Below are 57,671 nucleotides of genomic sequence, written 5' to 3'. Positions count from 1 at the left end.
TTTAACAGTACCGCTTCAACGCGATCATCGCGGCATCCTTCAAGCACCGCCGCCTGAATCTCTTCCTTTTCGTCTTTCACGATCTCATAGGAAACAATTTCGTGGCCGGCATCTGTCAAAAACTCTTTCATCAGCCGGCCGCTTTTGTCCGTATCTTCCGTTCTTGTGTCGCTGACCGTGATCACCTTGCAGGACACGCAGTCGGGCGCTTCTTTTTTGTGTTCTTCGACACTCATATTACATCCGCCTCCTTTTTAGCGATCTTTTTCATTATAAAGGAGAAAGCTTTTTTGAAACATATAAAAAAACCTTCCCCCTGGCCTGGGGGGAAGGCTGTATTTAGTTTGCAAGTCTGACAACGTCTCTTGCAATCATGACTTCTTCGTTCGTCGGAACGATCAGCACTTTTACCGGAGAATGCGGATAGCTGATAAACGCTTCTTTGCCGCGGACATTATTTAAAGCAGGGTCCCAATACACGCCCATGAACTCAAGACCGCGAAGAACGCGTTCTCTTACTTCAACGCTGTTCTCACCGATGCCGGCAGTGAAAATGATCGCGTCAACGCCGCTCATTCTTGCTGCATAAGAGCCGATGTATTTATGGATGCGGCTTGCAAAGATTTGAAGAGCCGTTTCCGCGCGCTCATTGCCTTCTTTGGCAGCATCTTGAATATCGCGCAAATCGCTTGAGAAACCGGAAATCCCCAAGAGACCGCTCTTTTTATTAAGCGTGTTGACCACTTCGTCAACAGTCTGTCCCGTTTTCTCCATGATGAATGGGATCAGGGCAGGGTCGATGTTTCCGGACCGCGTTCCCATCGCCACGCCTGCAAGCGGAGTGAAGCCCATTGACGTGTCGATCGATTTGCCGCCTTCAACAGCAGCGATGCTTGCTCCGTTTCCTAAATGGCAGGAAATCAGGCGCAATTCCTCAAGCGGACGTCCGAGAAGCTCAGCAGCGCGCTCTGTTACGTACTTATGAGACGTACCGTGGAAACCGTATTTGCGAATGCCGTATTTTTCATAATATTCATAAGGCAGACTGTATAAATATGACTGTTCAGGCATCGTCTGATGGAAAGCCGTATCAAAAACGGCTACGGCCGGAACGTTTGGAAGAACTTCTTTAAACGCTTGGATTCCGACGATGTTAGCCGGATTGTGAAGCGGCGCCAAATCGGAAATTTCTTCAATTTCGCGAATCGTTTCGTCTGTAAGAAGAACCGAATCGTTGAACTTTTCGCCTCCGTGGACGACGCGGTGGCCGATGCCGTTGATTTCGTTTAAGTCTTTAATGATGCCGTATTCCGTCAGTTTGCCGAGCAGCATTTTTACCGCTACGGAATGATCCGGAATGTCTGTTGTTTCACTCTTTTTTTGATCGTCGAAAGAGATCGTAAAAATGCCGTTATCCAGCCCGATCCGTTCGACTAAACCTTTTGTTAATACTTTTTCGCTGGGCATTTCGAAAAGCTGAAATTTTAATGATGAGCTTCCAGCATTGATTGCGATAATTTTGGACATAAATGACGCTCCTTTTTACCTAGAGTCCGGTTATTTTATGTTCAACCCGGATCATAAAAAATATGTATAATTCGTTCATAGTAAATTCAAAAAATATCTGCCTTTTTCATTTAAACATTCAAAAGAATCCTTTTCAAGTACGATTCTGATTGTTAACGCTTTCAAAGAGATTTTATTATTTTCTGAAAATAAATATACAGCCAGAGAATCCCATCTCTGACTGTTTTAGCTTTTTTCCTGTTTAAACCAATTGTCAAGTTTTGCGGTCATCTTCAGCATCGCTTCTTTGTTGGAGAAGGACGGAAGTTCGGCAAGCAGCACATGTTTCGGCGCTTTTGCCCCTTCCCCCTGCTTTTGCAGCACAAGGATGCTTTTTGCGTGTGCTTCATCTTTAAATATCGAAAGCGGCAGCTGAAGGACTGCATTGATGTGCGCGGTGTCCTTTAAAAAGGTCCGGAGCTGTTCGCTTTGGCTGCTTTCAAACAAATGGTTCGGTATCATGAAAAATAAATATCCGCCCGGTTTTGTATATGTCAGGCTTTGTTCGATGAACAGATGATGCGAAAAAGAGTGGCCTTCATCGGCTTTCAGACGGAACGACCGCGCGCTTTCATCATCCGGATAATATCCGACGGGAAGATCGCAGATGACCGCATCGACAGGGTCCATAAAAACGGGCTGCAGGCTGTCCTGGTTGAACAATTCAATTTCTTTTCGCTGGAGATTCGCTTGAACGTAGGCGAGTTTGATCAGTACATCATCAATCTCGGAACCGAAGGCTTTGCCGGGTGTTTCCGCAAGCTGGTTCAATACGGCAAGCAGAAGGTTTCCTGTGCCGACTGCCGGATCGAAAAGGGTGAGTCCTTTTTTCCGGCCCATGAACTTATTGACGAGATATCCGATAAACAAACCGATCGTATCCGGAGTCATTTGCCGGTTCGGATGCGGGATATTTTTCAGCCCTTTGAGAATCGCAAGCTGAAAGGCTTTTCGTATAGATTCGTGGCTGCATCGAGAAAAATCCGCTTTTTCGATCAGCTCTTTCATCTTTTGTTCGCCCGCTTCTGTCAACGTGCGGCTTGCTTCTCCCAGAAAGTACGCTTCTCCGGCATCTGCCAACGCTTCTATGTATGGAATCTCCCGGTCGCGGGCGATGATGTTCGCTCCATCATCAAGCCATCCGTATATCGTTTCTACTTGGTTGTTTTGCATGCAATGTCTCTCCTTATGAAAATGTAAAGCCATGAAAAGAGCTCCGGGAGTTGTTCACCTGGAGCCCTTTCTAACGTACTTTTTACTTTGCAAGCGACTTTGCAGCTTCAATCGCTTTTTCGTAATCCGGATGATTTGTCGCTTCACTTACATACTCAGTGTAAACGACTTTTCCGTTTTCGTCTAAAACAAATACGGCGCGGGCGAGCAATCTCAGTTCCTTAATATAGACGCCGAATGCTTCCCCGAATGACATCTCCCGGTGATCTGACAATGTTTCCACATTTTCAATTCCGTTCGATCCGCACCAGCGCGCCTGCGCAAACGGAAGGTCCGCGCTGATCGTGTACACTTTCACTGAACCGAGGCTTGCGGCTTCTTCGTTAAAACGGCGGGTCTGTGCGTCGCAAACTCCCGTATCAATGGATGGTATAACTGAAATAATCGCAGGTGTGCCTTTGATGTCTTGAAGCGTCACTTCCTCCAGCGAATTGGAAAGCACCGTAAAATCAGGAGCTTGATCGCCGACGCGTACTTCGGAACCAACCAATGTTACAGGGTTTCCTTTAAATGTTATTGAAGCCATCATTATTCCTCCTTCACTTATGTATGACTCTACTATAAAAGAGTTTGAGCCAAACTGCAAAGCTTAAGTTTGAGACGAAAAAAAGTTAACTGCTTCTAAAAACAGTTAACTTTCAGAGCGTTGTTTTATAATGGCATATCTTTTTGATTCATTTTTTGTTTTTGCTTATCGTTTTTCTTAAATATTTGCTGGATCCGCTCGATCGTTTGCGGGGCTGAATCTAAAATCTTGTCAATGACGTGCGTGTTTTCATCCAAATGGAGGATTCTTACGCCTGATGTGCCGACAATCAAAAACGCAATCGGTGTGATCGATACACCTCCGCCGCTCCCTCCGCCAAACGGAAGCTTCGCTTCTTTTCGTTCCCGTTCACCGTCGCTTGCTTTCGATTCCGCAGGTTTCGCGCCGCTGAATTCGCTTCCGCCGGCGGCAAATCCAAAGCCTACTCTGGAGACGGTTAAAATGACACTGCCGTCAGGTGTTTCTACAGGATCTCCGATAATGGTATTAACATCGATCATTTCTTTTAAATTTTCCATGGCGGTTTTCATCAAACCTTGAATTGGATGTTCAGCCATACTCCATTCCTCCTATACAGATGAGTCTTTCTTTGTTGAACCTGACAGATGTTTCGGCAGCTTAAACAAGCCGCGCATGTTCCCTTTCCAATTAACCACGATTCTGAAAGCTGCGGTTATAGCATGTCCAACGCGAAAATGGAATATACATGTCAGGTGCGTTTTGGAGGACGGGCTGTTAAAAACGGGAATCACCTGATACTCAGGGCGACGGTCAAAACTTAAAAACCTGTCCAACATAGCCATCGAGGCGGATTTGACGGACCAGGCACCGCCCGTTGCAATACCGGTCAAAGCCGCGTCGGGAAGCCCGAGAACTGACGTCCACTCAAGCTTTGTTACATGTATGCGCTTCATGAATTTGCGGATGACCGGCTGAAGATTGCGGATTTGTTCGACAAGGTTTTTGATCTGCCGCATACTTTTGAGCACGTCTTTGAACCCGACTTTCCGCTTCTTTTTATCTTTGCTGACAGCAGTGCTCATCCGCTCCTTTACATCAATGGTCATATCTTTTTGATTGACCTTGATCATAGGGATTTCCCTTTTGATATGAAGGAGGCCGAAAAGCGTCCGAATCTTAACGGTCAGCCGGTCGTCGTCATGTGTATGAACATATTCGATTGAAACGCGGATTTTCATAAACCAAACAGCCGCAAGCAAAGATATGGCGGCTGCTATCCATATGTAAACCATGTTTTCACTTCCTCTTATACTAGGCATTATGGGATAAACGCAAAAAAAATAAACGTGGAAGATCGCCATGGCTCAGGAAAGCCCGGCAGTCTTGATATGCTCCCCTAAAGGTAGACAGATGAAATAAAAAAATCTGTTTGCCTTGGGGGAGTTTTTTCATGGCTGGAAAATGGTTTTCAAAAGAAGAAAAATTGAATATTCTATCAGAATGTGATCAGGGCAATAATTCGGTGAAGGAGATCGCAGAAAAATATGGCATTCATGCCGAAACGATTCGTGAATGGAGAACATCGCATGATATGGCGGGTGTGGAGAGTTTGGAACGTTCAAAGCGCCATAAGTTCTATCCCGCAGAATTAAAATACAATGCCGTGAAAGACTTCTTATCCGGACGCTACTCTCAAAGAGAAATCTCGAGAAAATATAAGATTTCCAGTAAATCCGTACTCATGAAGTGGGTTGAGCTTTATAATGGTCATAAAACGTTAAAAGACAGCGGGAGAGGAAGGAATCGTTTGATGACCAAACGGAAGAACGTTTCATTGGAAGAACGGATTGAGATTGCGAAGGATTGTCTAGCTCATGGAAAGGACTACGCCAGATCAATGGAGATTCATCAAGTCTCCTACCAACAGGTGTATCAATGGGTGAAAAAGTATCAAGAAGGCGGAGAAGAGGCCTTAAAAGACAACCGAGGGAAACGCAAAACCGAAGAAGAACTGACACCTGAAGAAAAAATTCAACGGGAAAACAAACGGCTGGAACAGGAAAATGAGCGTTTGCGCGCAGAGAATGCGTTCTTAAAAAAGTTGGAAGAGATCAAAAGGAGGCGGTTCTAAGTCAGGTTCGGTACGAAGATCGATATCTCGCCATTTTAGAGCTGAATCGAAAAGAAGGCTTTTCTGTCCAAATGTTATGTGAGATTGCCGAAGTTTCGCGCCAGGGGTATTACAAATGGAGGAGCCGAGTACCTTCAGCGAGAGAAAAACAGAATGAAAAGATTATCGCCAAAATGGCGCTACTTCACGAACAAATTGGCGGTATCTACGGATACCGCAGAATGACCTTAAACATGAACCGCCGCTTTAAAGAGCGCCTCAATCATAAGCGCATCTATCGGCTGATGAAAATTGCCAAGCTGGAGTGTGTCATTCGGCGGAAGAAAAAACGTTACGGCAAAGCGACGCCTCAACATGTGTCCGAAAATATCCTGAATCGAGAGTTTAAAGCGGACAAACCAAATCAAAAATGGGTGACTGATGTGACAGAGCTAAAATACGGCCATCGGAAAGCGTACCTCAGTGCCATTTTAGATCTTCATGAGGGAATGGTCGTGTCTTATGTGCTGGGGAAATCCAATAATAACGCCCTTGTGTTTAAAACCTTGAACCAAGCGCTTGAGGCAGCCCCAAACGCACGTCCTCTCCTTCACAGCGACAGAGGTTTTCAATACACGTCCCACCAGTTTAGAAGGATGATTGAAAACGCAAATATGACACAGAGTATGTCCCGCGTCGGCCGCTGTATTGATAACGGCCCCATTGAGTCGTTTTGGGGGAAATTAAAATGCGAGAAATACAGACGGAATTCGTACGAGACATTTGAGGCACTTCAAAGCGCAATTGATGAATATATCCACTTTTACAACCACGATCGTCTACAAGAAAAACTAAACGGCCTCAGCCCAGTGGAATACAGGGCTAAAGCCGTCTAGTGTGTTTTAGTTATTTCCACTGTCTACTTGACAGGGTGCAGATCATCTGGGTGCCGGGCTCCTGAATGGTTTATTTACTTTTTCCGAAACAGCTTTTCGTGAATCACCGCGGTGTCGGCAAAATAATCGTGGATTCCTTGTTTCTTCGGCGTAAAACCGACAATGAGATAGGTGATATACACGCTGTTGATATAGCGGCCGATAACTTCCCTGAACAGGACCACATCCCAGGTAAGCCCTTTTTCAGGAACAAGTGAAACTACCTTGAGTCCGAATACCATTTTGCCCAATGTCTGTTTGAAAAACTTCGTCATAATGGCAAAATAGGCAAAAAACACGACGGCCGACGTAATCGAATACAGCGAAAAAGTGAAAAGCCCTGTTTCTTTCGGCAAATGAAGCAAACTGAAAACAGGAGATACGAGCAGGCGGTTGATACTGCCGATCACAATCCCGTCAAGCAGAAACGCCCAAAACCTGACCCAAAAACCGGCGTATGCATGCTCCAAAGGCGGGGCCGATTTGGCTTGAGAAACGTCAGCGGGCGCAGATATTTCGTTATGATCCTTTCCATCATAAGTCACATCCATTTTTCGGTCCCCCTCCTATTTAGCGTAAAGATACATCAGTCTCGGCGCGCCGGATTGCGAAATGGCTTCTTTAATATTCAAAAAGTCAGCTTCGCTTTTAAATATTTTGTTCGCGCTCATCGAAAGGAGCGATGAAAGGCCTGTCGATTCTTTGTAGCTGACAACGGACGCCTTAGCCAAATCTTTATGGTCTTTTTTCATTGCTTTTACTGCATCTTCGTAGTAGCCGAGTTCATCGACCAAATGCAGCTTTTTCGCCTGCCGTCCGTCATAAACCCGTCCATCGGCGATTTTTTTCACATCGGCTTTTGATAAATTGCGCCCTTCTGAAATTACGTCAACGAAGCCTTCATAAGAATCGTTGACCATGGACTGCATGATCTCACGCTCTTTCTTCGTCATATCGCGCGTCGGAGACATGATGTCTTTATATTCTCCGCTTTTGATCGTTTCCGTTTTCAATCCAAGCTTTTCGGCAAGCTTGCTGTAATTCATGCCTTCCATAATGACCCCGAGAGAGCCTGTCAGGGTGTCGGGCGCCGCGAAAATCTTATCTGCCGGGGTGGAAATGTAATAGCCTCCGGACGCCGCCATCGAACCCATTGATACGTAAATCGGCTTTTTCGCATCCTTTTTGATTTCTTCGAGTTTCTTATGTATTTCAGCGCTTTCGTATACCCCGCCTCCCGGAGAATTCACGCGTAAAATGATCCCTTTAACCGCAGAATCATCTTTCGCCCTCTCCAGCATTTTTAAAAACGATCTGTGGTTGTATCCGTCAGAACCGAGAAGGCTTGAGCCATCGCCATTGTCTTGAATCGTTCCATCCACTTCCAGGACTGCGATTTTATTTGAACCGCTCCCGTTTTCCAAAACCGTTTCTTCCTGGCCGTCAGTAAGGCCAAACTGCATCTTGCTGTCATCGCTGAAACTTTCAAATACCGTCAAAATCAGGCTCATGATCAAAGAAACGCCGAAAATACCCACTGCGATCACGAGCGCTATCCACCTTTTAGGATTCATTTGTTCTCCTCCTTTTAAAAAAATGTTGCATGTCATAGTACGTATACGAAGAGAAAAAGTTCGATATGATGACGCTTCATATACAACAAACTCCTGAGGACATGGTAAACTAGGGTCACAGGTCATTTTAACACATATGTTAGATGGCAGAGAAATCTAAATTTCACAAACAAAGGGGAGAATGGTTGTGACAGACCGCCGGAACATTTATTTCTTTTACAAACAAAATGCGGAAACAGATGAACAGTGCAATATGCTGAAGCAGCTTGCCAAAGAACACGGATTTCAAGTCGTCGACGATCATCGGCAAGCCAACATTATCGCAAGTATCGGCGGCGATGGTACTTTTTTGCAGGCGGTGCGAAAAACGAATTTCAGGGATGACTGTCTGTATGTAGGGGTAGCCAAAAAGGGGAAGGCTCACCTTTACGCTGATTTTAATATTCATGATACAGATAAAATGATCGAAGCGACAAACTCGGAACAAATCGAAGTCAGAAAATACCCGCTCATCGATGTGACGGTTGACGGGACGAACCGATTTCACTGTCTGAACGAGGTATCCATCCGCTCAAGCATTATTAAAACGTTTGTGATGGATGTATATATTGACGATCTTCACTTTGAAACATTCCGCGGGGACGGAATGATTGTATCCACCCCGACGGGAAGCACGGCTTATAATAAATCTGTCGAAGGAGCGGTTGTCGATCCGTTGCTTCCATGCATACAGGTGACTGAGCTCGCTTCATTAAACAACAACACCTACAGGACGCTCGGTTCGCCGTTTATCTTAAGCGCCGATCGTAAGCTGACGCTTAAAATCGCCCAGGACGGCAATGATTATCCGATCATCGGCCTTGATAACGAAGCATTCAGCACGATGAATGTAAAAAAGGTTGAGGTCAGCCTGTCCGAAAAAGTCATGAAAACCGTCAAGCTGAAAGACAATTCATTCTGGGAAAAAGTAAAGCGTACATTTCTTTAATATTGGAAGCCTTTTCAAGATGAAATAGGCGGGTGCCAAGCACCTGCCTATTTTTGGTTATATCGAAATTTTAACTTCTGCATTCATGCCGGGAAGCACGTTCGAAGAAGATAGAGATCTTAACCTGCACTTCCTCAGTCACTTTTGTATAGTTTCCGCTCGTATTCTCCGGCAACATTGAAAATGCAGAGTTTGTCGCTTTGGCGATGTCCTTCACTTCCCCTTCGAATGTTGTGTCCTGATCACCGTCAACGGTAATATTCACTTTATCCCCTTTTTCAATTTCGTGCAGTTCGGTTTCTTTAATGTTTGCAATAATATACAGATGGTCCATGTCGGCGGTTTGGCCGATGACCTCCCCCGCCTGAACGGATTGATGATTGACGGCGTTGTTTTTAATCAGTTTTCCCTCTGAAAGAGAATCGACGGGAACCGGCTGTTGACCATCGAATACTTCCCCCAAATTTTGACCGCGGGATACATCGTCTCCTTCTTTAGCTTTCCAGCCTTTTAGCGTTCCGGATGCCGGAGCCGTCACATTCGTCATATCAGCATATACTGTTGCTTCATCTGTCGTCACGTAGTTGTGATTTTGATAGTAATAATACCCGCCTCCTGCAAGAAGCGCCAAAATGATGATCACTCCAATCATATTGGTGATGATGAAACGTCCTTTGCTCATTCTAACCCATCTCCTTATGTTGATGTATGTTTGGATCAGGAAGATGAAGCCGTTTCTTTTTTTGAACGAGCGATCTTCCTTTTCCTGTAGCCGCTTTTCCAATTGAAGCAGCCAGCATGATCACGCCAAGCCAGAGCAAAATCGTAAAAAGGTCGTGATAGGCACCGAGGGCGGACGCTTTTTTTGCGTTTGCCGCTACGGTATAAGCCGCCGTATGTTTCGCCTCTCCTAACGGAAGTCCGCTATTCATAAAGCGGTGGATCAATTTGGATAATTCCAGTTGAATTTCGGATCGGCCCCGCTGACTTGATCCCTGATCGTTTCATAATGGACGGCGTTTTTCATTGATGCAAACCAGCCGAGCACAGGCGCTGCCGCCGCGCCGGCGAAATTCCGAATGAAATGAAGCGAGACCGAACGGTTTGAGGCTTTATGAATATCGCCTGCAAGCGCCGTTCCCAAAGCTCCTGATACCAATACCATGCTGACGCCGCCTCCAAGGCAAGCCGCATGAATATACAGGGTATGCATCGAAACTTCCGGTTCGACCGTTCTCCATGAGAGGCCGACCGCAATCATCGCAAGCGAGCCGATACAGCCGAGCACCCCGGCGCCAAGCCTGTCATAAAGCAATGTGCTGAATACGGCAGTTGTCAAAATGCCGATGAAAAACCAAATATAAAACCATGAGAGGTATGCAAATGAAACATCGGCAATGTTTTGCAGAAAACCGTTGATTCCGGCCAGGGCGACGATCAGTGCAATATGGGAGGCTACTGCCATGATCGTTCCCGAAACCGATTTCGCAGACCATAATGAATGAAATGGCACCAAAGGAAACTCTGCGCGCCAATCGGTTATAAAAAACAGGATGAGTAAAATGAATGCACCAATAAAGAAAGGCCATACATAAACAGATGAAAAGCCTTCTTCCTGCAGGTGAATGAGCGGAAACGCCAGCACCGACATCAGAAGGGTCAGCAAAAATACACCGGTCTTATCAATCGGCTGCTTTTCGCGCTGATCCGGTTTTTGTTTCGGCAGCGTCCAAAACCCGACAGCCAGACAAAGAACCGGAAATATAATATTGATCACATATACCCATCGCCATGCATCATAACTCAGCGATAAAGAGCCGAAAAAAGCACCGACAGCAGATGAACCGAACAAGCCGCTGATCACAAAAAATAAAAACAGATTTCTGATCTTGTTCGGGAATGAAACCAATTTAACAGGCAAAATCGTCAAAAATAACATTCCCGCGCTTAAGCCTTGAATCGTCCTTCCAGCCATAAGGGAAATTAATCCGGTTGAGAAAACATCAATAAGCGAACCGCATAAAAAAACGAAGACAAAGGTCAGATAGATGGACCTGGTCCCGTACCTTTTTGAAAAAACGCGTCCAAGCGGCACCCCGAGGGCAAAAGCGAGATTTGACAAAATCGAAGGCATCAGCATATCGCGGGACGTCAAATGAAGTCCGTTTTGTATGACGATTTGGTTCAAGGTGTATGAAAGATTGAGAAAGTATTGCGGTCCGATCGAACATATCGTTAATACCGTTATAATTAAATATTTCGGAATGCTGTTTTTAGCATCCCGTTCAGCAGCATCGGAATGATTCATATCCGTTTCCTCCTTTCGCTGCAATATATTTCATGATGCAAGTTGTATAATACAAGTTAATTATACTCTCTTTCTCACATAAATCAATCTTTAAATCAGCAAAAAGACTGCTGACTTTTGGATCAGCAGTCTTTCTTTATTTGCTCCATTTTTTGAAATCCCGGTTCAGCCGGGTTAAATTGGCCTCCAGAACGGTAAGCTCTTCGTCCGGCCATTCTTGGAGAACCTCGGCATACACATCGTAGCGGGCCTTTTGCACCTTATGCAGCTTATCAATTCCTTCCTGAGTCATCTCCACAAGGCTGATCCGGCCGTTTTGCGGATCTGGAAAACGCCTGATCAGTTTTTTCCGCTCAAGGGCCGAAACTTGCCGGCTTGCAGTCGAAAGATTCAGCATCAGCTTGTCGGCCAATGTATTGATCGCAAGAGGACTTTCGCTCTCAAGTTCGCTCAAAAGCAGGTATTCTGAACGATCCATTCCGAACCGCGGACTGTAGGCCGTGGTCAAGCGTACCAGAAGCGCGATTTCCTTCTCGATGTTTCGGAGTGAGTCACGACTCAAAGGAGATCCCCCCTGTCATTAAAAGTTTGCCGTTTAGCGGTTTCCTTTCGTTTTTCGGGCAAGCTCCCGGTTTCTTAATTCAAAGCGTTTAATTTTCGCCGAAGGGGTTTTAGGAAGCTGGTCGATGAATTCGATTTCCCGCGGGTATTTGTACGGAGCCGTTAATGCCTTGACATGGTTTTGCAGCTCTTTTACCAGGCTTTCGTCTCCGGAGCAATCCTTTAATACAACGTACGCTTTGACGATGGCTCCTCTGATTTCATCAGGACTTGCGACAACGGCGCATTCTTTTACACGCGAGTGTTTGATCAGCGCATCTTCGACTTCAAAAGGGCCGATCGTATAGCCGGAACTGATGATAATATCATCGTTTCGGCTTTCAAACCAAAAATAGCCTTCTTCGTCTTTCCTCGCTTTATCGCCGGTGATGAAGTAATCCCCTCTTCTTTGAAGAAGCGTCCGCTCAGGGTCATTATAATATTCTTTGAAAAGGGCCGGCGTACTGATATGGACGGCGATATCCCCCGTTTCGCCGGGTTCGCAGATGTCCCCGTCTTCATTTATAATTTCGACGATGTTGCCCGGGGTTGGCTTACCCATGCTGCCCGGTTTGACCTTCATTCCCTTCAGGACGCCGACGAGCAAAGTGTTTTCCGTTTGTCCATAGCCGTCCCGCACTTCAACGTTTACATGCTTTTTAAACGCGTCGATGACTTCCCGGTTTAAAGGTTCGCCCGCCGAAACGGCACTGTGGATAGAAGAAAGATCCCAGCCTGACAGATTATTGACCTTTGCCATAAATCGGTACTCTGTCGGCGTACAGCAAAGCACATTGATCCGATAACGTTCCATTAACGACAAATATGTCTCTGGATCGAATTTTCCGTGGTAGACAAATCCTGTCGCTCCGCTTCCCAGCACAGCCAAAAACGGGCTCCACAGCCATTTTTGCCAACCTGGGCCGGCCGTTGCCCAAACGAGGTCATCTTCTTTGATATCAAGCCAGGCGGAAGCCGTCGTTCTTAAATGGGCATACGCCCAGCCGTGTGTGTGAACAACGCCTTTTGGCTGGCCCGTCGTTCCGGATGTATATGATAAAAACGCGATATCGTCGCGGCTCGTATCTGCCGCTTGAAAGGATGCTCCGTCCCTCGTTTCCATCTCTTTTAGAAGATCCGGCCATCCAGCTTCATTTTCCCCGACAGAGAAAGTATTCAGCTTTTCCTTGGACTGAACTCCCTCTAAAGAATTAATAAACGAAGAATAAATAATGGCGCCTTTCACACCGGCATGCCCGATTCTGTAGTCCAAGTCTTTTGCACGAAGCATCTCAGAACAAGGAATGACAACCATTCCCGCTTTTAGAATCGCCATATATACGGCATAGGTTTCCAAAACGCGCGGCATCATTACGATCAGCTTATCGCCTTTTTGCAAACCGGAGTCGGCGAGAACGCTGGCTATCCTGTTTGTTTTATCGATCAGCGTCCGATATGTCCAGGAAGCTGTCCTACCTGATTCATCTTCCCAGATTAAAGCCGTCTTATTTGGAAAAGCATTGAATTTTTCAATCTCATCAACCGCATTATACCTCTCTGGAGCAATCAAATCTTCTCTTTTCAACGATTTCCTCTCCTCACATTTGCCATCATTTCATTATAAACAATATTGTGTATTTTCTAAAATGATTTGTCCCATGAAAATACAGTATGTTCGGCAGATATAAAGAGTGTGTACTGCTGACATGTTCTTTTCGCACAATAAAAGAGTGGGGAAAAAACCCCACTCATTATCCATTACTTGTTTAATTTTTAAGTTACTGAGGTGTGCCTCCGCCCATTTGTTGCTGAGCGAAAGAAACTAAACGTTTAGTGATTTCTCCTCCAACTGAACCGTTTGCACGAGAAGTAGTTTCCGCTCCAAGGTTAACACCGAATTCAGAAGCGATTTCGAATTTCATTTGGTCGATAGCTTGAGCAGCTCCTGGAACCAATAGTTGGTTAGAATTGCTTTGTCTGTTGTTTTGAGCCATGTGTTCTCACCTCCTTGTGAGTATAGATTGTGTAGAAACACATGACTTCATGCAAAGAATGTTTGGTAATTGTATGCAAAACAGACGATATCGACCTTAAGGAATGTGCCTTTAAAATAAGTCGGCGAACTTCTCTTTCGCCTCCGTTTTGCCGCTTAAAACGATCGTTTCCGTTTTTTCTACCGCTTCCTGGATGAGAGGCTCGAAGTCTGTATAGCTTTCAAAGTGCTCGATTTTTTCTTTTTTAGGCCGCGTTTTCGGCGCTGACGGAGTAAAGATCGTGCAGCAGTCTTCGTAAGGCCTGATGCTGATGTCGTATGTGCCGAGCTCTTTCGCCTTTTCGATGATTTCGGTTTTGTCCATTCCGATCAGCGGGCGCAAAACCGGCGTATTCGTCACCGCATTGATCGCATACATGCTTTCAAGCGTTTGGCTTGCCACCTGTCCGAGGCTTTCTCCCGTAAAAATGGCGAGGCCGTTGTTTTGTTCGCGTATTTTGTCTGCGATCTGCAGCATCAGCCTTCGGGTTGCCGTCATCGAATAGTTTTCGGGAATTTGCTTTTGAATGTGCTCCTGCGTTTTTGTGAACGGCACGATGTGAAGTTTGATGTCCCCGCCGAACGCCGTCAGCTTTTCGGTAAGGTCGATCACCTTTTGCTTGGCGCGCTCGCTCGTGTACGGCGGACTGAAAAAGTGAATAGCCTCAATTTCAAGGCCGCGCTTCAGCGCATAAAATCCGGCGACAGGGCTGTCAATGCCGCCCGAGATCATCAGCATCGCTTTTCCTCCGCTGCCCACGGGAAGCCCCCCCGCTCCTTTTTCATCGCGGAACGTCAAATAAGTCGCATCTTCCCTGATCTCGATCCGCAAGTGAATGTCAGGCGAGTGAACGTCAACGGTCAGGCCTTCAGTATTCCGCAAAATATGTCCGCCGATTTCGGCATTCATTTCATTGGTGTTTAATTCAAACTGTTTATACGCTCTTTTTGTTGATACTTTGAACGTGTCACCGGCCTTGTATTGCTCTTCTATGGATGCAAGGGCCGTCTCTTTAATGCTCTCCAAGTCTGTCGGACATTTGACGGCGAGGCTGAACGATTGAATGCCGAAAACGTTTTTTAAGCGGGCGGTTACGGCTTCGGCATCCTCGCCGTTTAATGTGAGCGTCATTCTGTCCCTTGTTGCTTCATAACGGATGTTTCTGAAATCTCGCAAAACCATTTTGATGTTTCTTTTCAGACGATCGACAAAAAGGCGTCTGTTTTTTCCTTTTGTTGAAATTTCGCCAAAGCGGATTAACATGTAGTCATATTTCATTTTTTCTCTACCTCATAATTCCTTTTAGTTTGTGTACACTTTCTGTCAGAGCTGTCATAAACGGCTCGACAACCCCTTTGTTTCCCCGGTATGTTAAGCTGATTCTGATGCTGCTTTCGGCCGCCTGCTCCCCTTTTCCCATAGCCATCAGCACCTTGCTCGGCTTATGCTGCTTTGATGAACATGCGGATGTCGTCGATACAAAAATACCCCGTTCCTCGAGCATATGCAAGAGGACTTCAGCTTTAATTCCCGGAACGGAAAAGTTGATGATGTGCGGTGCGCTCGCATCTTCAGGCGTATTTAACATCACGCCTTCCAAACCTTTAAGCTGTTTGATGAAATCCGCTTTTGCCGCTTTCATCTCCTCTATATAATCGAAGTAATCCTTTGCTGATAAGTTGATTGCTTTTGCGAGCGCTACCGCGCCGGCTGTGTTTTCTGTCCCGGCCCTTCTGCTGTTTTGCTGTTCGCCCCCTGAAATTAACGGAAAAAGGGTCATTCCTTCTTTTAGTATGAGAGCTCCGGTCCCTTTTAAGCCGTGGAATTTATGGCCGGATATTGTGCAAAGGTCGATCTTTGCACTGGCGATGTCCAGCGGAACCTTGTGAATCCCTTGAACAAAATCGACGTGAAAGAACGCCCGGCTCGTCCTTTTAACGATGTTCCCAATGTCCCCGACAGGCTGAATGACGCCTGTTTCATTGTTAACATGCATAATGCTGACAAGAATCGTATCTTTCGTGATCGCTTTTTCGAGCTCTTCAAGCGACACGCGTCCCTGACCGTCGACGGGAAGATACGTAATGTCAAAACCGAACGCGGTTTTCAGCTGTTCCAAAGATTCGGAAACAGAAGGATGTTCAATGGAAGAAGTGATAATATGCTTTCCTTTTTGGCCGTGTGCAAGCGCAATGCCTTTCAGCGCCATATTATTGGCTTCTGAAGCGCCTGACGTAAAAACGACGTCATAATTGTTGACAGACAAAGCCGATTTGATTTGTTTTCTTGCTTCAGCCAATAATTGATCGGCTTCCACGCCGTGGTGATGCAGCGAGGATGGATTGCCGAAGAAACGCCGGCTGACTTGTTCATACGTTTGCAACACTTCACGATAAGGTTGAGTTGTCGAACTGTTATCAAGATAAATCATAATCTTCTCCTTTGGAATTGAACGTTCTTTTTCATGACTGTATATGTTATCATATCAACCCGAAATTGAAAATTAAAATAAATGTTTGACTTATCTGATTTTTAAAATATAATAGTTTATGGACTTTTGTCATATTATATCGCAAAAATAATTGACAGAAAATTTTAACAATAACAGGAGGTCTTTTTAATGAAAACTGCCCTATCCGCTAAGGAAACGTTAGCGATCGGTTTGATGCTGTTCGCTCTCTTTTTCGGAGCGGGAAACATGATATTTCCTCCCCTGCTCGGCCAAGCTGCGGGAGAAAACGTATGGCCGGCCATCATCGGTTTTTTGCTGACAGGCGTCGGCCTGCCGCTTCTCGGCGTGATTGCCGTAGCCCTTACCGGCAGTGCAAAAGGGCTGGCGGATAAAGCTCACCCCGTCTTTGGCACCATTTTAATTGTCTGCATTTACTTGACGATCGGACCGCTGTTTGCGATTCCAAGAACGGGAACCGTTTCGTACGTCATTGCCGTTGAACCGTTTTTAGGCAGCCATTCATCAGGGATTTACCTTTTTATTTTTACCCTGATTTTCTTTGGTATCACTTTTTTCCTGGCTTTAAATCCGAGCAAGCTTGTTGACCGCATCGGCAAAATTTTAACACCGATCTTATTGGCAGTCATCGCTATACTCGTAATCAAAGCAATCGTTACGCCGATGGGCAGCATTGGTCCTGTTACGGAAGCATATAAGTCCGCTCCGATCTTCACCGGATTTTTAGAGGGCTATAAAACAATGGACGCCATTGCGTCGATCGTCTTCGCCATCGTCGTTATTTCAGCAGTAAAAGAGCGCGGCGTGACAAATCCAAAATCAATCGCGGCCTCCTGTATCAAAGCCGGGGTTGTGGCTGCAGTTGGACTTGCGCTGGTGTATGTATCACTTGCTTATCTTGGAGCGACAAGCGTTGAGACGGTCGGATCACTCGATAACGGAGGAGCCGTCTTATCTAAGGCTTCCACCTTTTTGTTCGGCTCATTTGGTAATGTCGTCCTCGGGGTTGCCATTTTGTTCGCCTGCCTGACAACGAGCGTCGGACTTGTCTCTTCGTGCGGAGAATATTTTTCAAAGCTGATTCCGGGTCTTTCCTACAAAACCGTTGTAATCATTGTCTCGCTGTTCAGCCTGGTGATCGCGAATTTCGGATTGAATGAAATCATCTCGCTTTCAGTGCCGATTCTTTCAGCGCTTTATCCGCTTGCGATCGTCGTTGTATTCCTTTCGTTTATCGACAAACTGTTTAACGAACGGCGCGAAGTGTATATCGGAGCGCTTTTCGCAACAGGCATTTTCAGCATTATCGACGGCTTGAATGCCGCGAGCATTCCATTAGGAGCGCTAAACAAATTTTTAGGCGCGCACATTCCATTATTCAGCGTCGGAATCGGCTGGCTCATCCCGGCCATTATCGGCGCAGCGATCGGTTACATTTTGACTTTCTTTATCCCTGTTAGTCCGGACCGTTTAAAGAAAGTCAGCTGAAATGATAAGCCCCCCTTCCAAAAAGAAGGGGGGCTTTTTGTGCCTTTTGTGAAAACAAAAGCCGGAATCGTTTTAAACAATGCCGGCTTTTAGCTTTCGGGCTGATCGGCCTGCGATTTCAGGCGATTCACAGAACCCGGAGAGGCTTTTTCCACCGCTCTTGCGGCAATCTCAAACGCTTCATCGTAATCGTATGAATAAAAGCGCCTTTCCGCTTCTTTCAGCTGCTCTGAAAGCATATGGTTCTGGCTTCTGAAGCGATTGCCGTACTGAATGATGCGTTCGGTCATCAACACTTTTTCAACAAGATCCTCCGTCTGCTCTTGCACGTCAGTGACAAGTTTTTCGGCTTCTTTCAGCCGCTCATTGACGGCATCCATGTTTAACGGCAGTACATCAAGCTGTTCATTCACTCTCAAAACGACGGAGCGGGACGCTTGAATCTGTTCCGTCAATGACTGGGGAATGCCCGGAACATTGCTTTTTTCCAGACGTCTTGCCGTATCTTTGACGGTGTGCTTCAACTGTTCAAGAAGCTCTCTTGCCTGAAGCTCTTCCTTTCGCAGCAATTGGAGCATTTCCCTGTATTCATCGTGCTCTTTTTGAGCCGTTTCGATCTGCTTTTCGATGTCCAGCAGCTCTTCCTTTAAGAGGGAGTAAGCGACATGCTTCTGATCAAGCCTTTCCTTCACCTGCTCAAACTGCTTGTTGATCGTTTCAAGCCGCTTTTCGTATGACTGCTGCTTTTCCAGCTCACCCGTCGTCAGCTTGTAGCTTTCTTTTACGAGCTCTGTTTCGGCTTTTGTTTCTTCTTTGCTGGATTCAAGCTTTTCAAGCGTGACAGCCAGCTCCGGCATTTTTCCTAATACGAGCTGTCCAGCTTCGACCTCATGCTCCAAATCGCTATACAGCGTCTGTATCGTCTCATCGATCATTTGTACGATCTGTGATGCTTCTTCAAGATTGAGGTCTGCCATGAGCGCTGCTTCGGCGCGCTTCAGTTCCTTCATAAGGTTTTCCAGTTCTTTGTCGATCTGAATGTGATCAAGCTTGTAGCCTTTGTCGATCATTTCCTGGTAGCCCGCCCTCAGTTTCTGCAGCTCCTGCGGTACGGTCTGCTTGCAGCTGGCAAGCAGCTTCGGCACATCGTCTATGTGTGATTGAAGCTCTTCAAGCAAGCGGTCCTGAGCAAGCAGCACCTTTCTTGCCTCTATGTAGTTTCCGCCTTCGGTTTCGGCCTCGAATCGCTTGATCCCTTCCCATACCTCGTCAAGATCGGCTTCGATTTTCGGGTAAAGGTCACCGTACAAATGGCTGTACGCCAAAAGGTTTTTGCGCACCTTTGTATACCGTTCTTTCACATCTTCAATTTCCTTGCGGTTTTGCTCTTCGCTTGAAACGAGGTCGGCGATTTCCTTTAAAATGTCCTCTATATTGGACTCGGCCGCAGATATTAGGTTTTCGATGTGGGCAAGCACCTGCTTTGACTTTTGAAAGCGGTATTTATCGGCGCAGTCCTCCGCTTCGAACAACAGCTCTTCGACCTTCGGCATGTGCGATGTGACGATTTCATCCCATTCTTTGCGCCATCTTTCAAAGAATTCTTCGGTCTGTCCCGTCATTTTCAAATGCTTGATTTTCGACATTTCCTCCACGATCGAACGGTTGAGGATTTCGATTTTCCATGCTTCTAAACGGTCGATTTCTTTATATATATTTTTTCTGAATAAGTAGCCTGCAGCGAATAAAATCAAAAAAGCCGCTAATAAGCCTATGACAAACTCCATAATGAGCCCCCTTGCTGTTTAACTTGTTCTGTCAGGGTTATGATATTTTGAAAAATTGTTATGTAAAAAAGAAGTAAAGCTATCGTTTTCATTGTTCTTATGATACCATGTAACCAACATTTTTTGAGCAGAATTTTTAATTTTTTTACATCAAAGTGACAACATCTGACTATTTTTTTACGGGGTGACATTATGCTGAAACGAGACGCTCATGTCCACTCTCCTTTTTGCCCTCACGGATCAAAGGATGAATTCAGACAATATATAGAAGAATTATGCAAAAAAGGATTTCATTCCGTTACCTTTACAGAGCATGCCCCCCTGCCGCCTTCTTTCGTTGACCCGACACCCGAGAAGGACAGCGCCATGCCGATGGCGTCACTGGAGCGCTATTTGAAAAGCCTTGCGGCGCTGAAAAAAGAATATGAAGGGCAAATCGATATTTTAATCGGTCTTGAAGTCGACTATATCCGCGCCTTTGAACGCGAAATCCAGTCATTTCTTGATGATTTCGGCCCGGTTCTTGACGACGGCATCCTGTCGGTTCACTTTTTGCCGGCGGGTGAGTCGCATATCTGCCTTGATTATGATGAAGCCGCGTTTCAACAACTGATCAGGCATTATGGAACGATCGAAGAGGTGTATCTCGCATACTATCAGGAAATCTTTTCTTCTATTGTATCATCGCTCGGCGTCTTTAAGCCAAAACGAATCGGTCATATTACATTGGTTAAAAAATTTGTAAAACTTTTTCCATATACCATGTCAGAAAAGGTCCGCCAATTGGCGTCCTCATGTCTGACAGAAGCGGCAGCACGCGGGCTTGAACTCGACTTCAATACGTCAGGCCTCCGCAAACCCCATGCCGGGGACATTTATTTGGAGGAGTGGATGATCGAAGAAGCCAAACAAAAAAACATCCCGCTTGTTTATGGGTCTGATGCCCATCAAGCAAAGGATGCCGGGTTTGGCTATAAGCGTTTTGAACAAATCGCTAAATAGCGGCAATCTGTTCCTGTTTCCTGTCAAACAAGCTGATGATCCATGTTTTGACCTCTTGATAATACGCCCTGTAAAAGTAAGGTTCGTGGGGCTGCAAATACAGCACCTCAGAAATATACTGAGGCTGCAAATAGGGCATCGTCAAAAGCGATTTCAACTGGATCATAAAATGCGAAAGGGGAAAATGAGAAAATTCTCTGTTCTCTTTTCCTTTTTCAATGATCAAATGGAGAATGTATTTTTCTTTTGTTAAATATGTCGACATCACTTCACGAATCAGCGTCGAATCGATCGTTACCTCGCGATAGACGAATCGAGTTAATTGACGGTGTTCATGCTGATACGATAGAATATCAAAAATCAGCTGAAGAAGGCATTCCTTTGCAGTTGTGTCGCGAAGGCGCTCGTATCCTTGTTCAAGGATTCTCAAATATCCTTCATAAAAACGGGATACCAAATGTTCCATTAATCCGCCTTTTCCATTAAAGTAGTAAGAGATGTGGGCCACATTGACATTCGCTGCTTTTGCAATTTCACGGACGGATGTTCCCGAAAACCCTTTTTGGTTGAACAGCTGCACGGCAGATTCGATAATTCTGTCCTTTGTGGTAAAAAATGAGTTTGATCCCATCTTGTTCACCCCTTCTTACAAAAACAATTCCACGCACTCGGAGTTGTTCCTGTAAAAAGTGCTCGACAAATCACATCACGCGAAGCCGCGATTTTGCATTTTCAAATAAAAAGTGAGGGAAATAACATGTTTCATGTCGAAAAAACAGAAGGCAGCAAAGAAAAAAAATACGAGCTCCTGCTTAAACAAGCGGATGCACTGACAGAAGGAGAGCCTGATATGATTGCGAATTTGGCCAACGCCTCAAGCCTCCTTTACCATTCGCTTGAGGACGTCAACTGGGCAGGCTTTTATTTTGCAAAAGACGGAGAGCTCGTGTTAGGACCGTTTCAAGGGCTTCCGGCCTGCGTCAGGATTCCGTTCGGAAAAGGCGTCTGCGGTACGGCATACGCCAACAAACAGGTCGAACGCGTGGAGGATGTCAATGCATTCCCGGGTCATATCGCGTGTGATGCTGCTTCACAATCCGAAATCGTGATTCCGCTTGAAGCAGACGGCGAAGTGATCGGCGTGCTTGACATCGACAGCCCGATTACAAACCGCTTCGACGAAATAGATGAATTATATTTGAAAAAGTTCGCCGAAAAGCTCGGGGAGCGCATCAGTAAAAAGAGCCGGTAATCCCGGCTCTTTTTTAATTGGCTTCAAAAATCATCAGCTTGTTTTTTCCGTTTCGCTTTGCTTCATACAAGGCGATATCGGCTTGTTTGACGAGAGATGTCAGAGATTTCGGATCATCCGCTGACCAGTGCGAAATTCCGCAGGAAATCGTAACCTTCGGATTCGTGTTTTCCCTGACGAGCGCGATCAGGCGGTCAGCCAGCTTTTCCCCGGCGGACATATCGATTTTCGGAACGTACACGGCCAGTTCCTCCCCGCCCCATCTGGCTCCTACATCCTGTTCGCGGATGTTCTGCTGTATCACCCGGGCAACCTGAATAAGGATGGAATCCCCGGTCTGGTGCCCGTACGTATCATTGATCCGCTTAAAATTATCAATGTCAATCAGCAAAAACACCCCTTCCTGATGAGCTTCCATGCTGTATTGTATTTTTTCGTCGAGATAGGCTCTCGAATACAGCTCTGTCAGCTGGTCCGTCTGAACCATATGCTTCAGACGGTCACGGAGCATCGAATTCGTCACGGCAAGAGTGGAATGCCTGATCAGCGTCTGAAAGAGCTTGAACATTTCAAAAGAAAATGAATAGGCGTTTTTCTTCAGAACGATCGCAAATCCCATGCATTCACTGTTTTGGATCATCGGAACGCCCATTAATGACGCATAGCCGTCAGGGCCGAACATCGATGATCCGCTGCCGACAAAAACCCCGTCCCCTTCTGAAATTTTCTCTTTGACATAGCGGATGTACGGATCGGCTGCACCCGTTTGAAAAAAGACGGTGCTCCCAGGCAAGAGCTGCTGTTCCTCTAAATAGCTGTTATAAAAAAAGCCCACTTCATCGGCGCCAAATGACCCGACCAGCCGTTCTGACAAATATTTCATCATTTCCGGAAGCTGCCTTGTCTGATTTAGCTGATGAGACGTTTCATTGATAAGTTCCAGATTGGAGATCATGTTTTTGGCCTGTTCATAAAGCCGCGCGTTTTCGAAGGCTATTCCCGCAGCATTGGCAATCACGCCAATGTCAGCAGCGGCTTTGGCTGCGTTCTCTCCCTCGGTACGCAAAACGCCGTACGTACCTTGCCTGCCTTTCAGCGGAACATAGACGGTAGATCCGTTGATCAGCTTCACCTGCCCCGACAGGTAGGCTTCAAGTGCGAAAGAATCGGCCGATTCACCATTGACGTCGATTTCTTTTGCAGGCAATTGCAAATACTGGTCTTGGTCATAAGACAGAAAAAGGCCGTATGACAAGAAAGGAAACTCTCCTTGTAAGCTTTCAAGCATTGTCTTGAGAACTTTTTCCTGATCCATGAGCTCATGGAACAACGCTGTCTGCTCATAGATCCTCGCTTGGCGGCGCGTTTCTTCCGCAGATGCTTCTGTTTTTAGGCAGTTCTGCAAAAACAAGCGGACGGATTCAGTCAAATCCTCTAAAATTTTATGATTCTTTTGACAAGAAATCTTAATATATTTACTGTTTTCTTCAATTGTTATTATGATATAATATTTATCGATGTCTTTATCAGGTTCGTGCTGTTCTCTCAAGTCATCCGGCTGGGACGAAACCTTCAAGGTTAAGGACATAAACGAAAAAAAAGACTCTGCCGCCCCCTTGAGCCAGGCGACTGACTCACTGTAAGAGGCATCCCGTTTTTTCAATAAAAACTGCAGCAACTCCTGATGAAAAGACAAATATAGGTCTTCCGTTTGTTTATTCATGATTATCACCCGAAAATTTCCACAAAAATCTCATTTTATTTTCCCGATTATATCACAAAACCAGGACTTTATCCTCGTTGCCATCTAGTATTTTCGACTCCCATCACCTATGGTTGACTTTCATCCTTGAACATTATATAATCGACTTTGTGTGAAATATTGCAGCCTTTTTGTTCTGCAACTGTGTTTCATTTTGTTCCTTATACTATATAAGGTGTATCGTGTAACTCTTTGCTGCTGGAGCGAGGATACATGAAAACAAAATGGACATGGCTGAATTGAACAGATGGGTTTTATTTTCACAAAATAAAACCAAAGGAGGAGTCACATTATGGCTCGCTATACAGGTCCAAGCTGGAAACTATCCCGCCGTTTGGGAATCTCTTTAAGCGGTACGGGTAAAGAATTAGAAAAACGTCCTTATGCACCAGGTCCGCACGGTCCGGGACAACGCAAAAAACTATCTGAATATGGTTTGCAATTGCAAGAGAAGCAAAAGCTTCGCCATATGTACGGTGTAAACGAGCGCCAATTCCGCAACCTTTTTGACAAAGCTGCGAAAATGGCCGGTAAACACGGTGAAAACTTCATGGTTCTTCTTGAATCACGTCTTGACAACATCGTGTACCGTCTCGGCTTAGCGCGCACTCGCCGCCAAGCTCGCCAGCTGGTAAACCACGGTCACATCCTTGTTGACGGAAGCCGCGTTGACATTCCGTCTTACCAAGTAAAACCTGGTCAAACCATCTCGCTTCGCGAAAAATCTCAAAACCTTGCAATCGTCAAAGAAGCGGTTGAAGTGAACAACTTCGTTCCTGAATACCTGACTTTCGATGCTGAAAAACTTGAAGGTACGTTCACTCGCCTTCCAGAACGCTCTGAACTTCCTGCTGAGATTAACGAAGCGCTTATCGTTGAGTTCTACTCTCGTTAAGAGAAATGCTCTGTAAAGAGCATAGACAAGAACCCTAGAAACGTTGACATCCCAACGATTCTAGGGTTTTTTGTTTACTCTCTGCTTTGTAGAATATTGTATTCTCCTCCATTGATTTGGGGGAGGTTTGGGGGAGGTTTGGGGGACAATATTATACAAGTGGACAGACGCACTCCTCTAAAACTTGAAGCCTATAGAAAATCCCCCTCATTTGTTTTAAAATGTAAATGTTCGTTTTAAAACAAGAGGGGGTTTATTATCATGAAAAAATATGGGGTCTTATTTTTTGCTCTTCTTTTATGCTTTGCACTTTCAGCATGTGGAGGCAATTCAACAAATGCAAATTCAAAAGAGCAAGAAAAAGATACAAAAGCCACAGAGAGTGAAAACGATAATTCCAATAACAACACTCAAGAAGAGAGCAGCAAAAAGACATTAAATAAAGTTGGTGACAGTTTATACGACCCTAATACCGGGACAGTCACATTAAATGCTATGAAAGATATCAGCAATAAAAAACTGATCATTGGTGATCTAAAGGTGAATTTTCTCAATGCCAAGGTGATTACTGTCACAAATCTTTCTGACGCTTTTAAAGCAGAGTTAAAAGAAAATTTCGGTGGTGAACCAAAGGAATTTACATATGCTCAAATTCTTTATAAAACTGAAAACACCGGAAATGATGAAATTTCATGGAGTGGGTTTCATACAGCTGTAACGAGTGATGGTCAGCAAATGGATTTAGATTTTAATTTAAGTCTTGGTATTCCTAATCCATCTTCAATTGATATGATGTCAAATTCTAAAATAGATGACAATATGGTTTGGGTGCCTGTAAAAAAGGATGAGAAGAGCGTTAGGCTAAAAGCTGATGATGTTTTAAAACGTGATAATTCAAAAAAGGACTTCATCGTTTATGGAAAAGAAATAAAAATTGATCTTTAAAAAGCCTTCTCTTTGGAGAGGGCTTTACTTTTAATGGGTTATTTTTCTTGTTGAGAACAGAACAAATGTTCCTATATAATCATCTCAAGGAGATGAACACCATGAAAGATGACAACTTGAAAGACCGGGGCATGTTAAAGTGGATGGGCTTCATGATGCCGGAGCACTCCGAATTTCTTCGCGAATTAGAAAGCAGTAAAAACAGAGTAAAAAGACCAGTGCTTGGCATGGCTCAGATTGAAGACATGGAAAGGGTTATATGTGAGGCAATGGAGTTTAATTCCCCGGTGCAGTTCGCCGTATTTAAGCCGCTGCCGTTTTTAAACGGGGCTGAAACCGGGGAGATCATTCGAATAGAGGGTCATATTCATTACATAAATCAGCTACGGAAGGTTTTTCATGTTGTGGATTCAAAAGGAGACATTAATTCCATTAAATTTGAAGATGTTGTTGGAATAGAAATGAAGCGGCCATAAGATTTTCAGCAAAGCATAAGCCTAGAGATAAGAAGAAAAAAGCCCGAGACAAAGAATGTCTCACGATTCACAAACCATGATTAATGATTCTTGCCTACATCACCCGTTTAAAATAGCATTTCGTGGACATTCGTTTCCTTTCAATTTTTAAACCACATAAGATTTTTTATTAACGTCATCTCTTCTTATTTTCATACTTTTTCAACGTGTTTTGAAAAATTTGTGGTGATTTTGGTGATCACGCTTAAATATGTGGTCAAAAAAGCGCTATTGAATGGTACATCTGATGACTTCTGAATGAAAATGATGATTGTTGGCAGGGTTAGACAACAATCCGCCAACAGTTTTCCACTAAAACATGTAGTCACTAATACATTCAAAAAGGTTTTGTATTTACAGAATGCTGAAATCATTTATTCTTTATCAAAAGAAGAATGTATATGATCTTCATATGTATCTATATAGATATTTCCATCAGGTGATAATACTGCATAAAAAACTTCATCTGTGGATAGACCACGCTTTTTCATCTCAGATTGTAACCATGCCTGAGTGAGTTGATTATCTTTCAAGTTTTCATTCTTCATTTTCCCATCCATGATTAATTCAATCGGGAGCTTTCCTTCTGGCGTAGTGGCAACCCACAAATCCTTTTTTGTCACATTTCGGAATTGTGGTTTTTTTAATACTGTTAAGGTCCCATTTGTTTCAACAATGGCATAGAGTACTTCTTCGATTTTGAATACATTCTTTTCTCTAAGTTGTTGATTCAAATAATCAATTGTATAACGCATTTTTCGCATGTTGTGTTCAAGAACTTTTCCATTTTGAATCACAACAGTTGGATCACCGGCAAAAAATTTGCGGCCTTTTTGACTCCAAAGGGATATATACGCAGTGGCTAAGATCACAAAAACAAATATAAAAAAAGCCAGTACCATGTGATGAATTTTAAGAGAGGTATTAAAAGCCAGATTTGCAGTAATAGCGCCTAATGTAATTGATGCAATAAAATCAAAGATATTCATTTGTGAAATTGTTTGTTTCCCCAACAATCTTGATCCTACCAATAAAATACCAAAGGCAAGAATCGATCGAAAGATTACTTCAATATGTTCACTCATAGATTTCACCAACTTATTGTATCGTCTAAAAACATCATAGACAAAAGAGATCTTATATATACTGGAACAATGGTTAGACACATATACATGCACTCATTGTTGTATTAGGCATATGCTACATTACTAAATACCGCAAATAGGACGGTGAAATTGGTGTATCCTGTTTATAATCCTTATATAAGGAATAGAAGTGATGATTTTCGTATGCCGCCTGACAGAAAACTAATTAATGACATCCACAAGGCAATTAACGGAGAGCATAGCGCCATTCTCTGCTATAAGCAAATAGCCGAAAATGCCCCCACAGAAGATATAAGAAAACAAATACTTGAAATTAGACAAGATGAGCAACGACATTTTGAAGAGTTTAGCAGAATTTTCACTAACCTGACAGGCAAAAAGCCAATCCCCATAATCACAGAAGAATGCCCTAAAAAGTATAGAACAAGCCTAGAGTCTGCTTTTAAAGATGAGCAGGAGACAGTCGATTTTTATTTGGATTTAGCAGACCAAATACAAGATCAGTCAATTAAAAAGGTTTTTCAGCGTGCAGCAGCTGATGAACAAAATCATGCTGTATGGTTCTTATTTTTTTTAAATACATCGTCTACACAACAAACACGTCAAGTTAATTATGGGGCAAAAGGTGCTTTAAATGCCGGTAGGCTCACCTTACCTCAAATGCTTACCTTTGCCATTCAGGATGAGTACTTAGCTCAAGCAAGATACAATGAAATTCTAAGAAACTTCGGGGATATTCGAACCTTTGTCCAAATTAAAGAAGCCGAATTACGGCATATCAATGCATTACTTTCTCTTTTTGAACGATACCAAGTACAGATACCTAAAGACACCTCTCAATTATATGTCACTACACCAGTAACCCTTAAGGATGCATATGCTTCTGGAGTACAAGGAGAAATTGATAATATCGCCATGTATAACAAGTTTCTAACTTTTGATCTTCCAGCAGATGCAAGAACAGTTTTTACTCAATTACGCAACGCATCACTAAATCATTTAGAGGCTTTCCGAAGAGGTCTTGAGAGAAATTAAACTTTGTGAATTGATCTTGCAAAAAGAAGATATCAATTTTAGAAAGTGCATAGGCAAACACCACTGACTTTGAACAAATTGGTATCTAAGTACATTCCCTGAGCATAATGCATAGGATTAATTCATATAAAGCTTTGAAGGGATTGAGAAAAAATGTATTATGTTCCTCATATGTATCCATATCAATATTCTTATCCTTATTATGTTAATGTGCCAATGTACAACTGTAGAAAACAGTCAGTTCACCGGACTGTTCCTAGTGAAGTAGAGCATGCAAACAAATTTAGTTCTGTTCGCTCATCCAAAGGTAGTAACAGCATTTTGTTAAAGGATTATGGACCAGAAGCGTTTGTGGTTAATATCAATGAAGCTACGAAGCAAAATAATACGTACCGTACCGCTTTATGGACAGGAACTCATTTGCAAGTCACCTTAATGAGTCTCAATGTTGGAGAAGATATTGGTTTGGAAATGCACCCTAACGTTGATCAATTCTTACGTGTTGAACAAGGTCAGGGAATCGTTCAAATGGGCAAGAATAAAGACCATTTAAATTTCAAAAGAAATGTCTATGATGATTCTGCAATCATAATACCCGCTGGAACATGGCACAATCTAACCAATACAGGTAGAATCCCGCTAAAACTATACTCCATATATGCTCCTCCTAACCATCCATTTGGTACTGTTCATGTTACTAAAGGAGATGCATTAGCTTCAGAAGAAGAATACGGTCATGGCAATTGAAATAGTATGCTTGGCATAACTCCAATAAGTTGATACAGAAAACAGATCTTTTCAGAAATAAAATTAATCAAAAAAGCAGGCCGAATGCCTGCTTTAGTTTTATGTTGTAATCCCATTTCGTTATCTAACACGAATTTTCTGACCAGCGTAAATCTTGTTGGCATTCTTGATACCATTCCAAGCTTGCAGCGTCTTAATGGATGTATTAAACCTTTTCGAGATCCCAGACAAAGTGTCACCGGATTTAATGGTGTAATATTGCTTTTTATTCGATGCTGTTGAAGGACTGCCGCTAATCTTTAATTTCTGGCCAACGTAAATCTTATTCGCATCTTTAATGTTATTCAAATTTTGGAGAGCTTTAACGGTCGTGTTGTTTTTCTGTGCGATTTCCGAAAGCGTGTCCCCTTTTTTGACTGTGTAAGTTGTTCCTGATTTCCCTGGTTTTTTGCTAGGTTTCGGGTTTTTTTCGGCTTTTACACCCACCTGACAACGCAGATCTTCCCGATAACAAATGTTCATATCGACATTGCCGGAAATACCGGCTACCTTTCCACAATCAGAATACTGCCAGATATCTGCATCCCGGCCAAGCTTGCTGCTGTAACGGGCAACCCATAACGCAAACGGCTTCAGTTTAGATTCATCAAGGCAATTTTCAAGGAAGGACTTTCCGCTATAAATCATGGCGAAATAACCGGCTTTTTCAATCTCTCGTAAGAATGCAACCGCTGCATCCGTCAAAACCGATTTGCTGACATTCCTCTGATTCACTTCAAGATCAAGCACGAGCGGATATGAGAGACTAACCTTTTTCACAGCTGACAGAAAGAACTTGGCTTCTGCCAATGCCTCTGACTTTGACCCGAATCTCGCAAAATGATAAGCTCCTGTTTTAATCCCTGCAGCGTTTGCACCTGAAACATTCGTTTCAAATTTGTTGTCTTTTAGGGTTGTTCCTTCTGTCGCCTTAATAAAGGCAAATTTGATCCTATCCGCCGCAACCTTCTTCCAATTGATATCCCCTTGCCAATGTGATACATCAATACCTTTGATTCCCATAAAAAAATCCTCCTTTTTAAAAATAAAAAGGCTGCCAATAAGCAACCTTATTTTGATTTATTTTGTTGTTTTAAAACCTCAATCGCTTTGGTGATCGGCTCCGGCACATAAACGCCCATTTTCCCTGCATTTTCAGTAATAGAGATCAATTCATTAATGCAGTAGAAAACAATTGTTACGGTCATGACCAGAAAGCCCATTTCAATCCCGCTTTCAATAAGCAGTAAATCAATCATGTGAGCAACGGCAACAATCACGAAAATAAAGACTTTTCGCGTGATACCAATAAATCCAACCCGGCTTTTCATCTCCCCGTTTACTCCGGCTGCCGCCAACCCACTTCCATAATCAATAATGACCAGAAAAGATAAAATAGTTAACAGAATGCTCCACCCTCCGAAAAGAAATCCGACAAATCCGCCTAATACAGCGATAAAACCCTTATAAAATGTATCCAATGTATTTCCTCCTTTTTAAAAATAAAAAACACCCTCATTGAAGTGACCCCCAAAAGTTAGACAGCTTATTTTCTCAAGTAACATGACTGGCATGAATCCGGTATTGTACTGGGCTCATGCCTTTTAATTTTGCCTTGATCCGTTTGTGATTATAGTAATCGATATATGTTACGAGCTCTTGTTTAAAATGCTCGATGCTTTGAAATTCGTTGAAATGGATAAACTCTGATTTTAAAATACCAAAGAAACTTTCAATGACCGCGTTATCGTAACAGTTTCCCTTACGAGACATACTTTGAATAATATTTCGTTCCTTTAGGGCGTGGCGATACTGTTTCATTTGATAGTGCCAGCCCTGATCGGAGTGAATCAACAGATTTTCTTTATCTGTCAGCTGTTCAAATGATTTTTCCAACATCTCGGATACCAATGAATACGTTGGCCTGGATCCAATTGTATAAGCAATGATTTCGCCATTAAATAAATCAAGCATTGGCGATAAATAGAGCTTCTCCCCAAATAATTTAAATTCCGTGATATCTGTTACCCATTTCATCTTCGGCTTTTCCGCCTTGAAATTCCGCTCTAGCCTGTTTGGTGCCACCGTGCCGGTTTCTCCTTTATACGAACGGTATTTTTTCATCCGTACGAGACATTTCAACCCCAGTTCCTTCATGAGGCGATATATTTTTTTATGATTCATTTGATATCCCCGGTTTTTAAGCTCGTCGCGTATCCGGCGGTACCCGTAACGGCCTTTATGTTCATGATAAATCGATTGAATCAGTGTTTTTAATTTGGCATCTTTGTCTGGAAGACCGAAGGTTTTGACCCAGTAATAATACGTACTGCGCGGAATTCCAGCCAGTTTAAGCAGGGCTTTTACCGGAAATTCAGTCCTTAGTTCAAATACTACTTGGGCCTTTTCTTGTTTTGTAATTTTTCCTTGTTTTGAACTAAGGTATTCAACTTTTTTAAGTAGGCATTCTCCATTCGCAGACGTTCAATTTCAGCCTGCATGGCTTCCACTGATCCTTCTTGCGGTGTTTGTTTCTTCGTTCTTTTTTGATTTTTCTTTGTCATTGACGGCCGCCCCTTTTTCATCGGTTTTAGGGCATCGATTCCTCCGGTTTCGAACAGTTTCTGCCATTGAGCCACCGTAGAAGGTGCTTGAATATTGAAGATGGCGGCTGTTTCACGGATCGACGTCCCATTTTCGATCATATAGTGAAGTACCTTCAGTTTATCTTCTACAGAATAGGTTGTATAGAGTTTTTGAAACGCACTTTCTCCATGGTAATGGTATTTGCGAATCCATACCTGAAACACACCTGACGAAACACCGATCTCTCTGGCGATTGTTTTATGCCCTTCCCTACCCGCAAGATACCTTTTGACCGCTTGTATTTTTTCCTCAGCTGTAAATTTAGCCATAAAAAACTGCACCTCCGATTGTTAGATGGTGTCTAACAATTGGGGTGCAGTTCACATTGGGTGCTACCTAAATCCACACTGACGGCTGGCTTGTAATAGCTCCTGCCTGTGACTTGTTCATATTCTGCTGGGGTGATCCAATTAATCCTTACATACTCGCGCATTTCTTCATCCGTGTAGCACCCCCAATCATAAAACTGTTTTATATCTGATAAAGCTGGATACTTCATGAAGTCCCACCGCCTTTCAGTGCTGCAATGTCTGCTTGCATTCGTGCTATTTGCAAGGAAAGCAGAGCGTTTTGCTTTTTCAGCAAATCGGTAGGGTTCGGTTCCGGATCAGGCGGCGTTACACTTTCTATATACTCTTTGGTTGCTGATTCGACCCATTCGTCTTTTTCCGGATCATACTTCGGAGCGTATATACCTTCGGGAACCGGGGTTGTCGTGCTATTCGCCGGCAATTCTTCACCGAAAAAATCGTCTTCGCCAGCATATTTGTAATTTTCATCATAAAAAAGAACGTGCATGCTTATCGCCTCCCCTACCATAACGGTATTGATTCATTAAACGACACCCTCGTTACCTTCGTTTCATCATTCGCTAACATGCCGTCATATCTTAAATCGCCGTCTGTCGTTAGCGCAAACCGGGCTGTTCCGTAAGAACCGATCGTAGGCACGACAAAATCGACTAGCTGGGTCGGCTTATTCGTAAACTTAGCGACGGATGTTCCAATAGCCGGCAGGGAACCGAAAGAACCGCGTAGCCATAAAACGTTGTTGCTAACGGAAAATTTCAACGGATATACCGAATCCTGCTTCGCTCCATTTATGAGTGTTACGGAGTTCCAGGCCGGGGATAAATCCGCATCCGTCAGAACTTTTTTCCAGCCTTTAAAAATTCCATCTGTATGAATGGTTGAATGCCACAAAGTATTATCATAGCTGCGCCATGCAAATATTGTTTTTCTACCCATTCCAGTCTCAATCACATCATAATTAAACCAGGAGGCATCATTTGGTGCAGGATTGTTTTTCACTTGGGTACCTGACGCATAATAAAAACCAGTGGGTAAAGTTAACAAGTCAGTTCCATCCACCAATTTTGTACGATTTCCGTTGTCACCAGTTATTTTGTATAACTGTGCGCCATTCCATTTTTCTTTGTCTGACTGCGTGACGTGGATCAACCCGTTTTTTGCATGGGAATCCGTATAGGCTTTGGCATCGCTCAGCGCTTTATTTGCTTTTTCCTGCGCGCCGCCCGTCGACTCCTTTGAGTTCCAGGCTTTCCTTTCGTCAGCGGTTATATGCTTCACCGTATCGGCTGCATGGTTATCTGTATAGGCTTTGGCATTTGATTCAGCCTTGTCCGCCTTCTCCTGGGCACCAGTAGGTGTCTCCTTTCCGTTCCAGCTCTTTCTTTCATCGGTAGTGATATGTTTTATTTTGTCAGCTGCATGAGCGTCCGTGTAAGATTTTGCATTCGATTCCGCAGCGTCCGCTTTTGCCTGGGCACCTTCTTTTGTTTCGATGTTCTCAAGGTCGGCAAACTTGGCCTTGAGCTCCTCAACGGTTTGACTGATTTCATCCACAGTTTTGTTTATGCTAGCCCGCAAAGTTTCAAAATCGTCAATGTAGTACTCAGCAACCGGCACAATGTTCTGATCTTCGAGCGTTTTCGCAATGGTGAAAGTAAAAAATACTGTGGCAAGCGCTTGACCGTTCGTATAATAAAGCTTGATTTCGGCCTTAACTTCACCGTAATGCTTGAGCTCTTCATCAGATAGAACATATTCTGCTTTCCCGTTTACCTTGTCCGTCAGCGTCAAGCTGCGTTTATAAAATGAGTCATCCGCATATAGAAGAACGATTTTTGCGTCTACGGCCGAAAGGGGCAACGGGGCGCCGTCTTTTGTAAAAGAAAAGGACAGCTTTGCGCTGCCCGTATCCTGGGTGAAAAATTGTATATTGGTAGAGTTGGCTGCGGATTTCCGCGCGTTAATATCAAAAGATACTTCGCCTTCCTTATAGATCATCGCTGAACCTCCTTACATCTGTGGGTACATGAAGACCAATGCGACTCCATACCCTTTTTCGGCGGAATAAGGCTGATTGATACGCATCACATAAAAGCCTGCGCCGTCTTCTGATTTTGTCCCGATTCCGTCAGCTGGGACGATGTAGTCCCCTACCTGGACAGTCTCATCAATCCTGACAAATACCTGGCCGATCAACCCGACGATATGCCACTCGTCCCGTTCTTCCCGCGGGATGTATTCAAGGTCAGGGTTATAGTTTGGATTTTCCATGGGTACTATGATTTCTCGACCATTATCATTAATGGTTTCATAGATAATGCCGCCAAATTCATTTCTAAGGTAACGGTCGTTCCAATAAAATGCTGCACCGCCCATAATGACGCCGGCCGTCTCGGAAATAACGCCCAATACCTTGTCCCCTTTTTCAGCTTTCCTGATCTTGTCGCCATCCAAAGTCACCAAGAAGCCGGATTCAATTTTACGGCCGTCTTTGGATTCAAAGTATTCTGCAAGGTCTTTAAAATCAGACACGCTTTCCACACGTCCAACACCTCGGATATTCCCTCCTGTGGAATCAATTTTCCATTTGATATTATTTTTAGACGGTGATCCGGTGCCGTATCCGCCAACTACAGAATAACTGTCATCGTTCGTAACTGCCTGGGCAGCCATCACCACTCTTGCAGGTCCATCCCCTTTCGTCTGTGAGTTGTTCGCTGCAATAATGGCTTGCCTTGACCCTTCTGTGGAAGAGCCGCCAGAAACACCGCCCATAAAATTCCGTGGGCCTTTTGCTATGTTGTCGCCTGTGGCCGCAATAATCGCACTTGTTGGATCTAAAGGAGCCCCGGAAGTCGTCGCCCCTCGGAATCCTCCTTTGAAATTCGTTGGTACAAATTTGTACTTGTTCCCCTTAATCATGGCCGCGTAGGAGTAGCCGGACGTCTGCACATTATTAATGTTTGCCTGTGAATTGGGCGACGTAATCCCGTAGGTCCCGCCTTCTCCTTCCATAATTCCATTTGAGATATTCACGGAGTACACCCCGCCGCCGATCCCTATTCCCTGCTTGGCCGACTTATAAAATGCAAAATTGGACAGGTTGACATTATCCGTTTTTTGCGGGCCGCCATAAAGACGAATATCAAAGCCTGCTTTTTTAAATCCCCTGATTGTGATATTGTTCAATGAAATGTTTCGGCTTCGATACTGCAAGGCAATGACCGGGTTATCCTTATAGTCATATAAAGGATCACCTATTGCAGTAAAGTTGCTGACAACTACGTTTTTATAAGCTGAGACCACTAACGCACGCGGAGACAATCCTTCATACATATCATTGAATATCGGTTCGATTGCAGTACAATCCGTAAGGGTGACATCGTAGGCCGTTGTGCTTTCCGGATCTTCTGCTTTGTGATGCCCGATATGTCGTAGATCAAAGCAGCGCACATCATGATAAGACACATGCCCAATGACGTGAACGTTTCGGGCTGCCGGCCATTCCTTATGTGCTTTAACTTCTACACCCCGGATATTGCCGGATGTAAAGTTATTGATTAGCCAAACATGTTTTGATCCGTCATCAATTTCAATGCCGTTTGAGTTTGACTGCCCTTTCGGGTGAGCTGTACCGCGTTGATCAAACGAATAAGAATTTGAAATAAAGATGTATTCGCTGTAGTGCGTAGTGATCCCGTCGTCTCCTGCTCCATAGGCGACACAGTTATCGAGCCAAATATACCGGCTACCGTCTTTTGTATACTGTGTGGACGGCAGATGATCATAGGTTGGCGCCGTAATATCGAAACCGTGTAAGCCCGGGTTAATAGCTTCGATATCCTTTACCCATCCAAATTTCACATTTGCAAGGGTCAGACAGCTGGAATGCTGACCGCCAGTAGCCCCGACGCCGCCTTGTCTGTCCGGGTTCCAATCAAGGGATATGCCTTGCACGAAAATATTTCTGTTCCCCTTTTCATAATCGGCGTTTGTGATCACCCATTCACTGGCCGGTGTGTTTTCATGCAGCTTGAGGATTGTAACCCCCTTACCTTGGCCGATCAGATAGGTCCAGGATGGCAGCTTGATACCCTTCACAATGTATGTGCCGGCACTTAATACAACTCGGACACGTCCGTTCCCCAAAGCTTTTCTAAAAGCTTCCGTGCTGTCGGTTTTCCCGTCCGGAACAGCTCCGAAATCATCCACATTTACCGTCCGTTTTATTTTCTGTTCAAGCTTATTAAATTCTAAATCCAGCCGGTCTTTTAATGTTTGGGCAATTTCTCCGGAAGTCGTCACCCTGGCGTCCACGACTTCTTTTACATCCGTCCCGTCGTGATTCACGATCAGGTTAGTAAACCGTGAATATAGATTTTTTAATCGGTTAGCAACTGAAAAACCGCCGTGGTCGATTTGTTCCGACGTGTGGGCGGTTTTGGATGATCTATGGCTTTTTAAATTATACTCATGATCATTTAACGCATTTTCAATACTCTGCATGTCCCCACTTAACTGCGATTCATAGAGGGAATTTCGAGTCGTATTGTAGTTTTTAGTCAGCCGCACCATCTTCCTCACTCCTTTTTGACAAAATAAAAAACGCTTATCTGAGCGTTTTAAATAACTGATCTATATATCTTTTTTGATTCCTTAACCTTTTTGCCTGGTCAACATTGATGTCCTGAATGTCTTTACGGAAATTTGCAAACGTCAGCTGCGGGCTGCTGTATGGATCCAATGGATTGTACTGAATTGAAATCAGTCTTACATCATCTTCAAATGTGATGCCATCCGCCGTATCGGCCAAGACGTGAATTGTGTCGCCTTTCCAGAAGTCTTGTTCAATTTCTAAAAGTTTTGGCTCATAGATTTTTTTGAAATCAGCTTCGATCGTCATTTCTGGATAAGGATTCACATGTTTTTTCAGTGCTGAAACCATGCGGCTGGATTTTTTGATCGTTTCATCTTTTATCGGTTCAGCCCACCGCGGCTTCCCTTCAATTAAGAATTTATCTTCATCAGGATGAACATATAAAATAGGCTCAAATTCATATTTTGGATCCTTATCTGTACTATTGCTGCCTTCTTTTAAGGCACCGTACCCCCAGGCTCGTGTCGTACTATTTTGAGAACTTGTTTTAATTGTAATGCCGGGCATGTTATAACGGGAATCTAGTGTAAAATCGATTCGGTTCCCCATTTTTTTATAGACATGGATTTTATAGTTATCGACATCTATTTCAAGCCCATAATCTTCAATAATTTCATCCATCAATTCCGTAGAGTTTTTATCACCAAAATTCTCATGATCAGCGCTTGGAAACTCGCTCTCTGGCGCCTTCAGAATATATTTGAAATCTGTATCTTTCAAGGCAATATTCAACGCTTCTCTAAGCTTTAATTTCTTTGTTACGGTATCATTCACGTAATTATTGATCAGCAGAACAGAAAAAATATGAGCTGCTGTGACGGTTTTTGTAAGGATATTATTTTCCTGCCTTACCTCTACATCCGTAATATAGTATTTTTGATGATTGAATTTTTTCTCATCCAGATAAAGTATGTTGTCGTTCACCAATAAATCGAATTCTGTGCCGTTATCCTGCGTTTTTGTGATCGTGAAGGTAAAACTCTTCTTACCTGTCGTATCGTCCGTCAGATCAACGGAAACCCCCGTTATTTCAACAACACTTTTACCATCCTTCGTTGAAACATGCAGCTGTGGAAAATCAACATCTGAAGGCAAATTCTGATTGAGTGTGATGTCTTTGCCGTCATATTCCTTACTCGGAAATTCCGGCTCCGGTATCGGTGTGTCAGGTTGATCAGGATCAACAGGAATATCGTCCACAGAATCATATTGTGTCAGATTATATGTTTCTATCAGGCCATTTAATTTCGTTGCATAAGCCATGTCAGTAGCATAGCCGGCTTTTACAAGGGCTGCTGTCGCTTTCTTGTAATCTTTTTCACCTACTATGGCTTTATAATGGTCGGGATCCCAGCTTGTTCCGTTAACATAAAGTTTGGCTAAATCTTGCAGAGAAGCATACCAGGATGGGTACTTGCGGAATTTGGCTTGTACCCGGGTCGCATTCCCTTTCCGATCGTATTCAGTCGTCCACATGAGAACATATTGCCCGTTATAAGTCCCCTTAATTCCGAATAGATTTTTTCCTTTCTGAGCGAGCCCGCTTGTCCCCCATGCGCTCTCTAAACAGGCTTGAGCAATAATGAGAGACGCGAGAATATCATACTTTTTATAGACCCTTTGGGCGTCCGGTGCAATTTCTTTTATAAAATCTGAATTTGCCATTGTACTTGCTCCTTATGCGTAATAGAAACGTGTATCGAAAATGATTTCAAAATCATTGGTATTCTGTATTTCAAAATCATTGCTCCCTATATCAAGCCCCGGGAGCCTGCCGGAGGTTTTAACCGGCTTATTATTGATCACGGTATACTGCTTTATAAAAGTGACTGGCTGTGATTTTTTCAATTCCTGTTCAATTTTCAGCTTCTCCCCATTTGTATGGTTGATGATCGTCACGTTTTTACCTGAAGCCCGTAAGGTCACACTGTAGTCATGCTGCATGGGATTGATAAAAGCATCCCCCGTATTGTAAACCTGAAATCTTTTTCGATTTTTAAACACATATTCCAGGTTGTCGTGCATCTGAATATTCATGCCTGGGCTCCAGTATTCTCCGTGAAAATTCTGTTTTGTCAAAGTAGTAAATTTTGACTCAGCCAAACCAGTGTAGTTGTTAAATTCCACAGTAAAAGAAACATGGTTTTTTTCTTTTTCCTTTGGAATACTGAAATTCCCATCACATGTGACACGAAAACGGAGATTCGGCAGCAAGTCAGTTGAAATATAGTAAGGGAACGGTTTAACCAAAACCGCGTATAGTTCTCGCCGATACTGATAAAAATTTTCGGCAATGACTGAATTCAGATAGATTTCAACTGATATTTTTCTTTCTGTATATTTGACGTCACGGGGATGCTGCGGCAAAACGACTCCATTTATTCTCGGGATATTTGTTGTTTCACGCTCAATGCCTGGTGACTCAGGTGTAAAACTTAAAGGTTCAAAAAAAGGAAGCAGGCTGCTTAAACTCTGCTCCCCTAAACCATTATCATAGTCAATGTACAATTCCACTATCTCACCCCATTCAAGTATGAAGTTCGAGTATACCGATCCCCGGATGATTGATCGATTTTCTTCCCATCAAGATAAGTGTTGTTATCTTTTAATAGGATCTGTTGCAAGAGCTGCACATTTTTATTTAGAAAATCAATTTGTTTTGCCATCATACTGATCTGTTTTTCTTGGTTCTGCACAACACGGCTGATGTCCACAGAAAAGTCTTTAGGCGAGGCCAATTCCTGTGCAGGCTTTTCCGAAACTTTTTGAAGCAGGAGGAGCGCTTTTGAAATCATTCCATCCTGCAAATCCGGAAGTACGCCAAGCTTTCTACCAACACGGGCCCATAGCCCAATATTGCGCTCCCGATAAGATGGATCCTCTGTGATGGTCGTTTCATCATACCCGCGTTCATTTAAGATCGCCCATTTTGATCCACCACGGCCAGGCGAAATACCGCCTTTTGCATATCCAACATATCCGCCGCCTCGTGCCATCGATTTTAACCCCGGATGATTGTTTATGTCACCATATCGTCGTTTGATATAGTTAATGGCAGCCAGGATATTATCGATCGGATTCAAAATGTTATTATGTCCAGGAAACTTATTCGCGTTGAACGTGCTCGGAATCGTCTGCATCAGCCCTTGTGAAGGGTGCCCAGCTTTCGCATTAGAATCCCATAAATTGATGGCGTTAGGATTACCGCCACTTTCTTTCATGGCGATAGTAACAAGCCCCGGGATCCATGAAATCGGCACACCCGCGATGCCGACTGCTTCAGTCACCCATTGGTTTACAGCTTTTGTTCCGCCGGCTCCTTTAAATGTACCTGGATCCGGCATGACACCTTTCAGGAATTGAGCTGCCCCATCCTTCAATGTCTTGAGTATACCGGTCCCTAACGAGTCAATGCCTTTTCCAGTTTTGTAGGGGATCAGCCCACTAAACAGTTTTTTGATTAAGTTGCCGGGACCCTTTGTAATCAAGTCCATTGCGGTTGAGCTGACATCCCCGACTTTATTTACAACGCTTTTTCCGAATGATACAGCCCCATTGACCATTTTTTTAGAGCCGTCAATCGCTTTTTTGAAAAAGTCGCCGACTCCGCCTGCATATCCAGGCAATCCCATAGCCGCTAATTTTTTTGACTGGTCATGTGGAAGTACGGAGGTACCTCGTGGGAGATCCCAAATTTGTGGGCCTCCTACCCCTACGGCATAAGTTCCGATACCAGGCGTATGTGCTAACTCCCAACCTTCTTCACCAACAAGCGCCTTCCCACCAGGGTGAAAGTCCGTTCCTTTTGCGTAAGCGACACCAGGTGCAACTTGCATTTTAGAAGTATCTTGATATCCTTTGGGCTTCCATTCCGGTATAGTTGGTATGTGCATGAACTCAAGAATCTTATTAATTCCGCCGGTGATACTATTTACAACACCTGCCATATCGATAACAAAAGTATCAAACTCGCCGAGAGCTTCTCCTGTTTCCCAATCTACTTGTTTGAGATGACCAGCCGCTTGAAGTTTCGCCTCTTTGACCACACCTTTATGTGTCTCTTCAGCATTAGCTATAGTCTTTTCCTTCTGCTTCCGAGCCTTACTAACAGTGTCATCATGTTCTTTTTTACTGATTGTCCCTTTGACATAATATTGGTCATCCGCCGCGTCAACTACAGCCTTATATTGGTCTTTGGCAGCTTTAATTGTTTTTTCTTTTGCTTTGTTACTATTCCTTACAACTGCGGCTGCCTGTTTAGCGGAAAGGTTTGAAGATTCTTCTTTCAACTTTCTCGAAATTTTCGTTTGCTCATCTTTACTACGAGTAAGTGCTGTCTCCATTTGGGCGAGCATTTTCCCTTGAATTTTAGTAACTTCTCTATTTTCTTTATCCGTAAGCTTACGATGTTCTTTTGCGGCGTTTCGATAAATCTCATTTACACGATCCACGTATCCTTGTATTTTCTTTTGTTTCTTTTGGTTTCCAACTTCAATTTTATTTAGAATCTTAGCTGCTTCCTTATCTGAAGTTTTATCATTAGAAGCATAAAATTCCCTTAATACCTTGGTGGCTGAATCCGCGCTTGTTTGGAACCCTTTCTTCAAAGTCTCTCCCATCGTTGTAAACCGTGTTGTGACATCGTCCGCTATTTTTTTGGTGATTTTCGCATTGGTTAAACGGAGATACTCAAGCTTAGCTGTGACTTTTGTATTCATATCTTCATAAGCATTCACAGCCTTTGCAGTAGACTTCGATACTCCCTCACCAAAGTCAATAGTCGATGGAAGAACCCTTTTCTTCAGGTTATCATAATAGTTCATACCGGCTTCCGTGAGAAGCGTTACACCTGTAACGGCAAGGCCAATAGGACCGCCCAGAAGGCTCAATCCACCGCGTAAAAGACCGACAACTCCTGCGCCCTTTTTAAGAATGTTAAACAGACCAAAACCACTTTTCGCTAAACTCAAAAAGCCGCCAGCACCTTTAATTGCATTGGCTCCGACCTTTAAAATATTGCCGCCGAATTTTAAGAGCTCAGGCGCAAAGGAAAGAATAAGACCGGCGATTGTCCCGACGGGGCCGCCAAATAAACTTAGACCAAGCCCGGCAACACGTGAAGCACCACCCAGTCCCCGCATAGCTCTTGTACTTCTACTAGATGACTGCTCAAGCCGCCCTACTCTCGTTGTTGCGACCGCGGTTGATTGATGGAAACGTCCCATCCTTGTAGATGCTACAGCCGCCGCCGTGGAGGTCGTGTTCATTCCTGCAGCCGCTGTCCTGGAAGCTGCTCCCGCCGCAATAGCTTCTGTGGAATAAACGCTGAGGCTTGCTGATGCTCGGTTTACATTACCTGTTAAATAGCTCCCAGCAGTACGTAACATGTTCCAGCCTGCTGCCACTTTTGGCAGAGAGCCTAAAATCAATAAGAATGCTCCACCCAAAAGTGAAAAAACAGTTACAGCTCCGCCAGTGATCGCAATGGTACTCGCAACAGAAGGGGGTAATGAATCAAACCAGGTAACGAATTTTGTTAGGCCGTCAGTGGTTGCACGAATCACAGGGAGAAACTGATTCCCCAAAGTGATAAGAGCGTTGTTCACAGCTGATTTCAGATATTCAACAGATCCAGCGAGGTTATCCATTTGCTTTTTGGCTACTTTGTCCGCGGCGCCCCCGCTATTTTCTATCTCTTTGGTAAAATCTTGGAGCTTATCTTTCCCTGCGTGCATTAAAGTAATAAAACCAGACAGGGCGTGTTGCCCCGCCAATTGTTTGGCAATACGGATTTTTTCAGTTTCGGTATAATCTTTTGTTTTCTCATTGATCTGGCCGATTATATCCGAAAGCGGACGCAATTTTCCGGTTGAATCGGTTACCTGCAAACCTAATTCATGGATCGCATTTCCGGCCTGTTTTGGCGGAGATGATAAGCGGGTTAGTGTAGCCCGCAAAGCCGTTCCTGCCATATCAGCCTTAATCCCGCTGTTTGCCATAATACCCGTTGCTGCGGCTAACTCTTCCATGCTGAGCCCGGCCGTTTTTGCCGCCGGAGCCGCATATTTCATCGTTTGGCCGATCTCTTGAAGCGTTGCGTTTGAATTGGTGAACGTGTACGTCATCGCATCCGCAACGCGGTTTGTATCTTCAGCTTTGATATGAAATTCCGTCAAGATATCAGAAACGATGTCTGCTGTGACCCCAAGGTCTGTTTGACCGGCTGCGGCAGTCGAGAGAAGACCAGGCATAGCTCCAATGATTTGATTCGTTTTATACCCAGCCATCGCAAGATACTGCATTCCTTCGGCAACTTCTCCGTCAAAATGTATGCAAGCAATCCCCCTCCATACCCGACTAGTTTTTCATTGCAATACGCTCTAAAAATTCCGATGCTTCTGCAGCAGTTGGAACCTTGATCACATTCTCATCGGCAAATTCCTTTCCTCCTGGGTCTTTACTTGCTCTAATCTCTTGCGCCGCCGCCTCAACATCGTATGCCGTATGTCGAAACTCATAACCTGTTGGACTAATTAGGAGCCAGTATGCCCCTGGTTCATCAGCAAATGGCATTCCTACGCTCCCAGAATTGACAATGCGTATACTGCCTGTTTGTCGCTCAAATTGCATATGGGTATGTCCGCAGACAACAATCTGTTGCCGAATGCCTGAAAAAATAGTGGCAAGTCGTTCTTGGGAGGTATTGGGTGTAATGATTTCCTCATCACTACGTGGTGTAGCGTGACAAAATAGCACATCTCCCAATCCATTAATATGAACTGTTACTGTTTCGGGTAATTTTGATAGAAAGTCTCTTTGAGACCGAGTTAACTGATCAGCGACCCATTGGGTTCTTTGTCGACCCTTTTCTGACATTGTAGATGGGAGTTTTTTCCATCAAAAGCCATTACTACTTCTCTATCCCCATTTCCTCGAATAAAGCGAACTTTATCAGTCAAGGAGAAAATCCGTTCCAAAGTTTGTTTAGGCATTGGTCCAGAGACGATATCTCCACCAATAACAATTAAATCCGGCTTGACATCTTCAAGTTCCTTTAGCAATGCATTTAATGCCGGCAGGTTTCCATGAATATCATAAAGTGCCGCAATCTTCATCTGTGAAATTCCTCCCCTTCGCCTAGTTTTTTCACAATCTCTTCTCAATATATATATTCATAGCCGGCTCTATGCAAATCCTTCCGTATATCTGAAGGCTCTCTATAAAATAAAGAGACGGTTGGTAAGTGCAAGACAAAAATCCTATTCTCTCTACCGTGAAAATTCGGCTCAGTTTTCCCTTCCCTTTAACCTGCTCCGTCTACTGGCTAGTTACGTAAGAGCCAAAATATTAATGATCGAGTAACATGTCTATTTCCTTACCTCCCGATGGTCTTGGAATCTTTAACACGATTTTGATGGCTACATCCACACTTTTTGATATTCCCAGGGAACAAAAAACCCTTGCCATTTGGCAAGGGTTCGCTGATTACTTATAAGTCAGCAGGAAGTATTTCTTTTTCCCGCGGCGGATGACGGTGAATTGGCCTTCGATGCGGTCTTCGCGGCTGAGGACGCTGTTTACGTCAGTGCGTCGTTCGCCGTTGATGTAGACGGCTCCGTTTGTGATGTCTTCGCGCGCCTGGCGTTTGGATGGCGACAGCTTCGATTGGACGAGGACATCGACGAGCGGCAGTTCATCGGTTTGCCCGAGTTCCATGGAAGGAACGCCTTTGAAGCCGACCTTCACTTCTTCGGCTGACAGCTGTTTAATGTCTCCGCTGAAGAGCGCTTTTGAAATGTTGACAGCCTGCTCGAACGCTTCGCGGCCGTGAACGAGGACCGTCACTTCTTCGGCAAGGCGTTTTTGCGCTTCGCGTTTTTCAGGAGCTGTTTCTGTTTTTTCAGCCAGTTCTTCGATTTCTTCCTTGGAAAGGAAAGTGAAATATTTTAAGTATTTGACGACATCTCTGTCATCTGTGTTGATCCAGAATTGGTAAAACTCATAGGCCGACGTTTTCTCTTTATCAAGCCAGATCGCGCCGCCTTCCGTTTTTCCGAATTTCGTGCCGTCCGCTTTTGTCACAAGCGGGATCGTCAATCCGAAAGCTTTTGCGCTTTCTTCCGATTTCCGGATCAGCTCAAGGCCGGCTGTAATGTTGCCCCATTGGTCGCTGCCGCCGACCTGCAGCTTGCACCCTTCGTTTCTGTATAGGTTTAAGAAATCGAGAGACTGCAGAATCATGTAGCTGAATTCTGTGTATGAGATACCCGTTTCGATTCTGGAGCTTACCGTATCTTTGGCAAGCATGTAGTTGATGCCGAAGTTTTTGCCGACATCCCTCAGGAAGTCAATCACATTCATTTGCCCGATCCAGTCATAGTTGTTGGCCATTACCGCCGGGTTTTCGTCAGCTTCAAAGTCAAGGAAACGCGAAAGCTGATCCTTGATTTTCTGCGACCATTCGCGGACAATCTCTCCGTTGTTCAGCGTCCGCTCGGCTTTTTTTCCGCTCGGATCGCCGATCAGGCCTGTCGCGCCGCCTACGAGTGCGATCGGGCGATGCCCGGCCTGCTGAAAGCGGCGAAGCATTAAGATCGGCAGCAAATGCCCGATATGCAGGCTGTCAGCCGTCGGGTCAAAGCCTGAGTACAGGCTGATCTTCTCCTGATCGAGGAGCTCCCTTAATCCCTCTTCATCGGTTTGCTGCTGAATCAGTCCCCTGAAGGACAAATCATCAAGTAAATGTGTCATCATTATTGGCTCCTTTTTTCCTAAAATAAAAAACGCCCCTTCGTGTAAACGAAGGGACGATGAACATCGCGGTACCACCCTGCTTAAAAGAACGCACGGGGCGTCCTTTTCACTCTTGTTGATAACGGACATCGTCCGCTCTTTTACTACAAAGCGGCAGGCTTTTTCGTAAAAGCGGTTCGTGAGTGTAATTCGAACCATCCATTTGTGCTGATTCTCACCGGCCATCAGCTCTCTAAGACAGGGAAGGATGCGTTCTACTGATCTCAGTCTTCACCTTTTCGTATTTAAGACTAAATCTTTTTTAACATAATATTTCCTCATTGTCAATGAAGCATCAGTCTTCCATCGTCGACAGATCGCCGGCCGGGAGGTTCAGCTCCCACGCTTTCAGGACGCGTCTCATGATTTTTCCGCTCCTCGTCTTCGGCAGTTTATCTTTAAATTCGATTTCCCTTGGGGCAGCATGCGCGGCCAGGCCTTTTTTGACAAACTGTCTGATTTCCTCTTTTAAGGCGTCTGACGGCTCGTATCCTTCCCTGAGTGCAATGAAAGCTTTAATAATTTCCCCGCGGACGGGATCAGGCTTGCCGATGACACCGGCTTCAGCCACGGCCGGATGCTCGACGAGCTTGCTTTCGACTTCAAACGGACCGACGCGTTCGCCTGACGTCATGATGACATCGTCAATCCGTCCCTGGAACCAAAAGTATCCGTCTTCATCCATGTATGCGGAATCCCCAGATACGTACCAATCCCCCGGCATAAAATACGAGCTGTATTTTTCGGGATTATTCCAGATGGAGCGCATCATCGACGGCCAGCCCTTTTTAATGGCAAGATTGCCCATTCTGTAAGGCGGGAGCTCTTTTCCCTGATTATCGACGATCGCTGCCTCGATGCCGGGGAACGGCTTGCCCATCGAACCCGGCTTGATCTCCATGCAAGGATAATTGCAAATAAGCTGTGCACCTGTCTCGGTCATCCACCATGTGTCATGAATCCGGTTATGGAACACTTTGTGCCCCCATCTGATGACCTCCGGATTTAAAGGCTCTCCGACGCTCAAGATATGCCTCAATGAGCTTAAATCGTATTTGTTTACGAGGTCGTCGCCGGCTCCCATCAGCATCCGGAAGGCTGTCGGTGCGCTGTACCAAACGGTGACTTCCAGCTGTTCAATCGTCTCATACCACGACTCCGGACTGAATCTGCCGCCAACGACGACATTCGTCGCCCCGTTCAGCCACGGACCGAAGATGCCGTAGATTGTTCCGGTTACCCAGCCCGGATCAGCCGTGCACCAGTAGATATCATCATCCCGCAGATCAAGGACCCATTTCGCCGTCTGGTAATGCTGGACCATCGCTTGATGGACGTGGAGAACCCCTTTTGGCGCGCCTGTAGAGCCTGACGTATAGTGAAGAAGCATTCCGTCTTCCGGATCGACCCATTCAACCTCAAGATCGGTATTTGCTTCTTCAGCTTTTGAAAAATAGTCTACAATAGGCCCTTCTTCCTTCACGCCTTCCCCGACGACCACAATCGTTTTCAGATCCGGAAGCTCTTTTTGCGGAATCCGCTCCAGCAGTTCAGGCGTCGTGACGATGACCTTCGCCTCGCTGTTTTTCAGCCGGTCTTTTACCGCACCCTCCATGAACGCTTCAAACAAAGGCCCGACGATGGCCCCAAGTTTGACGGCGCCGAGAATAATAAAATAAAGCTCGGGCGATCTCGGCATAAAAACAAACACACGGTCGCCTTTTTTGACATCGGCGTGTTTTTTTAAGACGTTCCCGGCTTTATTCGTTTCATTTTTCATCTCTCTGAAGGTGTACTTTTCGTCGCGGGCCGGATCTTTGTAATAAAAAGCCACTTTGTTTTTCAAGTGCGATTCAGCATGGCGGTCGATGGCTTCATATGCCGCATTCACTTTTCCTGTTTTGTGCCATGAAAAGTTTTTTTCAGCATCTTTCCAGTCAAACGTCCGGTATACTTCCTCATAGTCGTTTAGATTATAATTTCCCTTCACGGCTGGTAACGCTTTCAATTCCATGCCCATCCCCCTTTGTTCCATCATCAAAATATATTATAGTATAGATTTTTTATTTTCTCAATTTTTAAAAAATATTGTTCTTTCCTTTGAAAACGCTTAATATTTTGGTATGTTATGTGTAAAAGACTTCAACTAAGACGTGAGGCGGTGAATACGTGAAGCATCACAAAACCTATCATGCCAAAGAATTGCACACGGGGGAAGGCACATTGCTGATAGAGGGCCCTATCAGCCCCGATAAACTCGCAGAGTATGAGTTTCATGCAGAGCTTACAGCCTTTCGCCCATCTGAAAAACAGCATGAAGCATTAATCGAAATCGCAGGGCTTCCCGAAGGACGGATTATCATCGCTCGTTTCCATCATACCATTGTCGGCTATGTCACCTACGTTTATCCCGACCCGCTTGAAAGATGGTCTGAAGGAAACATGGAAAATTTAATCGAACTCGGCGCCATCGAGGTGGTTCCAAGGTTCAGAGGACACTCTGTCGGAAAGACGCTTTTAGAGGTCAGCATGATGGATCAACAAATGGAAAAATACATTATCATTACGACTGAATATTACTGGCATTGGGATTTGAAGGGGACAAACAAAGATGTCTGGGAGTACAGAAAGATGATGGAGAAGATGATGAATGCCGGGGGCCTTGTCTGGTTTGCCACAGACGATCCGGAAATCAGTTCTCATCCCGCCAACTGTTTAATGGCCCGCATCGGAAAAGAGGTCAGCCAGGAATCGATCGAGCGCTTTGACAGGCTCCGGTTCCATAACCGCTTTATGTATTAAGGGAGCAAAGGGGATCTAAATATGATTGTTGAAAAAATCATGAAAAAAGACGTTGTGACGCTTTCAAGAACAGATACGATCGAAGAAGCGATCAAACGAATGAGGACATTCCGCATTAAACACCTCCCTGTCGTCAATGAACGGGGAACCGTCGTCGGCGTTGTGACGGATCGGGATGTAAAGACGGCAACCCCGAGTATTTTTGCTCAAAACAGCTCAGCCGGCGCTTTGCAGAAACCGGTTGAACTGATCATGTCAAAAGAAGTCGTGACAGGGCATCCGCTCGATTTCGCCGAGGAAATCTCAGCCGTGTTTTTCGAACACGAAATCGGCTGCCTTCCGATTGTGAAAAACGGTAAACTGGTCGGCATTGTGACGAAGTCTGACTTGCTTCATACGTTTGTCAGGCTGACGGGCGCCCATTTTCCCGGCTCGCAGATCGAAATTAAAACCGATGATATCGCCAAAAGCCTCGCCGATATCAGCATGATTTTCAGCAGGCGGCAAATCGGCATTTCAAGCGTGCTCGTTTATCCAGGCGAAGAAGAAAATGAAAAAATTCTCGTATTTCGCGTGCAGACGATGAATCCGGAAGCAAGCATAAAAGATGTAAAATCAAAAGGGTATCAAGTGCTTTGGCCCGCAGAGCAAAGGGATTTGCTATGAAAGACTGCGTCTTTGTCTTTTCTCCCTCCTACCAAACCTATCAATTTCATCAGGACCATCCGTTTAACCAGCTCAGGGTCTATGTCACGTATGACCTTCTGAACACGATGAATGCGTTTGGACAGGGAGAAATCATCGCGCCGCGAATGGCGACAGAATCTGAACTCAGCCTCGTTCACACGGAAGATTATATCAGAGCCGTAAAGCTTGCCGGACGGGGAAAGCTTCCCGAAGCAGACGGAGAGAGCTACGGTCTCGGCACGGAAGATACGCCCGTTTTTGCCGGCATGCATGAAGCCGCTTCGCTTTTGGTGGGCGGCACCCTGACGGCTGCTGACTATGTCATGACCGGCAAGGCAAAGCACGCCCTCAACCTCGGCGGCGGGCTTCACCACGGATTCAGAGGGAGAGCTTCCGGTTTTTGCATTTATAATGACAGCTCGGTTGTAATCCGCTATGTGCAGAAAAACTACCGCGCCAGAATTTTGTACATTGATACAGACGCCCATCACGGAGACGGCGTGCAATTCACCTTTTACGACGATCCATCTGTCTGCACCGTCTCGATTCATGAAACAGGACGCTATCTGTTCCCGGGAACGGGCCAGGTTCAGGAAAGGGGCCATGGCGAAGGCTACGGGTACGCGTTTAATATTCCGCTAGACGCGTTTACCGAGGATCAGTCTTTCATCGATTCCTACCTCACGGCTGTACGTGAAATCGCCGAATTTTTCAAGCCTGACGTAATTTTGACGCAAAACGGAGCTGACGCTCATTACTATGATCCGCTCACACACTTGTGCACAACGATGAGAATATATGAAGAAATTCCAAAGCTTGCTCACGAATTGGCGCACAAGTATTGCGACGGCAGATGGATTGCCGTCGGCGGCGGAGGCTATGACATTTGGAGGGTCGTCCCGCGGGCATGGGGGAGAATCTGGCTCGAAATGAAAGGAATCAAGGCTGAAGGCCATATGCCCGAAAAATGGCTGAAACGCTGGGAAAAACAAGCGTCTGTCCCGCTGCCGGCCGCATGGAGCGATCCTGACGGCCTGTATGCTCCAATTCCGAGAAAAGCCGAGATTACGGAAAAAAATGCGCGTACCGTTTCAAAAGCGCTGTTTCCGATCCGTTCCGCCTCGCGTCCGTCATAGCTTGCACTATAAATAAAAGGCCCTGCGCGGTGATCTGCACCCTGTCAAGTAGACAGTGGAAATAACTAAAACACACTAGACGGCTTTAGCCCTGTATTCCACTGGGCTGAGGCCGTTTAGTTTTTCTTGTAGACGATCGTGGTTGTAAAAGTGGATATATTCATCAATTGCGCTTTGAAGTGCCTCAAATGTCTCGTACGAATTCCGTCTGTATTTCTCGCATTTTAATTTCCCCCAAAACGACTCAATGGGGCCGTTATCAATACAGCGGCCGACGCGGGACATACTCTGTGTCATATTTGCGTTTTCAATCATCCTTCTAAACTGGTGGGACGTGTATTGAAAACCTCTGTCGCTGTGAAGGAGAGGACGTGCGTTTGGGGCTGCCTCAAGCGCTTGGTTCAAGGTTTTAAACACAAGGGCGTTATTATTGGATTTCCCCAGCACATAAGACACGACCATTCCCTCATGAAGATCTAAAATGGCACTGAGGTACGCTTTCCGATGGCCGTATTTTAGCTCTGTCACATCAGTCACCCATTTTTGATTTGGTTTGTCCGCTTTAAACTCTCGATTCAGGATATTTTCGGACACATGTTGAGGCGTCGCTTTGCCGTAACGTTTTTTCTTCCGCCGAATGACACACTCCAGCTTGGCAATTTTCATCAGCCGATAGATGCGCTTATGATTGAGGCGCTCTTTAAAGCGGCGGTTCATGTTTAAGGTCATTCTGCGGTATCCGTAGATACCGCCAATTTGTTCGTGAAGTAGCGCCATTTTGGCGATAATCTTTTCATTCTGTTTTTCTCTCGCTGAAGGTACTCGGCTCCTCCATTTGTAATACCCCTGGCGCGAAACTTCGGCAATCTCACATAACATTTGGACAGAAAAGCCTTCTTTTCGATTCAGCTCTAAAATGGCGAGATATCGATCTTCGTACCGAACCTGACTTAGAACCGCCTCCTTTTGATCTCTTCCAACTTTTTTAAGAACGCATTCTCTGCGCGCAAACGCTCATTTTCCTGTTCCAGCCGTTTGTTTTCCCGTTGAATTTTTTCTTCAGGTGTCAATTCTTCTTCGGTTTTGCGTTTCCCTCGGTTGTCTTTTAAGGCCTCTTCTCCGCCTTCTTGATACTTTTTCACCCATTGATACACCTGTTGGTAGGAGACTTGATGAATCTCCATTGATCTGGCGTAGTCCTTTCCATGAGCTAGACAATCCTTCGCAATCTCAATCCGTTCTTCCAATGAAACGTTCTTCCGTTTGGTCATCAAACGATTCCTTCCTCTCCCGCTGTCTTTTAACGTTTTATGACCATTATAAAGCTCAACCCACTTCATGAGTACGGATTTACTGGAAATCTTATATTTTCTCGAGATTTCTCTTTGAGAGTAGCGTCCGGATAAGAAGTCTTTCACGGCATTGTATTTTAATTCTGCGGGATAGAACTTATGGCGCTTTGAACGTTCCAAACTCTCCACACCCGCCATATCATGCGATGTTCTCCATTCACGAATCGTTTCGGCATGAATGCCATATTTTTCTGCGATCTCCTTCACCGAATTATTGCCCTGATCACATTCTGATAGAATATTCAATTTTTCTTCTTTTGAAAACCATTTTCCAGCCATGAAAAAACTCCCCCAAGGCAAACAGATTTTTTTATTTCATCTGTCTACCTTTAGGGGAGCATATCACGGTGCAAGGCCTTTTTGGTTTTATTTTCTGATTACGATTTCAACTCGCCTGTTTTCCTTCATATGGCTCTCCGTCCGATTATCCCTGACCGGCTTCGTATCGGCATATCCGACCGCCAGAAAGCGTGAAGAGTCGAGTTTTTCTTTTGACGTAAAATAGCCGATGACCGTGCTGGCTCTTGCTGCAGAGAGCTCCCAGTTGGACGGAAATCGGTATGTGGAAATCGGCCGGCTGTCTGTATGCCCCTCCACATCGATCTGGTTGGGCAGCGATTTAAACAATACCGCCATTTTGTGCAATAGCGGGTAAGCCTGATCTTTAATTTCCGCCTTTCCGGAATCAAAGAGAACCGCCTCCTGCAGGACGAGGACGACGCCCCGTTCATCGCGCTTTGCGGTAATCAGGCGTGACAGCCGGTTTTTTTCAATATAGCCGCTGATTTTCTTTAATAAATCATCTTCGCTTTCGCCCGGCTTGCTCTCTCTGCCGCCGGCTTCCGCGGCCGCCTTTTTGTCCCCTCTCTCCTGAAAAGAGCCGACAGCGGTCTTGAATTTTTGCAAATCGATTTGCGACATCGAAAACAGTAAAATAAAGAACACGAGAATCAGCGTAATCAAATCGGTAAAGGTAATCATCCATGACGGCGATTTGCGTCCGGCTTCGCGTTTTCGTCTCTCGTGCCTAAGCTTCATGGGCCTTATCCTTTACGTTTTCCGCATGCTTTTTTCTCCATTCCTCTTTGGAGCTGAATACGACGAGCTGGCTTTCAAGATTGCGGGGGTTTCTTCCCGACTGAACGCCGATGATCCCTTCGATCATGACCTGCTTCTTAAAGATCTCGGCTTCCGTCTTTTCTTCAAGCTTTGCGGCGATTGGAATAAACAGCATGTTGGACAACAGCGATCCGTAGAGTGTCGTCAAAAGGGCGACAGCCATATTCGGGCCGAGGGTTTCCGGTTTGTTCAGATTTTTGAGCATCATCACCAGTCCGACGAGAGTACCGATCATGCCCCATGCAGGCGCATATTCTCCCGCTTTTTCAAAGATTCTTCTTCCCTTTCTGTGCCTTTCTTCCATCGCCGCAATTTCCGAGTTCATGACGTTGCGGATCGTCTCTTCATCCCACCCGTCAATGGCAAGCAGCAAGCCTTTTTTTAAAAACGGATCTTTCATTTCGCCGATTTCGGCGTCCAATGATAAAATCCCCTGTTTTCGCGCCTGTTCGGAAAGGGTGACAAACGTTTTGACCAAATCTCTTATGTCATCATCTTCCGAAACAAACACCTGCTTTAGGACGGCCGGCGCTTTTTTTAAATCCTTCGGAGAAAAACTCATAAAAACGGCTGCGCATAATCCGCCCGTCACGATAAAAAAAGACGTTACATCGATAAACGAATAAAATCCGGAAAGGCCTGCTCCCGAAATCACGCCGACCGTCAAAATCAGCATGCCTAACATAAATCCGACAGGTGTAAGATAATCAAAACGTTTCATCTCTTTGCATTCTCTCCACTCACGTAAAAGAAAGCAAGATCTTCACGAAAAAAACCGTGAAAACTTGCTTTCTTTCTTGTTTTATTTTTTATGATTTCGTTGATTGTCTTTGTTCGATCCGATGCGGAAGCTGAACGATATGCTCTTCGACCTCTTCCTTGTTCATCAGCTTTGTTAACAGCCTCATCGCTACGGCACCAATGTCATATGTCGGCTGAACGACCGTCGTCAGCTGCGGACGAACCATTAATGACAGGCGCGTATTGTCAAATCCGACCACTTCAAGGTCTTCCGGAATCGATAATCCTTTGTCCTGTGCGGCATGAATGATTCCGAGCGCCATCTCATCTGTTGCAGAAATGACGGCCGTCGGTTTTTCATCAAGCTTCATGAGCGCATCAAGCGCCTCCATGCCGGAATCGTACGTATAGTCTCCTTCTACAACGAACTCTTCCTTAAATTCGAGACCTTTATCCTGCAAAGCCCCTTTAAAGCCTTGAAGCTTTTTCGCCTTATTGATCGGCTCCTGCATCGGTCCTGATACAAATGCCAAGCGCTTGTGGCCGTTTTCGATCAGCATGACTGCGGCATCATATAAAGCCTGTTCATAATCGATCGCAACAGAAGCCGTTTCCCCTTTTTCTTCGACAGACGCTGCAAGCACGATCGGAACCGGTGACCGTTTAAATTCTTCAACGTGCTCGTCCGTGACGTTCCCGCTCATGAACACGATGCCGTCGACCTGCTTGCCGAGCATCGTATTAAGCAGGTGCAGCTCTTTGTCCATGTTTTGGTCAGAGTTGCTTAAAATAATATTGTACTTGTACATTGTGGCAATATCTTCGATTCCCCTTGCCAGCTCTGCATAAAAGATGCTTGAGATATCGGGAATAATGACGCCGACGGTTGTCGTTTTCTTGCTGGCGAGTCCTCTTGCGACGGCGTTTGGACGATAGCCGAGACGCTCGATTGCTTCAAGCACCTTTTTTCGGGTTGTCGGCTTTACGTTCGGATTCCCGTTCACGACTCTGGAAACCGTCGCCATGCTTACATTTGCTTCACGTGCGACATCATATATTGTAACATTACTCATTTTTTTACCACTCCTTCAACTAGGTACAATCTTTTTCTATAGCATAAACATTTTCATGTAGAGAAATGTCAAAATGTAAAACTTTATGTAAAATAAGCAAAGATTAAGTTTACATTATTTTTCATTAATATTCAAACAAAAAAAGCGCTCTCCTGAAATTATACACGGTTTTACCTAATATGAAAACGTTCCCTTTATTTTTATAATTAATTTAAACGCAAAAATCGCGTCATGTTATGAAAATAAGAATTTTTTTCGACAATTTTTAGTATGCACAAAAAAAGACCGCTTATAAAAGCGGTCCCAGTTGAATGAAGCTTTATGCTTTTACTTGTACAAGCGGCTTCAGCTCATTCAGCCATTTTTCGAATGTCGGGATATCCATTTGCTGTGCGGAATCTGAAAGGGCAACAGATGGATCTGGATGAACTTCCGCCATTACGCCGTCAGCCCCGATAGCAAGCGCTGCTTTTGCCGTTGGAAGCAAGAGATCGCGGCGTCCAGTTGAATGAGTGACATCCACGAATACAGGAAGGTGTGTCTCCTGTTTAAGAATCGGTACAGCCGAAATATCGAGCGTGTTCCTGGTCGCTGTTTCGTACGTTCTGATTCCGCGCTCGCAAAGAATGATTTGATCGTTTCCTTGGGAAATGATATATTCCGCTGCATTGATGAATTCCTTCAGTGTTGCGGCAAGACCGCGTTTTAAAAGGACCGGCTTTTTCACAGAGCCTGCCGCTTTTAACAGCTCAAAGTTTTGCATGTTGCGGGCGCCGATTTGGATGACGTCAATGTAATCAATCGCTTCTTCAATATGCTGCGGATTTACGATTTCGCTGATGACGGCGAGATCATATTCGTCAGCTACACGCTTTAAGATCTTTAAGCCTTCAACACCGAGGCCCTGGAAGTCGTACGGGCTTGTACGCGGCTTGAATGCTCCGCCGCGAAGCAGTTTCAGGCCTTGTTTTTTTGCAGCCGCTGCGACTTCGGCTACTTGATCATAGCTTTCAACGGCACACGGACCGATAATGAATCTTTGTTCGCCGTCGCCGATTGTTTCGCCTTTAATATTGACAATCGTATCTTCAGGCTTCTTCTTCCGGGAGACGAGAAGAGCCTTGCTGTGGTCATCTTCCTGAAGCTCAAGTCCGGCTTTAAAAATCTCTTTGAATATATGCTGAATGGTAGAATCTTCAAAAGGGCCGTCGTTGTTTTCAATGATGCTGTTCAGCATCGCTCTTTCCCTCACAGGATCATAGCGGTTAATTCCTTGCGCTTCTTTCGCTTTGCCAATCTCCTGAACGATTCTGCCCCGTTCGTTAATCAACTTCAAAATCTGCAAGTTCAATTCGTTCGCCTGCTGCCTCAGCAAATCTAGTTCAGTATTGCTCATGTTTTCCATCCTTTCTTTTTGGCCTCACCCTATGAAAATAAGAATGATTCAATTATTAGGGTTTATTATAAACAATGTTTGTTGAATTGTCACGAAAAAATTCTTTATTACCCAAACGCTTTTAAGCGATAAAGTATGATATGCAGTTTATCCCTTGTCTGTGCGGGTTTTTTACCTTCGACAAATAAAAAAAAGAATCTGAGATTGATTCTTTAACTTGATCGTCCGTATAACCGCTGCAAATCGGTCTCTGCTTTATATATCCGCTGATTTTAAGAACGGCAAAAAAAAGACCAAGACGCTGTACGAATTGGCCTTTTTCGCTTCTAAAAGCCTATTTGCTGTTTTCCGCAAGCGCCTGAGCGGTAATCTGTGAATGGGAAGCATGCCATTTTACTTTCCCGTTTTCAAAAACGATTGCCTGGGGACTTTCGTGCTTGATCCCGTACTGCTCGGCGATATAGTTTGACAACGGGCGGCTCTCCTGCACCGTTAAAAAATATGCCGGAATGTCTTCGTGTCCTTCAGCAAATGCTTCAAATTCCTCGAACGCGCGCCGGCTGATGGGACATGTCGTACTGTGCTTAAAAAAGACGAATGTGCGGTCCGTTTCCAGCTGTTTAAATTCATCCTCTGTTTGAATGAGCTGCTTTGACATGATGATCTTCCCTTTCTGCGTATTAGTTCTGGGCTGTCTCTGTTTCTTTTCCTTCAGTTTTTGCTTCCTCTTCAGCCTCATCAATCGCAGAGGCAGCATCTTCCTTCAGCTCAACGGCCTTATCTGTTCCCTGGGCTCGAAGGTCTTTGACTTTATCCATGAGTTGTGTGGATCGATCGGAGACAAGCTGTGAAATCGAAGACGTTTTATCTTTTGCAATGCTGACATATTCCGCACCTTTTTCTCTCGCTTCGTTTGTCAGTTTGCACGTTTTATCTTTGATCACAGCGGCTTGGCTCCCAATGTCATCGCGCAGCTCCTTCCCTGATTTTGGCGCCAAAAACAACGCCGTCGCTGCTCCGATGATACCGCCTACGAACGTGCCGATGAGAAAATCTCTAGTATTCATTCCTTCTTTGCCCATGTTTTATTCCTCCTTCATCTTTTTTGTTTCCATTTATTCCAGATTTCCAAAGCTGCATTGCTCCAGCTCACAACTTGAGAAATTTTCTCGCGATTTTGTTCTGCCGCTGACGTAACAGAGTCAGACACCTGCTGAATCGAAGCGTTAAACTGGCGGACCGATGTGCCGACTTCCTGAACCGCGTCTACCACCGTGTTCAGCTTCAACGATTTCTCCTGGATGTCATCCGCCAGGCGGTTCGTCTTATGAAGGAGCTCTGCGGTCTCCGCTGTCACGTTCTTCATCTGTCCTTCAAGCCCCTCTAAAGTCGATGCCACGTTTGTAAGCGTCAATTGAAGCGATTTTAACGTTTTTGATAAGTAGATTACTAAAATGAGAAAAGCTACGGCAATGAGTGCAGCGCTTAAATAAAGAATAATAATCATCTAATCCTCCTTATGTACGGCTTACAGTGATGTTTATACCCAACTGGCCGAATTGTAAACCTCTTTTGTATATATTTTTCTACACGGACCATTGAATTCCTTTATGTACAAAAAAGCAGCGGAATGGACTCACACTGCCTTTTTTATGTTACGCTAATACATTTTCATATGCTTTTAAATACTTTTGTATGTCTCCGGCTCCCATAAAAATCAGAACTCCGTTTTCATGCTCTTTTAAAACGGCTGTGTCATTTTCATCGATAAGCTTTGCCTGCCCTACTTTTTCCTGCAGATCGGCGATTGTCAGCTTCCCTGCATTCTCGCGGGCTGAGCCGAAAATGTCACAAAGATAGATATAATCGGCTTTTTTCAGGCTTTCCGCAAATTCGTTCAGGAAAGACTGCGTCCGCGTAAAAGTGTGCGGCTGGAATACCGCAACGATGTCACGATCAGGATACTTCTGCCTTGCCGCTTCAATCGTCACTGTGATTTCAGTCGGATGGTGTGCGTAATCGTCAATCAACACTTGATTGCCGACGATTTTTTCATTAAA

54 protein-coding genes, 3 pseudogenes and 1 other annotated feature (2 of these 58 cut by a window edge) are annotated in these 57,671 nt (G+C 44.6%); of the genes and pseudogenes, 13 read left to right on the top strand and 44 right to left on the bottom strand.

Features of this window, described 5'->3' with window-relative positions; genetic code table 11:
* The 6 genes from MHB78_RS07330 to MHB78_RS07305 form a co-directional block, all read right to left on the bottom strand.
* Nucleotides 1-236: the 5' end (the start) of a molybdenum cofactor biosynthesis protein B gene (locus MHB78_RS07330; protein WP_046129678.1), read on the bottom strand. It extends 289 nt beyond the left edge of the window; only the first 236 of its 525 coding nucleotides appear in the window; it begins with the start codon at nt 234-236; the stop codon falls past the left edge of the window.
* A gap of 103 nt (nt 237-339) precedes the next feature.
* Complete coding sequence (locus MHB78_RS07325; RefSeq protein WP_046129679.1) at nt 340-1,527, bottom strand: acetate kinase; 1,188 nt, start codon at nt 1,525-1,527, stop codon at nt 340-342.
* A 225-nt stretch (nt 1,528-1,752) separates the two neighbouring features.
* On the bottom strand, nt 1,753-2,739 hold the full coding sequence (locus tag MHB78_RS07320; protein ID WP_046129680.1) for a class I SAM-dependent methyltransferase: 987 nt from the start codon (nt 2,737-2,739) through the stop codon (nt 1,753-1,755).
* An 82-nt stretch (nt 2,740-2,821) separates the two neighbouring features.
* The gene (gene tpx / locus MHB78_RS07315; RefSeq protein ID WP_046129681.1) at nt 2,822-3,325 is read right to left on the bottom strand and encodes a thiol peroxidase; all 504 of its coding nucleotides are present in this window, start codon (nt 3,323-3,325) and stop codon (nt 2,822-2,824) included.
* A gap of 125 nt (nt 3,326-3,450) precedes the next feature.
* Entirely contained in the window at nt 3,451-3,903 is a 453-nt protein-coding gene (gene ytfJ, locus MHB78_RS07310) for a GerW family sporulation protein (RefSeq protein ID WP_046129682.1), read from the bottom strand.
* A 12-nt stretch (nt 3,904-3,915) separates the two neighbouring features.
* A complete protein-coding gene (locus MHB78_RS07305) occupies nt 3,916-4,599 on the bottom strand; it encodes a DUF2953 domain-containing protein (RefSeq protein WP_046129683.1) in 684 nt (227 codons plus the stop codon).
* A 158-nt stretch (nt 4,600-4,757) separates the two neighbouring features.
* On the opposite strand from MHB78_RS07305, the gene MHB78_RS07300 reads away from it, so the two are divergent.
* Nucleotides 4,758-6,313 (top strand): IS3 family transposase gene (locus MHB78_RS07300; RefSeq protein ID WP_231947364.1). Its coding sequence is split into 2 segments (ribosomal slippage): nt 4,758-5,415 and nt 5,415-6,313, totalling 1,557 coding nucleotides; the frame shifts between segments, so codons are not numbered across the junction.
* A 74-nt stretch (nt 6,314-6,387) separates the two neighbouring features.
* Here MHB78_RS07300 and MHB78_RS07295 read toward each other — a convergent pair.
* Both MHB78_RS07295 and sppA read right to left on the bottom strand, forming a co-directional pair.
* Complete coding sequence (locus MHB78_RS07295; RefSeq protein WP_046130834.1) at nt 6,388-6,903, bottom strand: RDD family protein; 516 nt, start codon at nt 6,901-6,903, stop codon at nt 6,388-6,390.
* Between the two features lie 15 nt (nt 6,904-6,918).
* Complete coding sequence (gene sppA, locus MHB78_RS07290; protein ID WP_046130833.1) at nt 6,919-7,926, bottom strand: signal peptide peptidase SppA; 1,008 nt, start codon at nt 7,924-7,926, stop codon at nt 6,919-6,921.
* Between the two features lie 187 nt (nt 7,927-8,113).
* Here sppA and MHB78_RS07285 point away from each other — a divergent pair, with 187 nt between their 5' ends.
* The gene (locus MHB78_RS07285; RefSeq protein ID WP_046130832.1) at nt 8,114-8,914 is read left to right on the top strand and encodes an NAD kinase; all 801 of its coding nucleotides are present in this window, start codon (nt 8,114-8,116) and stop codon (nt 8,912-8,914) included.
* Nucleotides 8,915-8,971: 57 nt separating this feature from the next.
* On the opposite strand, the pseudogene MHB78_RS07280 reads toward MHB78_RS07285, so the two are convergent.
* The 8 genes and pseudogenes from MHB78_RS07280 to MHB78_RS07245 form a co-directional block, all read right to left on the bottom strand.
* Nucleotides 8,972-9,596, bottom strand: a pseudogene (locus MHB78_RS07280) (HlyD family efflux transporter periplasmic adaptor subunit).
* 1 nt (nt 9,597) lies between these two features.
* Nucleotides 9,598-9,861 (bottom strand): hypothetical protein, encoded by a 264-nt coding sequence (locus tag MHB78_RS07275; RefSeq protein ID WP_340033796.1) that lies wholly within the window; start codon nt 9,859-9,861, stop codon nt 9,598-9,600.
* The gene (locus MHB78_RS07270) at nt 9,858-11,222 is read right to left on the bottom strand and encodes an MFS transporter (RefSeq protein ID WP_340033794.1); all 1,365 of its coding nucleotides are present in this window, start codon (nt 11,220-11,222) and stop codon (nt 9,858-9,860) included. The genes MHB78_RS07275 and MHB78_RS07270 overlap by 4 nt, the downstream gene beginning before the upstream one ends.
* Nucleotides 11,223-11,358: 136 nt before the next feature.
* Nucleotides 11,359-11,784: a MarR family transcriptional regulator gene (locus MHB78_RS07265; RefSeq protein ID WP_046130830.1), complete on the bottom strand. Its 426-nt coding sequence runs from the start codon at nt 11,782-11,784 to the stop codon at nt 11,359-11,361.
* A 33-nt stretch (nt 11,785-11,817) separates the two neighbouring features.
* Nucleotides 11,818-13,407 (bottom strand): acyl--CoA ligase, encoded by a 1,590-nt coding sequence (locus tag MHB78_RS07260; protein WP_046130829.1) that lies wholly within the window; start codon nt 13,405-13,407, stop codon nt 11,818-11,820.
* 193 nt (nt 13,408-13,600) lie between these two features.
* Nucleotides 13,601-13,816: an alpha/beta-type small acid-soluble spore protein gene (locus tag MHB78_RS07255; protein ID WP_006638006.1), complete on the bottom strand. Its 216-nt coding sequence runs from the start codon at nt 13,814-13,816 to the stop codon at nt 13,601-13,603.
* Between the two features lie 111 nt (nt 13,817-13,927).
* A complete protein-coding gene (thiI, locus tag MHB78_RS07250; RefSeq protein ID WP_046130828.1) occupies nt 13,928-15,133 on the bottom strand; it encodes a tRNA uracil 4-sulfurtransferase ThiI in 1,206 nt (401 codons plus the stop codon).
* 7 nt (nt 15,134-15,140) lie between these two features.
* Nucleotides 15,141-16,286: a cysteine desulfurase family protein gene (locus MHB78_RS07245; RefSeq protein WP_046130827.1), complete on the bottom strand. Its 1,146-nt coding sequence runs from the start codon at nt 16,284-16,286 to the stop codon at nt 15,141-15,143.
* A 189-nt stretch (nt 16,287-16,475) separates the two neighbouring features.
* On the opposite strand from MHB78_RS07245, the gene brnQ reads away from it, so the two are divergent.
* Complete coding sequence (gene brnQ, locus MHB78_RS07240) at nt 16,476-17,813, top strand: branched-chain amino acid transport system II carrier protein (RefSeq protein WP_046130826.1); 1,338 nt, start codon at nt 16,476-16,478, stop codon at nt 17,811-17,813.
* Nucleotides 17,814-17,902: 89 nt separating this feature from the next.
* On the opposite strand, the gene ezrA is transcribed toward brnQ, so the two are convergent.
* Nucleotides 17,903-19,600, bottom strand: coding sequence for a septation ring formation regulator EzrA (ezrA, locus tag MHB78_RS07235; RefSeq protein WP_046130825.1), 1,698 nt, complete (start codon nt 19,598-19,600; stop codon nt 17,903-17,905).
* A gap of 192 nt (nt 19,601-19,792) precedes the next feature.
* Here ezrA and hisJ point away from each other — a divergent pair, with 192 nt between their 5' ends.
* Entirely contained in the window at nt 19,793-20,602 is an 810-nt protein-coding gene (gene hisJ, locus MHB78_RS07230; protein ID WP_046130823.1) for a histidinol-phosphatase HisJ, read from the top strand.
* Here the strand turns inward: hisJ and refZ are convergent.
* On the bottom strand, nt 20,595-21,233 hold the full coding sequence (gene refZ, locus MHB78_RS07225; RefSeq protein ID WP_046130822.1) for a forespore capture DNA-binding protein RefZ: 639 nt from the start codon (nt 21,231-21,233) through the stop codon (nt 20,595-20,597). The two genes, hisJ and refZ, sit on opposite strands and share 8 nt — an antisense overlap.
* Before the next feature lie 126 nt (nt 21,234-21,359).
* On the opposite strand from refZ, the gene MHB78_RS07220 reads away from it, so the two are divergent.
* Entirely contained in the window at nt 21,360-21,854 is a 495-nt protein-coding gene (locus tag MHB78_RS07220; protein WP_046130821.1) for a GAF domain-containing protein, read from the top strand.
* A gap of 13 nt (nt 21,855-21,867) precedes the next feature.
* Here the strand turns inward: MHB78_RS07220 and MHB78_RS07215 are convergent, their stop codons facing one another.
* Nucleotides 21,868-23,577, bottom strand: coding sequence for a GGDEF domain-containing protein (locus MHB78_RS07215; RefSeq protein WP_046130820.1), 1,710 nt, complete (start codon nt 23,575-23,577; stop codon nt 21,868-21,870).
* Nucleotides 23,578-23,908: 331 nt separating this feature from the next.
* Here MHB78_RS07215 and rpsD point away from each other — a divergent pair, with 331 nt between their 5' ends.
* From rpsD to MHB78_RS07200, 3 genes are all read left to right on the top strand, one after another.
* Nucleotides 23,909-24,511 carry a 30S ribosomal protein S4 gene (rpsD, locus tag MHB78_RS07210; RefSeq protein ID WP_046130819.1) on the top strand — a complete coding sequence of 201 codons (603 nt, stop codon included), beginning with the start codon at nt 23,909-23,911 and terminating at the stop codon, nt 24,509-24,511.
* Between the two features lie 261 nt (nt 24,512-24,772).
* Nucleotides 24,773-25,456, top strand: coding sequence for a hypothetical protein (locus tag MHB78_RS07205; RefSeq protein ID WP_046130818.1), 684 nt, complete (start codon nt 24,773-24,775; stop codon nt 25,454-25,456).
* Between the two features lie 101 nt (nt 25,457-25,557).
* Nucleotides 25,558-25,932: a YolD-like family protein gene (locus MHB78_RS07200; RefSeq protein WP_173427494.1), complete on the top strand. Its 375-nt coding sequence runs from the start codon at nt 25,558-25,560 to the stop codon at nt 25,930-25,932.
* 413 nt (nt 25,933-26,345) lie between these two features.
* Here MHB78_RS07200 and MHB78_RS07195 read toward each other — a convergent pair whose 3' ends face one another.
* On the bottom strand, nt 26,346-27,056 hold the full coding sequence (locus MHB78_RS07195) for a DUF421 domain-containing protein (protein WP_046130817.1): 711 nt from the start codon (nt 27,054-27,056) through the stop codon (nt 26,346-26,348).
* 204 nt (nt 27,057-27,260) lie between these two features.
* Here MHB78_RS07195 and MHB78_RS07190 point away from each other — a divergent pair, with 204 nt between their 5' ends.
* Together MHB78_RS07190 and MHB78_RS07185 are read left to right on the top strand one after the other, a co-directional pair.
* Nucleotides 27,261-28,112: a ferritin family protein gene (locus MHB78_RS07190; RefSeq protein ID WP_046130816.1), complete on the top strand. Its 852-nt coding sequence runs from the start codon at nt 27,261-27,263 to the stop codon at nt 28,110-28,112.
* Between the two features lie 153 nt (nt 28,113-28,265).
* The gene (locus tag MHB78_RS07185) at nt 28,266-28,859 is read left to right on the top strand and encodes a cupin domain-containing protein (RefSeq protein WP_046130815.1); all 594 of its coding nucleotides are present in this window, start codon (nt 28,266-28,268) and stop codon (nt 28,857-28,859) included.
* Between the two features lie 120 nt (nt 28,860-28,979).
* Here MHB78_RS07185 and MHB78_RS07180 read toward each other — a convergent pair whose 3' ends face one another.
* The 15 genes and pseudogenes from MHB78_RS07180 to acsA all read right to left on the bottom strand — a co-directional run bounded on the left by MHB78_RS07180 (nt 28,980) and on the right by acsA (nt 47,319).
* Nucleotides 28,980-29,921, bottom strand: a complete 942-nt coding sequence (locus MHB78_RS07180) for a glycoside hydrolase family 25 protein (RefSeq protein WP_046130814.1) — start codon at nt 29,919-29,921, stop codon at nt 28,980-28,982.
* 47 nt (nt 29,922-29,968) lie between these two features.
* The gene (locus tag MHB78_RS07175; protein WP_046130813.1) at nt 29,969-30,379 is read right to left on the bottom strand and encodes a phage holin family protein; all 411 of its coding nucleotides are present in this window, start codon (nt 30,377-30,379) and stop codon (nt 29,969-29,971) included.
* A 73-nt stretch (nt 30,380-30,452) separates the two neighbouring features.
* A protein-coding gene (locus tag MHB78_RS07170) for an IS3 family transposase (protein WP_099047013.1) occupies nt 30,453-31,813 on the bottom strand; the annotation gives its coding sequence in 2 pieces (ribosomal slippage) (nt 30,453-31,342 and nt 31,342-31,813; 1,362 coding nt in all).
* Nucleotides 31,814-31,845: 32 nt separating this feature from the next.
* Complete coding sequence (locus MHB78_RS07165) at nt 31,846-32,043, bottom strand: XkdX family protein (protein WP_046131116.1); 198 nt, start codon at nt 32,041-32,043, stop codon at nt 31,846-31,848.
* A complete protein-coding gene (locus tag MHB78_RS07160; protein ID WP_046131115.1) occupies nt 32,040-32,342 on the bottom strand; it encodes a phage protein in 303 nt (100 codons plus the stop codon). Before MHB78_RS07160 ends, MHB78_RS07165 begins: the two co-directional genes overlap by 4 nt.
* Nucleotides 32,343-32,356: 14 nt before the next feature.
* Entirely contained in the window at nt 32,357-33,853 is a 1,497-nt protein-coding gene (locus MHB78_RS07155; protein ID WP_046131114.1) for a phage baseplate upper protein, read from the bottom strand.
* A gap of 12 nt (nt 33,854-33,865) precedes the next feature.
* The gene (locus tag MHB78_RS07150) at nt 33,866-36,430 is read right to left on the bottom strand and encodes a peptidase G2 autoproteolytic cleavage domain-containing protein (RefSeq protein WP_046131113.1); all 2,565 of its coding nucleotides are present in this window, start codon (nt 36,428-36,430) and stop codon (nt 33,866-33,868) included.
* Nucleotides 36,431-36,464: 34 nt separating this feature from the next.
* Complete coding sequence (locus MHB78_RS07145; protein ID WP_065894673.1) at nt 36,465-38,177, bottom strand: phage tail protein; 1,713 nt, start codon at nt 38,175-38,177, stop codon at nt 36,465-36,467.
* Between the two features lie 12 nt (nt 38,178-38,189).
* The gene (locus MHB78_RS07140) at nt 38,190-39,026 is read right to left on the bottom strand and encodes a phage tail family protein (RefSeq protein WP_046131112.1); all 837 of its coding nucleotides are present in this window, start codon (nt 39,024-39,026) and stop codon (nt 38,190-38,192) included.
* Nucleotides 39,026-42,835: pseudogene (locus MHB78_RS07135) on the bottom strand (phage tail tape measure protein); the annotation flags it as partial. The pseudogene MHB78_RS07135 and the gene MHB78_RS07140, both read right to left, overlap by 1 nt.
* Before the next feature lie 34 nt (nt 42,836-42,869).
* Entirely contained in the window at nt 42,870-43,085 is a 216-nt protein-coding gene (locus MHB78_RS07130; protein ID WP_231947521.1) for a hypothetical protein, read from the bottom strand.
* Between the two features lie 24 nt (nt 43,086-43,109).
* Nucleotides 43,110-43,388, bottom strand: a pseudogene (locus MHB78_RS07125) (metallophosphoesterase family protein); the annotation flags it as partial.
* The gene (locus MHB78_RS07120) at nt 43,340-43,627 is read right to left on the bottom strand and encodes a metallophosphoesterase (RefSeq protein ID WP_231947378.1); all 288 of its coding nucleotides are present in this window, start codon (nt 43,625-43,627) and stop codon (nt 43,340-43,342) included. The gene MHB78_RS07120 and the pseudogene MHB78_RS07125, both read right to left, overlap by 49 nt.
* Nucleotides 43,628-43,997: 370 nt before the next feature.
* Nucleotides 43,998-45,263 (bottom strand): tyrosine--tRNA ligase, encoded by a 1,266-nt coding sequence (gene tyrS, locus MHB78_RS07115; RefSeq protein ID WP_046131117.1) that lies wholly within the window; start codon nt 45,261-45,263, stop codon nt 43,998-44,000.
* 49 nt (nt 45,264-45,312) lie between these two features.
* Nucleotides 45,313-45,546 (bottom strand) — a binding site (T-box leader).
* A gap of 54 nt (nt 45,547-45,600) precedes the next feature.
* Nucleotides 45,601-47,319, bottom strand: a complete 1,719-nt coding sequence (gene acsA / locus MHB78_RS07110; RefSeq protein WP_065894675.1) for an acetate--CoA ligase — start codon at nt 47,317-47,319, stop codon at nt 45,601-45,603.
* 155 nt (nt 47,320-47,474) lie between these two features.
* Between acsA and MHB78_RS07105 the strand changes: the two genes are divergently transcribed.
* From MHB78_RS07105 to MHB78_RS07095, 3 genes are read left to right on the top strand one after another with little or no spacing between them, the layout of a single operon-like run.
* The gene (locus MHB78_RS07105; protein WP_046131902.1) at nt 47,475-48,107 is read left to right on the top strand and encodes a GNAT family N-acetyltransferase; all 633 of its coding nucleotides are present in this window, start codon (nt 47,475-47,477) and stop codon (nt 48,105-48,107) included.
* Nucleotides 48,108-48,128: 21 nt separating this feature from the next.
* Nucleotides 48,129-48,773 carry an acetoin utilization AcuB family protein gene (locus MHB78_RS07100; RefSeq protein WP_046131903.1) on the top strand — a complete coding sequence of 215 codons (645 nt, stop codon included), beginning with the start codon at nt 48,129-48,131 and terminating at the stop codon, nt 48,771-48,773.
* Nucleotides 48,770-49,930, top strand: a complete 1,161-nt coding sequence (locus MHB78_RS07095) for an acetoin utilization protein AcuC (protein WP_046131904.1) — start codon at nt 48,770-48,772, stop codon at nt 49,928-49,930. Before MHB78_RS07100 ends, MHB78_RS07095 begins: the two co-directional genes overlap by 4 nt.
* A gap of 75 nt (nt 49,931-50,005) precedes the next feature.
* On the opposite strand, the gene MHB78_RS07090 is transcribed toward MHB78_RS07095, so the two are convergent.
* The 9 genes from MHB78_RS07090 to murC all read right to left on the bottom strand — a co-directional run.
* Nucleotides 50,006-51,561 (bottom strand): IS3 family transposase gene (locus MHB78_RS07090; RefSeq protein ID WP_231947364.1). Its coding sequence is split into 2 segments (ribosomal slippage): nt 50,006-50,904 and nt 50,904-51,561, totalling 1,557 coding nucleotides; the frame shifts between segments, so codons are not numbered across the junction.
* 87 nt (nt 51,562-51,648) lie between these two features.
* Entirely contained in the window at nt 51,649-52,320 is a 672-nt protein-coding gene (gene motS / locus MHB78_RS07085) for a flagellar motor protein MotS (protein WP_046129271.1), read from the bottom strand.
* Nucleotides 52,310-53,122: a flagellar motor protein MotP gene (motP, locus tag MHB78_RS07080; protein ID WP_046129272.1), complete on the bottom strand. Its 813-nt coding sequence runs from the start codon at nt 53,120-53,122 to the stop codon at nt 52,310-52,312. Before motP ends, motS begins: the two co-directional genes overlap by 11 nt.
* Nucleotides 53,123-53,210: 88 nt before the next feature.
* Nucleotides 53,211-54,215, bottom strand: coding sequence for a catabolite control protein A (ccpA, locus tag MHB78_RS07075; protein ID WP_046129273.1), 1,005 nt, complete (start codon nt 54,213-54,215; stop codon nt 53,211-53,213).
* A 319-nt stretch (nt 54,216-54,534) separates the two neighbouring features.
* On the bottom strand, nt 54,535-55,611 hold the full coding sequence (locus MHB78_RS07070) for a bifunctional 3-deoxy-7-phosphoheptulonate synthase/chorismate mutase (protein WP_046129274.1): 1,077 nt from the start codon (nt 55,609-55,611) through the stop codon (nt 54,535-54,537).
* A gap of 334 nt (nt 55,612-55,945) precedes the next feature.
* Nucleotides 55,946-56,269, bottom strand: coding sequence for a bacillithiol system redox-active protein YtxJ (gene ytxJ, locus MHB78_RS07065; protein WP_046129275.1), 324 nt, complete (start codon nt 56,267-56,269; stop codon nt 55,946-55,948).
* Between the two features lie 22 nt (nt 56,270-56,291).
* Nucleotides 56,292-56,693 carry a YtxH domain-containing protein gene (locus tag MHB78_RS07060; protein ID WP_046129276.1) on the bottom strand — a complete coding sequence of 134 codons (402 nt, stop codon included), beginning with the start codon at nt 56,691-56,693 and terminating at the stop codon, nt 56,292-56,294.
* Nucleotides 56,694-56,707: 14 nt separating this feature from the next.
* The gene (locus tag MHB78_RS07055; RefSeq protein ID WP_046129277.1) at nt 56,708-57,118 is read right to left on the bottom strand and encodes a DUF948 domain-containing protein; all 411 of its coding nucleotides are present in this window, start codon (nt 57,116-57,118) and stop codon (nt 56,708-56,710) included.
* A gap of 148 nt (nt 57,119-57,266) precedes the next feature.
* Nucleotides 57,267-57,671 carry the final stretch of a UDP-N-acetylmuramate--L-alanine ligase gene (gene murC, locus MHB78_RS07050; protein ID WP_046129278.1) on the bottom strand. The gene runs 894 nt beyond the window's last position, so only the last 405 of its 1,299 coding nucleotides appear in the window; its start codon lies beyond the right edge, outside the window — the gene reads right to left on this strand; it ends in the stop codon at nt 57,267-57,269.

Origin of the sequence: Bacillus sp. FSL K6-0138 (assembly GCF_037982765.1) — a bacterium.
Lineage (GTDB): Bacteria > Bacillota > Bacilli > Bacillales > Bacillaceae > Bacillus > Bacillus glycinifermentans.
This window is presented reverse-complemented; position numbering and strand designations above follow the sequence as displayed.

What these genes read in the sequence shown, in the direction of transcription:
- MHB78_RS07325 (WP_046129679.1), bottom strand. Translation starts at nt 1,527, where the DNA reads ATGTCCAAAATTATCGCAATCAATGCTGGAAGCTCATCATTAAAATTT.
- MHB78_RS07320 (WP_046129680.1), bottom strand. Translation starts at nt 2,739, where the DNA reads ATGCAAAACAACCAAGTAGAAACGATATACGGATGGCTTGATGATGGA.
- tpx (WP_046129681.1), bottom strand. Translation starts at nt 3,325, where the DNA reads ATGGCTTCAATAACATTTAAAGGAAACCCTGTAACATTGGTTGGTTCC.
- ytfJ (WP_046129682.1), bottom strand. Translation starts at nt 3,903, where the DNA reads ATGGCTGAACATCCAATTCAAGGTTTGATGAAAACCGCCATGGAAAAT.
- MHB78_RS07305 (WP_046129683.1), bottom strand. Translation starts at nt 4,599, where the DNA reads ATGGTTTACATATGGATAGCAGCCGCCATATCTTTGCTTGCGGCTGTT.
- MHB78_RS07295 (WP_046130834.1), bottom strand. Translation starts at nt 6,903, where the DNA reads ATGGATGTGACTTATGATGGAAAGGATCATAACGAAATATCTGCGCCC.
- sppA (WP_046130833.1), bottom strand. Translation starts at nt 7,926, where the DNA reads ATGAATCCTAAAAGGTGGATAGCGCTCGTGATCGCAGTGGGTATTTTC.
- MHB78_RS07270 (WP_340033794.1), bottom strand. Translation starts at nt 11,222, where the DNA reads ATGAATCATTCCGATGCTGCTGAACGGGATGCTAAAAACAGCATTCCG.
- MHB78_RS07255 (WP_006638006.1), bottom strand. Translation starts at nt 13,816, where the DNA reads ATGGCTCAAAACAACAGACAAAGCAATTCTAACCAACTATTGGTTCCA.
- thiI (WP_046130828.1), bottom strand. Translation starts at nt 15,133, where the DNA reads ATGAAATATGACTACATGTTAATCCGCTTTGGCGAAATTTCAACAAAA.
- MHB78_RS07245 (WP_046130827.1), bottom strand. Translation starts at nt 16,286, where the DNA reads ATGATTTATCTTGATAACAGTTCGACAACTCAACCTTATCGTGAAGTG.
- brnQ (WP_046130826.1), top strand. Translation starts at nt 16,476, where the DNA reads ATGAAAACTGCCCTATCCGCTAAGGAAACGTTAGCGATCGGTTTGATG.
- ezrA (WP_046130825.1), bottom strand. Translation starts at nt 19,600, where the DNA reads ATGGAGTTTGTCATAGGCTTATTAGCGGCTTTTTTGATTTTATTCGCT.
- hisJ (WP_046130823.1), top strand. Translation starts at nt 19,793, where the DNA reads ATGCTGAAACGAGACGCTCATGTCCACTCTCCTTTTTGCCCTCACGGA.
- refZ (WP_046130822.1), bottom strand. Translation starts at nt 21,233, where the DNA reads ATGGGATCAAACTCATTTTTTACCACAAAGGACAGAATTATCGAATCT.
- MHB78_RS07220 (WP_046130821.1), top strand. Translation starts at nt 21,360, where the DNA reads ATGTTTCATGTCGAAAAAACAGAAGGCAGCAAAGAAAAAAAATACGAG.
- MHB78_RS07215 (WP_046130820.1), bottom strand. Translation starts at nt 23,577, where the DNA reads ATGAATAAACAAACGGAAGACCTATATTTGTCTTTTCATCAGGAGTTG.
- rpsD (WP_046130819.1), top strand. Translation starts at nt 23,909, where the DNA reads ATGGCTCGCTATACAGGTCCAAGCTGGAAACTATCCCGCCGTTTGGGA.
- MHB78_RS07205 (WP_046130818.1), top strand. Translation starts at nt 24,773, where the DNA reads ATGAAAAAATATGGGGTCTTATTTTTTGCTCTTCTTTTATGCTTTGCA.
- MHB78_RS07200 (WP_173427494.1), top strand. Translation starts at nt 25,558, where the DNA reads ATGAAAGATGACAACTTGAAAGACCGGGGCATGTTAAAGTGGATGGGC.
- MHB78_RS07195 (WP_046130817.1), bottom strand. Translation starts at nt 27,056, where the DNA reads ATGAGTGAACATATTGAAGTAATCTTTCGATCGATTCTTGCCTTTGGT.
- MHB78_RS07190 (WP_046130816.1), top strand. Translation starts at nt 27,261, where the DNA reads ATGCCGCCTGACAGAAAACTAATTAATGACATCCACAAGGCAATTAAC.
- MHB78_RS07185 (WP_046130815.1), top strand. Translation starts at nt 28,266, where the DNA reads ATGTATTATGTTCCTCATATGTATCCATATCAATATTCTTATCCTTAT.
- MHB78_RS07180 (WP_046130814.1), bottom strand. Translation starts at nt 29,921, where the DNA reads ATGGGAATCAAAGGTATTGATGTATCACATTGGCAAGGGGATATCAAT.
- MHB78_RS07165 (WP_046131116.1), bottom strand. Translation starts at nt 32,043, where the DNA reads ATGAAGTATCCAGCTTTATCAGATATAAAACAGTTTTATGATTGGGGG.
- MHB78_RS07160 (WP_046131115.1), bottom strand. Translation starts at nt 32,342, where the DNA reads ATGCACGTTCTTTTTTATGATGAAAATTACAAATATGCTGGCGAAGAC.
- MHB78_RS07155 (WP_046131114.1), bottom strand. Translation starts at nt 33,853, where the DNA reads ATGATCTATAAGGAAGGCGAAGTATCTTTTGATATTAACGCGCGGAAA.
- MHB78_RS07150 (WP_046131113.1), bottom strand. Translation starts at nt 36,430, where the DNA reads ATGGTGCGGCTGACTAAAAACTACAATACGACTCGAAATTCCCTCTAT.
- MHB78_RS07145 (WP_065894673.1), bottom strand. Translation starts at nt 38,177, where the DNA reads ATGGCAAATTCAGATTTTATAAAAGAAATTGCACCGGACGCCCAAAGG.
- MHB78_RS07130 (WP_231947521.1), bottom strand. Translation starts at nt 43,085, where the DNA reads ATGCCATTTGCTGATGAACCAGGGGCATACTGGCTCCTAATTAGTCCA.
- MHB78_RS07120 (WP_231947378.1), bottom strand. Translation starts at nt 43,627, where the DNA reads ATGAAGATTGCGGCACTTTATGATATTCATGGAAACCTGCCGGCATTA.
- tyrS (WP_046131117.1), bottom strand. Translation starts at nt 45,263, where the DNA reads ATGACACATTTACTTGATGATTTGTCCTTCAGGGGACTGATTCAGCAG.
- acsA (WP_065894675.1), bottom strand. Translation starts at nt 47,319, where the DNA reads ATGGAATTGAAAGCGTTACCAGCCGTGAAGGGAAATTATAATCTAAAC.
- MHB78_RS07100 (WP_046131903.1), top strand. Translation starts at nt 48,129, where the DNA reads ATGATTGTTGAAAAAATCATGAAAAAAGACGTTGTGACGCTTTCAAGA.
- MHB78_RS07095 (WP_046131904.1), top strand. Translation starts at nt 48,770, where the DNA reads ATGAAAGACTGCGTCTTTGTCTTTTCTCCCTCCTACCAAACCTATCAA.
- motS (WP_046129271.1), bottom strand. Translation starts at nt 52,320, where the DNA reads ATGAAGCTTAGGCACGAGAGACGAAAACGCGAAGCCGGACGCAAATCG.
- motP (WP_046129272.1), bottom strand. Translation starts at nt 53,122, where the DNA reads ATGAAACGTTTTGATTATCTTACACCTGTCGGATTTATGTTAGGCATG.
- ccpA (WP_046129273.1), bottom strand. Translation starts at nt 54,215, where the DNA reads ATGAGTAATGTTACAATATATGATGTCGCACGTGAAGCAAATGTAAGC.
- MHB78_RS07070 (WP_046129274.1), bottom strand. Translation starts at nt 55,611, where the DNA reads ATGAGCAATACTGAACTAGATTTGCTGAGGCAGCAGGCGAACGAATTG.
- ytxJ (WP_046129275.1), bottom strand. Translation starts at nt 56,269, where the DNA reads ATGTCAAAGCAGCTCATTCAAACAGAGGATGAATTTAAACAGCTGGAA.
- MHB78_RS07060 (WP_046129276.1), bottom strand. Translation starts at nt 56,693, where the DNA reads ATGGGCAAAGAAGGAATGAATACTAGAGATTTTCTCATCGGCACGTTC.
- MHB78_RS07055 (WP_046129277.1), bottom strand. Translation starts at nt 57,118, where the DNA reads ATGATTATTATTCTTTATTTAAGCGCTGCACTCATTGCCGTAGCTTTT.